Genomic DNA, 55215 nt, shown 5'->3' with positions numbered 1-55215 from the left:
TTCGATCACCCGGGCCGCCGCCCGCCTGGGCTACACCGCGCCCGCCCTCTCCCAGCAGCTCGCCAAGCTGGAGCGGGAGGCCGGTGCCGCACTGCTGGTCCGGCACCACCGGGGCGCCCGGCTCACCGCTGCGGGCGAGTTGCTCGCAGGCCGGGCCCGTCGGGTCCTCGACGAGATGGACCAGGCCCGGCACGAGCTGGCGCGTCTGGCCGGCCTCTCCGGCGGACGGCTGCGGGTCGGCACCTTCACCACGGCGGGCATCCATCTGCTGCCTCCCGTGCTGAGTGCCTTCCGCCGGGCCCATCCGGATGTGGAACTGGTGGTCACCGAGTACGAGCCGCCGGGCGGGGTGGCGGCGGTTCTGGCGGGCGAGGTCGATCTCGCCCTGACCCACGCCTACGAGCCGGCCACCGCGACGCCGCTGCCCTCGGGGCTCAGCGCCGAACCCCTGCTGGTCGAGGAGCTGGTGCTGATCACCGCCGTCGGACAGGTCCTGGCCGACGGCAGCGGACGGCTTCCCGTGACGGACCTCGCGGGCCGGCCGCTGATCAGCAGCGCACCCACCCATCCGCCGCGGCGCGGGGTGGAGAGCGCGCTGGCGGAGGCGGGGGCGCTGCCCGCGGTGGTCTGCGAGTCGCCCGGCTATGCGCTGGTGTGCGCACTGGTCAGCGCGGGCATCGGGATCGCGGTGGTGCCCGAGATGGTCGCCGCGATGTCTCCGACCCCGCTGTCCGTGCGCAGGCTGGAGCCTGCCGCGTTCCGCCGGACGATCTCGGTGGTGCACCGAGGTGACCGGTCGAGTGCCGCGGCGGCGACGTTGCGCGCCCTGCTGCGCAGCGGCTTCGGGCGGGCCGCCGCGACGCAGTGAGCCGGACGGACGGCACCGGGGCGGGTCCGGGGCGCAGGGTCGGGGGCGGGTCCGGGCGCAGGATCCGGGGCGGGTCCGGGGCGCAGGATCCGGGGCCCGCTCACATCTGTACGGGGACGTTCCAGGGGAGGGTGATCCAGACGGTCTTGCCGCCGTCGGGGGTGGGTGTGACGGCCAGTCGGCCGCCGTACTCCTTGGCCAGCGAGCGGATGATCACCATGCCGCGCCCGTTGTCCTGCTGGACGGCGGCGGGCAGCCGCTGGGGCCAGCGCGGGTGACTGTCCGTCACCCCGAGGTGGAGCTCTTCGTCGCGCTCCAGCCGGAGGTCCACGGTGAAGGTGGGCGACTGTCCGAAGGTGTGCTGGACGGCGTTGGTGGCGAGTTCCGAAATGATGAGACGGATCGTATCGGCGGCCTCGGCCCCGTCGGGAAGCCCCCATTCAGCCAGTACCCGGGCCACGTATCTCCGTGCCGCGGAGACCGAGACCGGCTCGCTCGGCAGCGTGACGCTCGCCTCTTGATGGTCCGCCATGGCCGGCCGCCCCTTTCCCACCCGGTACCGACCCGCGATCGGTTACCGCTGCGCTTCGCGCCAGATTGCCATTGATGCTGCCCTCTGTGACGACGATCCACCAAGATATGCATATATCTGTCGCTCAAAGCGGTGAACTCTTCCCTGGATGCCGTGCGGGAGCGACACACTGTCCGCTCGGCAGGGAGTGGGAGGGAGGCACCACATGCAGCACGGCCCTGCGGTGCGACGCCGCAAGCTCGGGGAGGAGCTGCGAAGTCTGCGCCACACAACGGGACTCACCAGCCGGAATGCCGCACACCTGCTCGGCTGGCACCAGTCGAAGGTGAGCCGGATCGAGACCGGGGTCAGCGGGGTGCGGCCCGGAGACGTCACCCGGCTGCTGGACGTGTACGGCGTCGACGACCCGCAGCTGCGGGGGGTCCTGGAGGCACTCGCGGGTTCGGCGGGCGGTGGCGGCGCGGGCTGGTGGCACGCCTACCGGGGCCTCATCCCGCCCCAGTACCGCGACTTCATCAGCCTGGAGTCGCAGGCGCGTACCGCCCGCACGCTGGAGACGTCGGTTGTGCCGGGCCTGTTGCAGACCGCGGACTACGCGCGGGCGGTGACCCGGGCCTCCCTCGACGGGCTGCCGGCCGGCCAGTTGGACTCACTGGTGGAGGTGCGGCTCGCCCGCCAGGGAGTCCTGCGGAGCGATCCACCGCTGCGGCTGACCGCGGTGCTGGACGAGGCGGTGCTGCGGCGCGCGGTGGGCGGCCGCCGGGTGATGCGGGAGCAGTTGCGCCACCTGATCCGGCTGACCCAACTTCCGCATGTCGAACTCCAGTTGCTGCCGTTCTCGGTCGGCGGCTACGTCGGGCTCACCGGACCTTTCGTTATCTTCTCTTTTCCGAACACTTCTGATCTGGATGTGGTCGTTCTCGACCATTTGACGAGTAGCCTCTACCTGGAGCGGAAAGAAGACCTCGAGGCGTACAGCTCGGCCTTCCGCACACTGCAGGCGCACGCGCTGTCGCCGGAGCACTCGTTGGACCTGATCGCCGCGATCAACCGCGCCGGTCAGTAACTACGGACTGCCCGAGGGGGGCGTCATGTCGGATTGCCTCGTACAGCACGCGTTACGGTGGCGGCGCAGCAGCCGCAGCACGGGAATGAACAACTGCGTGGAGGCCGCTTCGTACGGCACCGGACGGCTGGCCGTTCGCGACTCCAAGGATGTTTCCAGGCCACCACTGCGCTTCTCGCACGCGGCCTGGACCTCGTTCGTCTGCGGCCTGGACCTCGGCCCGGCCGGCTGACGACTCCCGGACCGGCACGCCGTACGAGCCGCTCCGGGATTCCGGGGCGGTCCGCCGCATGATCAGCGCTTGAGTCCGGAGGCGCGGTCCGCCGCACGATCCGCTTCAGGCCTCGGGGGCGGTCCGCCGCACGATCCGCTTCAGGCCTCGGGGGCGGTCCGCCGCACGATCGCCACCGCTGTCGCGATCTGCTCGTCCGTCAGGTCGGCGCGCGCGGTCAGCCGCAGCCGGGAGACGCCGTCCGGTACCGAGGGCGGCCGGAAACAGCCGACCGCCATACCGGCCGTACGGCAGTCGGCCGCCCATCGGACCGCGGCGTCGGCCGAGGGCGCACGCACCGCCACCACGGCCGCATCGGGGCGTACGGCGGCCAGGCCGGCCTCGGCCAGCTGTTCGTACAGTGCGGTGGCGACCGCACGGGCCCTGGCCGCGCGTTCCGGTTCGCGGCGCAACAGCCGCAGACCGCCGAGTGCGGCCCCGGCGGCGGCCGGGGCGAGCCCGGTGTCGAAGATGAACGTGCGGGCGGTGTTGACCAGGTGGTCGATGACACGGGCGGGACCGAGGACCGCACCACCCTGGCTGCCCAGGGACTTGGAGAGGGTGAGCGTGCCGACGACGCCTTCGTCACCCGCGAGTCCGGCCGCCGCCAGCGCCCCGCGACCGCCGTGCCCGAGCACCCCCAGACCGTGCGCGTCGTCCACGAGCAGCGCGGCGCCCTCCGCGCGGCAGACCTCGGCGAGGGTGACCAGCGGCGCGGCGTCGCCGTCGACGGAGAAGACCGAGTCGGTGACCGCCAGCGCCCTGCCTCCGTGCGCTTGCAGGGTCTTGCGTACGGCCTCGGGGTCGGCGTGCGGCACGACGGCCGTCTCGGCCCGGGAGAGTCTGCAGCCGTCCACGATCGAGGCGTGGTTGCCCGCGTCCGACACGATCAGGGAGCCCCGACCGCTGAGGGCGGTGAGAGCGGCGAGGTTGGCCGCGTACCCGGAGGAAAGCACGAGGGCCGCCTCGAAACCGCAGAAATCGGCCAGTTCCCGTTCCAGCTCCGCATGCAGCGCGGTCGAGCCGGTGACCAGCCGGGACCCGGTGGCACCCGCACCCCAGCGGAGCGCCGCGTCGGCCGCTGCCGCGGTTACCTCCGGGTGCCTGGTCAGGCCGAGGTAGTCGTTGCTCGCGAGATCCAGCAGTTCCGTCTCGGCGGGCCGGGGCCGGAGCGTCCGGACGAGTCCAGCGTCCGCGCGACGGCGCGCCTCGTCGTCGATCCAGTCGAACGGGGCGAAGGGCATGGGCGGTCCCTTTTGTAGGCAACTCACAGACCTTAACCGGGAGCGAAGCCGGACAGGGTGTGGCCATGCACACACCCTCACGCCTCTCTGTTGTCCGGTTCTTCCTTGGCTCGGAGGCGTGCCGTGCGTCAGGATCGACGCCATGGATCTCCTGAACACGCTGGCGGACAAGGGGCTGCGGCGAGAGCTGCCGACCCGAGAAGAAGCGCTCGCCGTACTGGCGACCCCTGACGAGGATCTGCTCGATGTGGTGGCCGCGGCCGGAAAGGTACGCCGCCAGTGGTTCGGGCGGCGCGTGAAGCTGAACTACCTGGTCAATCTGAAGTCGGGGCTCTGCCCGGAGGACTGCTCGTACTGTTCGCAGCGGCTGGGCTCCAAGGCCGAGATCCTCAAGTACACCTGGCTGAAGCCCGACGAGGCGTCGAAGGCCGCCGCCGCCGGGGTGGCGGGCGGCGCCAAGCGCGTCTGTCTGGTGGCCAGCGGCCGCGGCCCGACCGACCGCGATGTCGACCGGGTTTCGCAGACCATCGAGGCGATCAAGGAACAGAACGAGGGCGTCGAGGTCTGTGCCTGCCTCGGTCTGCTCTCGGACGGGCAGGCCGGCCGGCTGCGGTCGGCGGGTGCCGACGCCTACAACCACAACCTCAACACGTCCGAGGGGACGTACGGGGAGATCACGACCACCCACACCTATGCGGACCGGGTGGAGACGGTGCACCAGGCGCAGGCCGCGGGGCTCTCCGCCTGCTCCGGGCTGATCGCCGGAATGGGTGAGAGCGACGTTGATCTCGTCGATGTGGTCTTCGCGCTGCGTGAACTGGACCCCGACTCGGTGCCCGTCAACTTCCTGATCCCGTTCGAGGGGACGCCGCTCGCCAAGGAGTGGAACCTGACTCCGCAACGCTGCCTGCGGATCCTGGCGATGGTGCGGTTCGTCTGCCCGGATGTGGAGGTACGGCTGGCGGGTGGGCGCGAGGTCCATCTGCGTTCGATGCAGCCGCTCGCCCTGCACCTGGTCAACTCGATCTTCCTGGGTGACTACCTGACGAGTGAGGGCCAGGCCGGGCAGGCGGACCTCGACATGATCGCGGACGCCGGTTTCGAGGTGGAGGGCTCGGGTACGACGACGCTCCCCCGGCACCGCTCGGAGGCCGGAGCCGACGGCGCCTGTGGTTCGCACGCCGGTGGTTGCGGCACGGACTCCGGCGGGTGCGGTTCGCACGCCGGTGCCGGTGAGTCGCACTCCGGCGGTTGCGCACCCTGCGGTGACGCTCCGGCGGCGGAGACCGTTCTCGCGGAGACCGTCCCCGCGGCGGAACCCTCCGCAGCCCGCACCGATCTGGTGGCGGTCCGCCGTCGCGGCGCGGGTACGGATCTCGCACCCAATGCCTGAGCCGCTCTCCCTCGCCGCCCTGCGCGCCCTGGACCGGGCTCACGTCTGGCACCCGTACGGCCCGATGCCGGGCCGGCAGGAGCCGCTGGTCGTGGAGTCCGCGTCCGGGGTACGGCTCCGGCTCGCGGAACCCGTACACGGACAGCACGAGTTGGTCGACGGCATGTCGTCGTGGTGGTCGGCCGTGCACGGCTACAACCATCCGGTGCTCAACGACGCGGCCCGCGGGCAGCTGGACCGGATGAGCCATGTGATGTTCGGCGGGCTCACCCACGAGCCCGCCGTGCGGCTGGCGGCCCGACTGGTCGAGATCACTCCGGAGCCGTTGCGGCACGTCTTCCTGGCCGACTCCGGCTCGGTCTCGGTCGAGGTCGCCGTGAAGATGTGCCTGCAGTACTGGCGTTCGGCCGGTAGGCCCGCCAAGCGGCGGCTGCTGACCTGGCGCGGCGGCTACCACGGGGACACCTGGCAGCCCATGTCGGTGTGCGACCCCGAGGGCGGCATGCACGAGCTGTGGTCGGGCGCCCTGCCGCAGCAGGTCTTCGCGGACGAGCCCCCGGCCGGCTTCGACGCGGAACCGGACGCCGCGTACGCCACGCACCTGCGGGAACTGATCGCTCACCACGCCCATGAGCTGGCCGCGGTGATCGTGGAGCCTGTGGTCCAGGGGGCCGGCGGGATGCGGTTCCACTCGCCCGCCTACCTGCGTGTGCTGCGCGAGGCATGCGACGCACACGATGTGCTGCTGGTGTTCGACGAGATCGCCACGGGATTCGGGCGTACGGGGAAGCTCTTCGCAGCGGAACACGCCGGGGTCTCACCCGATGTGATGTGCGTGGGCAAGGCCCTGACCGGCGGCTATCTGACGCTGGCCGCGACGCTGTGCACGACGGCGGTGGCCGAGGGCATCTCACGCGGCGAGGTGCCGGTCCTCGCCCACGGCCCGACGTTCATGGGCAATCCCCTCGCCTCGGCGGTGGCCTGCGCCTCCATCGACCTGCTGCTCGGTCAGGACTGGGAGCAGGAGGTCAAGCGGATCGGGGCCGGTCTGGACGACGGCCTGGCCGCGGCGGCGGAACTGCCAGGGGTACGGGACGTGCGGGTGCTCGGCGCCATCGGAGTCGTCCAGCTCGATCACGAGGTGGACATGGAGGCCGCGACACGGGCGGCGGTACGCGAGGGCGTGTGGCTGCGGCCGTTCCGCGATCTCGTCTACACCATGCCGCCCTATGTGACGGGTGACGACGATGTGGCACGGATCTGCCGCGCCGTGTGCGCGGCGGCGCGGGAGGGTTGAGATGGGCGTTCTGGTGGTGACCGGTACGGGCACCGAGATCGGCAAGACGATCGTGACCGCGGCCGTGGCGGCGGCCTCGGCAGGCCGCAGGGTGGCCGTTCTCAAACCGGCCCAGACGGGGCTGGCGCCCGGCGAGCCGGGGGACGCAGCCGAGGTGGTACGGCTGGCGGGCAGCCATGTGACGGCGGTCGAACTGGCCCGCTTTCCCGAGCCGTTGGCGCCTGCCACCGCTGCCAGACGGGCCGGGATGGAACCGGTGCGCCCGTACGAGATCGCCGAGGCGGCCGAGAAACTGGCGGCCGAGCACGATCTGGTCCTGGTCGAGGGCGCCGGTGGGCTGCTCGTGCGGTTCGACGACGAGGGCGCGACGCTCGCGGACGCCGCCCGGCTGCTGGCGGCGCCCGTCCTGGTGGTGACGCCTGCCGGGCTCGGCACGCTCAACTCCACGGCGCTGACCTCGGAGGCCCTGCGTGCCCGGGGGCTGGACTGCCTCGGGGTGGTGATCGGCAGCATGCCCACCGAACCCGATCTGGCGGAGCGCTGCAACGTCACGGATCTGCCGGTGGCCGCGGGCGCGCCACTGCTGGGCGTCATCCCGGACGGAGCGGGCGCCCTGAGCCCCGCGGAGTTCCGGGCGGGGGCCGCGGGTTGGCTGGCCCCACAGCTGGGCGGCACGCGGCCCCCGGGCTGACGGGGGCGTGGTGGCCTCCGGCGGGCCTGTCTGCTTGGGCCACCGGAGGGGCCGCCGGTTGAACCACCGGCGAGGCTGCTGACTGGTGGCATGTCGTGCCGCGCGTGCCGCGCGTGCCACGCAGGTCGCGCGTGGAGGGGCGGACGTGCGGGGCAGGGGGCAGGGGCAGGCGGGGCAGAGCAGCACGGGCTGAGCGGGATGCGCGGAGCAGCACGGGCTGAGCAGGTGAGCAGACCGGGACCAGCGGGGCGGGACAGGGCAGACCGGAGCAGGGCAGAGTGCAGCAGGGCTGGAGCGGGGCAGAATCGGGGTATGCGAAGTTGGCCGGTCGGGTGGACCGGGCTGGGGCGCGCATCCGTCGCCCCCGCGCTCTCGCTCTCCGGTCCGTAGTCCACTGTGGGTCTCGAAGAAGTTCGTCATGGGCGTCATGGGCGTCATGGGCGTCATGGGAGGAGAGCCGTCATGCGCTTGCGTAGCGCGAGGAGCCCCGAGAACTCGGTGCACCATCCCGTCTTCGCCCGCTACTACGCCCGGATGAGCGTGGCCGCGGACGCCACCGCGGGTGTCGCGGCCGTGCGGGCGGAGCTGCTGTCAGGACTCTCGGGGCACGTGATCGAGATCGGGGCGGGCAACGGTCTCAACTTCGCCCACTACCCGCCTACGGTCTCCGAGGTGACGGCGATCGAGCCGGAGCGCACGCTGCGGCAGCTGGCGGTACGATCCGCGCTCGACTCCGCGATCCCGGTGGATGTCCTGCCGGGCACGGCGGAGGCGCTGCCGGTGGGGGACGGGGCGTTCGACGCGGCCGTCGTCTCGCTCGTGCTGTGCACCGTCCGGGATGTGCGGCGGTCGCTCGCAGAGGTCCGACGGGTGTTGCGTCCGGGCGGAGAACTGCGTTTCTTCGAGCACGTGCGGGCCGGAGGCCGGGCCATGGTCGCTACCCAGCGGGTGCTTGACCGGACGTTCTGGCCGCTCCTGGCCGGTGGCTGTCACACATCGCGCGACGCGCTGGCGGCGATCGAGGCGGCAGGATTTGTGGTGGAGACACATCGGGGCCTTCGCATTCCCGCGTCCGGTGTCCGGCTCCCCACCTCCGACTGTGTCCTGGGCGTCGCACGACGACCGCTCACGGTGCCGGGCCGGTCCGGGCCCAGCTGACCGCCGGGTCAGCGGTCAGCGGTCAGGCGGGCCGGTATCCGGTCCGGACCCGGCCGAAGCCTGGTTCGACGCCCGGTCCGGCGCTGGTCGAGGGTCGGCCGAAGCCCGGTCAACGGCTGATCGAAGGGCCACTCGGAGCCAGGTCCAAGCCGAGTCCAAGCCGGGCCCAGGCTGGTGCAAGACGGGTCCAGACTGGTGCAAGACGGGTCAGGCAGGTCCAAGCCGGGTCCAAGGCTGTTCATAGGCTCCACTGGCGTAGCTCGTCGGCGATGGCGCGGACATCCGCCTTGCCCTCCTTGACGAGCAGGGCGAGATCGCGCACCTGCTCGGGCGAGGTGATGACCTTCAGCCCGGAAGCGACGAGATAGCCGTAGGCGACAGCCGAGGCGAACATCGCGTTGGAACGCTCCAGCGCGGGCACGTGCAACAGCAACTGCAGGAGGGCCGCGGCCCTTGAGTGCGGATCACTGTAGACGGGGCTGCCGAAGATCTCCGCCTCGTGGCGGGCGACCGCGGCGACCAGAGCGCCCCAGTCGGTGACCTGTGGGTCGCCGGGCGTCTTGTGCTCCGCGACCATGAGCAGCCAGGAAAGGTGGATCCGGAGATTCAACGGGTGCCTTTGCGCTCCGTGCCGAACTCCTCGGCGAACACCGATTCGTACTGCTTCATGAAGTCGGCGGCTGCTTCGACGAAGGTGTGTCCGACCTCGCCCGCATCCTGCTTGACGAGCTCCTCTATGTAACGGTTCACGCTCATCCCCCTCTGGAGCGCGCGCTGCCGCGCGGCCTCGGCGGTGGCCTCGTCCACTCGTACGTTCAGCTGAGTCTTGGGCACCCCATCACGCTAGCGCGGGACCACTAGCATCGGCAAGGGGAGTCGCACGCGGACGAGCACGCCGGGAGCTGTTCCGCACAGGCCCGCCGGGCACCGGTGTCGACAGCTGGCGCACCCACGGTCGGAACATGACCGAGCATGACCGACAAACGACCGGCTGATACCGCACCCGATCGCACCCTCGTACGAACAAGTAGTCATAATTCCTGGTCAGGAAAGCCTGGTCAGGCAGGCGGCATCAGCACAGTCGGCCGGTCGGCCGTGTCCCGGCCTCGAACGCGTCCACCCTCCAGATCCGCGACGACTCACGGAGTGCAGATTGAGTACGACGTTCCGTTCCCGCATCACCGCCAGGTTCGGTCGCAGTTATCGGGCCAGGATTCAGAAGCACGGGATCGGGTCCTCCACGATCAGGCTGCTGCCCGAGGATCTGCTGATGCTGCTGCGCAGGGACGGCCTGGACCCGGTGCGCCAGGTGGCCAGGGCCAGGGCGGACGCGCCGGTGTCCAAGGTCTCGCTGCCCTTCGGCATGGATGCCTGGGTGGTCACCGGCTACGAGGAGTCGAAAGCCGTACTCGGCTCCACCGGCGGCTTCAGCACGGACTTCGCGCACCTCGCCACGAACGCCGGCGTAGCCGCCGAACAGAGCCCCGGCGGGCTGGGGTTCAGCGATCCGCCGGTGCACACGCGGCTGCGGCGCATCCTCACCCCGGAGTTCACGATGCGTCGACTCCGTCGCCTGGCGCCCAGGATCGATGCCATCGTCGAGGAACGCCTCGACGCGATGGAGGCCGTTCGGGGCCCGGTCGACCTGGTCCACGAGTTCGCGCTGCCTATTCCCTCCCTCACCATCTGCGAGCTGCTCGGTGTGCCGTACAAGGACCGTGCCGACTTCCAGCAACTGGCCATGGACCGTTTCGACCTCTTCGGCGGAACGACCGCCCCGTTCGGCGCGATGTCGGCTTCGCTGGACTACTTCAGGGACGTCGTCAGGGCACAGCGGAAGAAGCCGGGCGACGGCCTCCTCGGCATGATCGTGCGCGACCACGGCGACAGTGTCGACGACGAGGAACTCGCAGGCCTCGCCGACGGCGTGCTCACCGGTGGGTTCGAGACGACGGCCAGCACGATCGCACTGGGCTCCCTCGTACTGCTGCAGAACGAGGACGTCCTCGCGAGGCTGCGCACGGACGACACCTTGACCGTGCCGTTCGTCGAGGAGGTGCTGCGCTACCTGTCCGCCGTACAGATGGCCTTTCCACGGTTCGCCCGCCAGGACATCGAGATAGCCGGGGTCGTCATTCCGCGCGGCGACATGGTGCTCTGCTCGCTGAGCGGTGCCAACCGGGACCCGCTGTACGTCACGGACGACGGGCGATTCGATGTGGACCGCACCACCCCCGCGGTACATCTCGCCTTCGGCCACGGCATCCACCGCTGCATAGGCGCCGAACTCGCCCGGATGGAACTGCGCTCGGCCTACCCGGCCCTCGCCCGGCGCTTTCCCGGTATGCGGCTCGCGGTACCGCCGCAGGACCTCGCTTTCCGTAAGCTTTCGATCGTCTACGGCATCGAGTCGCTGCCGGTGCGTCTGCGCTGAAACCGGGGCTCCCGAAAGGGCGGCAGGCACCCGTCCGGGGCACGCCTGACCGAACGGTGAAATGGTTCGCGAGAGGGAGCGGCCCTCTGTTTGGCTCATCCCATGAGTGATATCCACATCCGTTGTGCCGCCGTCTCCGAAATAGACACCGTCCTGCGGTTCTGGCGCACGTCCGCGGAAGGAACGAGCATCAGCGACGACAACGACGGGGTGGCCCGGCTCCTCTCGCGGGACCCGGAGGCGCTTCTGATCGCGGAGCACGACGGCGCGCTGGTAGGAACCGTCATCGCCGGCTTCGACGGCTGGCGCTGCTCCGCCTACCGGCTGGCGGTACACCCGGACCACCGCCGACAGGGCATCGCCACGGCTCTGCTGGAGGCGGCGGAGCAGCGGTTCGCCGCACTGGGCGGCCGACGCGTCGACGCCATGGTCCTGGAGGCGAACGAGCCCGCGCACCTCGCGTGGGACGCTGCCGGCTACCACCGCGAGCAGCACTGGCGCCGCTGGGTGAAGACCCTCTAGCCGGCCGTTCCGCTGCACGGCGGGAGCGCATACCGTGCTGCTGGGCGCCCGCTCGGGTACGCCCGACCGGCCAGGCGGGCGCGGCAGCACTTTGCCGATCCTTTACTATGAGTACTCCCCCTTGCCGACCATGACGAAAGGTGTGAGCGTCCGCCCATGGGCGAGCCTCCCAGTAGCCGACACCGCGCGTTCCCCTTGTCCCTGCCCGATCATGGGACGGAGGTGAACCGATGATCGAAGTGCTTCTGCTGCTCGTGGCAGTACTGCTCTCCCTGGCCTGCGGCGCCTTCGTCGCGGCGGAGTTCTCCCTGACCACGGTCGAGCGCGGCCAACTCGAACGTGCCGTGGAGCAGGGCGAGCGTGGCGCTTCGAGCGCCATGAAGGCGGTACGCAGCCTCACCTTCCAGCTGTCCGGGGCCCAGCTGGGCATCACCGTCACCAATCTGGTGGTCGGCATGCTCTCCGAACCCTCCATCGCCAAACTGATCCGGGGCCCGGTCGAGTCGGTCGGGCTGTCGCCCGGCGTCGCCTCGTCGGTGGCTCTCGTCATCGGCACGGCCCTGTCCACCGTGTTCCTGATGGTCGTCGGCGAACTGGTCCCGAAGAACTGGGCGATCTCCTCGCCGCTCGCGGTGGCGAAGACCGTGGCCACCCCGCAGCGTGCCTTCACCGCCGTCTTCCGGCCCTTCATCAGCCACCTGAACAACACCGCGAACAGGATCGTGCGCCGGTTCGGGCTCGAACCCGCCGAGGAACTGGCATCGGCCCGCAGCCCCCAGGAGCTGGTGGCACTGGCCCGGCACTCCGCCAAGGCAGGCGCCCTGGAGGCGGACACCGCGGAACTCTTCGTCCGCACACTCAACCTGTCGGAGCTCACCGCGGAGAACGTGATGACCCCGCGGGTCCAGGTCACCGCGCTGGAGGTGCGGGCCACCGCTGAGGACGTCGCCAATGCCACCCGGGCAACCGGACTGTCGCGGTTCCCCGTGTACCGGGGCAGCCTCGACACCGTCGTCGGCGTCGCCCACATCAAGGATGTGCTGGCCATCCCCGCCGAACAGCGCCCCCGTAAGCGGGTAGGCGACATGCTGCGCGAACCGCTGCTCGTACCGGAGACGCTGACCGTGGACCGGTTGCTGGACCGGCTCTCCGGCAAGCTCGCCATGGCGGTCGTCATCGATGAGTACGGCGGCACCGCGGGCGTCGTCACCCTGGAGGACATCGTCGAGGAGGTGGTCGGCGAGGTGCGGGACGAGCACGATCCCCACGAGACACCGGACCTCGCACCTGCCGGTGAGGACGCCGACGGGCGCACGCTGTGGTCGGCCGACGGCGCCGCCCGGACCGACCAGCTGGAGAGGATCGGACTGAGAGTGCCGGACGGACCGTACGAGACTCTCGCCGGGCTGATCGCCACGGAGGTGGGCCGCATCCCTGCTGTGGGCGACTCGATCGAACTGGCCGGCTGGCGACTGGACGTGGTGGACGCCTCCGGGCGCCGCGCCGCACGGGCTCTGCTGCACGCGCCACCGCCGGGTTCCCACGAGCTGCCAAAGGATGAGCGATGACCGCCGTACAGCTCTTCATCGGCCTGCTGACCCTGTTCGTGAACGCCTTCTTCGTCGGCGCGGAATTCGCGCTCATCTCCGTACGTCGCAGCCAGATCGAGCCGCAGGCCGAGGACGGGGACCGGCGCGCCCGCAGCGTCATCTGGGGGCTGGAACACATTTCGGCGCTGCTCGCCGCAGCACAGCTGGGCATCACGCTGTGCACCCTGGTCCTGGGTATCGTCGCCGAACCCGCGATCGCTCATCTGCTGGAGCCCGTCTTCGACACCGTGGGCATGCCGCACGGCCTGGTGCATCCGATCTCCTTCGTGATCGCACTGTCGGTGGCGACCTACCTGCACATGCTGCTGGGCGAGATGGTGCCGAAGAACATCGCGCTCGCCGAGCCGGTGAGGACAGCCCTCCTGCTGGGCCCGCCGCTGGTGGCGCTGGCGCGGGCGCTGCGCCCGGTCATCTTCGCGATCAACGCCTTCGCCAACACACTGCTGAAGCTGCTCCGGGTGGAGACGAAGGACGAGGTCTCGGCCACTTTCTCGGACGACGAGCTGGCCGGTCTGGTGAAGGACGCCGGCGATGCCGGACTGGTCGACGACCGGGCGGCCGAGCGGCTGCATCACGCGCTGGAGCTCGGCCGCCGGCCTGTGCGCGATGTGGTGCTGCCGGTGGACAGGGTGATGTACACGCGGGTCGGTACCACTCCGGAGGAACTGGAGCGGTTGTCGTCCGAAACCGGATTCTCCCGTTTCCCGGTGATGGACAGCGAGCGGCGGATCCTGGGCTACCTCCACGTGAAGGACGCCCTCGACGCCACACCCCGCGATGTGCCCTTCCCCGTGACGGCGATGCGTCCGATCGCCAGGGTCCGGGCTTCCACGCCTCTCGACGACGTACTGACCGCGCTGCGGCGCAGCCGCACGCACCTGGCGGCGGTCCTCGACGAGGACGACCGGCTTGCCGGAATGGTGACGATGGAGGACGTGCTCCGGGAACTCGTGGGCCGGCCGCAGGCACGTTGACCCCGGTCGGGGCGGCCCCGGGCCCAGGCTCGGGGCCGCCCTCTCCCGGCCGTTCGGAAGGGGCCGGGAGCTCCGCGATACGATCGCATCGCCATGGAAATGAATGCCACCTACACCAGTCTCGTCGCGATCGGCGACTCGTTCACCGAGGGCATGTCGGACCGCCTGCCCGACGGTTCGTACCGGGGCTGGGCCGATATCCTCGCCGCCCGGCTCGCAGCCCGGACCCCCGGATTCCGCTACGCCAACCTCGCCGTGCGCGGGAAGCTCATCGGCCAGATCGTCGATGAGCAGGTGGACGTCGCCGTCGGCCTGCGTGCCGACGTCGTGACGCTGGTCGGCGGCCTCAACGACACCCTCCGCCCCAAGTGCGACATGGGCATGGTCCGCGGGCGGCTGGAAGAAGCCGTGGAGCGCCTGGCGCCGTCGTGCAAGAAACTGGTGCTGATGCGCAGCCCGGGGCGCAACGGCCCCGTGATGGAACGGTTCCGGCCTCGGATGGAGGAGCTGTTCTCGCTGGTCGACGATCTGGCCTCCCGGCACGGCGCGGAGGTCGTCGACCTCTACGGCGCCCAGGTGCTGGGCGACCCCCGGATGTGGGACGTCGACCGTCTGCACCTGACGGCCGAAGGGCATCGCAGGGTCGCCGAGGCGATCTGGCAGACCCTGGGCCTGCCACCGGAGGACGACTGGCAGTCGCTCCTGCCCGACGCCGTCCTCCCGCACTGGGCCACCCGGCGCATCGATGATCTGCGCTTCGCCCGTGAGCACCTGTTCCCCTGGATAGGGCGGCGTCTGACCGGACGCTCGTCGGGGGACGGACGCTGGGGAGCCCAGTTCAGCGCCGAGCTCGGTCGGGCCTTCTGGGTCACTCCGGACGACGCCGCCGCTCCGGGCCCGATCGCCACGTGGCGCCGGGTGGACGCGGACGAGTAGCGGTCGGCCCACCCTCCCCGCCTTGTAGCAATCCACAACCCGGACCGCGGCGCCGACCTGCACAAACCGCCAGTAGAATCTCGACACGTGACTGCTGTGTCTGCGAAGCCTCGCATCCCCAATGTCCTGGCCGGCCGCTACGCCTCCACGGAGCTGGCCGTCCTCTGGTCCCCCGAGCAGAAGGTGAAGCTGGAACGTCAGCTGTGGCTGGCGGTGCTGCGCGCCCAGAAGGATCTCGGGATCGAGGTGCCCGACGCCGCCCTCGCTGACTACGAGCGCGTCCTCGACCAGGTCGATCTGGCCTCGATCGCCGAGCGCGAGAAGGTCACCCGGCACGACGTCAAGGCCCGCATCGAGGAGTTCAACGCCCTCGCCGGCCATGAGCAGGTCCACAAGGGCATGACGTCCCGGGACCTCACCGAGAACGTCGAGCAACTCCAGATCCGGCTCTCCCTGGAACTCATGCGCGACCGCACCGTGGCCGTGCTGGCCCGGCTCGGCAGGCTCGCGGGAGAGTACCGCGAGCTGGTCATCGCCGGCCGCTCCCACAACGTCGCCGCTCAGGCGACGACGCTCGGCAAGCGTTTCGCGACGGCGGCTGACGAGCTGCTGGTCGCCTACGGCCGGCTCGAGGACCTGCTCGGCCGCTACCCGCTGCGCGGCATCAAGGGCCCCGTCGGCACGGCCCAGGACATGCTCGACCTGCTGGGCGGCGACGCCGGGAAGCTGGCCGAGCTGGAACAGCGCATCGCCGGACACCTCGGCTTCGCCCAGGCCTTCACCTCGGTCGGCCAGGTATACCCGCGCTCGCTCGACTACGACGTGGTGACAGCGCTGGTGCAGCTCGCCGCCGCACCCTCCTCGGTCGCGAAGACCATCCGGCTGATGGCCGGCCACGAACTGGTGACCGAGGGCTTCAAGCCCGGCCAGGTCGGCTCGTCCGCAATGCCGCACAAGATGAACACCCGCTCCTGCGAGCGCGTCAACGGCCTGATGGTGATCCTGCGCGGTTACGCGTCGATGGCCGGCGAGCTGGCCGGCGACCAGTGGAACGAGGGAGATGTGTCCTGCTCCGTCGTCCGCCGAGTGGCGCTGCCCGACGCGTTCTTCGCGTTCGACGGTCTGGTGGAGACCTTCCTGACGGTGCTCGACGAATTCGGCGCCTTCCCTGCGGTCGTCGCCCGTGAGCTGGACCGCTACCTGCCGTTCCTCGCCACGACCAAGGTGCTGATGGGTGCGGTGCGCGCGGGTGTCGGTCGTGAGGTCGCCCACGAGGCCATCAAGGAGAACGCGGTCGCTTCCGCCCTGGCCATGCGTGAGCAGGGCACGGAACGCAACGAGCTGCTGGACAAGCTGGCCGCCGACGAGCGCATTCCCCTGGACCGCGCCCAGCTGGACGAACTGATGGCCGACAAGCTGTCGTTCACGGGTGCGGCGGGTGACCAGGTCACTGCTCTCGTCTCCCGCATCGAGGAGATCACCAAGCAGCACCCGGCAGCCGCCGGGTACACCCCGGGCTCCATCCTCTGACGGCCGTCTCCACCGGACGACGATGACACCCGATGAGCTCAGGGCCGCCCGTGACCGCACTGTGCCCGATGTGGTCGCGGGCGGCCTGCGCGTGTTGTTCTGCGGAATCAATCCGAGCCTGATGACTGGTGCCACGGGCCACCATTTCGCTTTCCCCGGCAATCGTTTCTGGCCGGTACTCCATCTGTCGGGTTTCACATCACGGCAGTTGAGGCCCTGCGAGCAGGGCGAGTTGCTCCGGTACGGGCTGGGTATCACCAATGTGGTCGCCAGAGCCACGGCCAGGGCCGACGAACTGTCCGCCGAGGAGTTCCGCGCAGGGGGCGAGATCCTCAGAGCAAAGGTGGAACGCCTGCGGCCGCAATGGCTGGCGGTGGTCGGTATCACGGCCTACCGAACGGCCTTCGGCGAACGGCGGGCCCGAATCGGACGGCAGGAACGGACGATCGGCGGAGCACGCGTCTGGGCCCTGCCCAACCCCAGCGGCCTCAACGCCCACTGGACCGCCCAGACGATGGCCGAGGAGTACGGCCGCCTCCGCGCAGCCGTCGCAACGGACACTCTCACCGACCCCGTCGGCCCCTGACCACCGAGGCGGAGCGATGGACTCGTGTACCCCCACGTGCCTGACGTGATCCACGCGCACTATATGGTCCGCACGCCTTACACGATCCACGCGCCTTACGTGGTCCGCGCGCACCACGTGATCCACGCGTCTTCCGTGATCCACGCGCCTTACGGCGGGTCTATCTCCGTCACCACGACAGTCAGCTCACACCCGGGACCGTCCTCCTCCAGGCTGAGCCCGAGAGCAATCCACTTTTCGTCGATGTGCCAGAGGCGGAAAAAATCGCAGCCCGCAACGGTCTCGGCCCATGGATCGGGTATCACCTCGCCGGCCATCATGCGCTCCTGCGCACTCCACAGACCGATCATCTGCGGATCCCCCCATCGCGAACCGAGCAACGTGATCAGCGCGTCGTGCTCCGCAAGACACTGCGCCCGGTGCTCCAGGCGCGCCGCCCCGTCCTCGTCCCAGCCGTCGTCGTCCGCGTGCAGGAAAGCCGTGTGATAGCCGGGACCGCTGACTCCCGTGCCCGATCGGATGCGCTCCACAGGAAACTCCTGGGTGCGCATCCCGTCGATGAGGCGGAGGTGATGTGCGGTGGTCATGCCGTCAGTAAACCGTCCGGCGCTGACAACCGAAGCCCCGCCCCATGGTTTGACGGCATTTCGACTATCTCGTCCCTACGACTCGTCCCCACGGCTCTCCCACACCGTGTGTGCCCCCGGTGGGGCCCCCTGAGCAATTCGCCCCCTCGGGCCGGCCCGGCGCCGCGCGCCCGGACACGTCCTAGGCGTCGCGACGCCGCAGCGCCCACCACCCGGCGAGCAGCGCCGCCGCGGCCCATGCCCCGGTGACCAGGAGTCCCGTCCACGGGCCGAGGCTGCCTTCCGGGTTCTGGTGCAGCACCAACTGCCCCGCCCGGTCCGGCAGATAGGCGGCTGCTCCACCCGCGATGTCCCCTACGACGAAGGAGACGATCAGGATGAACGGAATGAGCAGACTGAGCACGGCCACCGCGCTGCGCAACAGGATCGTCAGCCCCGCCGCGAAGAGCGCCATCAGAGCGAGATATATCCCGCCTCCGAACGCTGCGCGCAAGGCGCCCGGTTCACCCAGCCCGATGGCGTACTTCCCCATGAACAGCTGCCCCACCAGAAACGCGCTGAAGCTGGTGGCGAGTCCGACCGCCAGGGCCGCTCCCCCGATAAGTGACATCTTGACCGTGTAGAAGAGTGTGCGGCGCGGAACTGCTGCGAGCGACATGCGCAATGCGCCGTTGAGATATTCGGACGAGACAGCCGTGGCCCCGAAGCTTATGGCAGCGATCTGACCGAAGTTCAGCGCGTAGAAGGCTCCGAAGACGAGTTCGGCGTCCGCGTTGTCCGCCTCTGCCTGACCAACGGTGGCGAAGGTGAGCACCGTGACGACCAGGCTTACGAGGAAGACCGCTATCAGGGACCCCGCAATGGAACGCACCGATCTGATCTTGATCCATTCGGATCGCAGGACTGCGGTTGTCGACATGGTCAGGCCTCCTGACGGGTGATGGGCGAAGCTGCGGCGGACGAGAACTCCGCCGCGTCGGCGGTGAGGTCCAGATAGGCCTGTTCCAACGTGGCCTGTTCGTCGATGAGCTCGAGCACGGCGATGCCCTCGCCGGCTGCCAGCGCTCCGACCTCCTCCGCCTTCACGTCCTCGACTGTCCAACGGCCGTCGGCACCCTGTGCGGCCCGGTACCCCTTGCGTGTTAGGGCCGCTCCGAACCGGGACGATTCGTTCGTCCGAATCCGTACCCTGGGCCTGCTGCGGGAGTCGAGGAATTGCTGCATCGGGAGGTCGACAAGAAGCCGTCCCCGCCCGAGCACGATCAGATGGTCGGCGAACGACGACGTCTCGTTCATGAGATGGCTGGAGACCAGCACGGTGCGGCCCTCGCGGGCCAGCCGCTTCATCAGTTCCCGGATCCAGACGATGCCCTCCGGATCCAGCCCGTTCGACGGCTCGTCCAGCATTACCACCTCCGGGTCACCGAGCAGGGCCGCCGCTATTCCGAGCCGTTGGCGCATGCCGAGTGAGAAGGTCTTGATCCGTCGTCCGCCGACTTGGCCGAGGCCCGCTTCCTCCAGCACCTCATCGACCCTGCTGGTACCGATGCCGTTGCTCGTGGCGAGCACCAGCAGGTGGTTGCGGGCCGTCCGCGAACCGTGGGCGGCCTGCGGGTCGAGGAGCACCCCGACACGGCGCAGCGGATCGTCCAGTGCCGCGTACGCCTGTCCGCCGATGGTGGCGGTGCCCCCGGTTGGCCGGTCAAGACCGAGAACCAGCCGCATGGTGGTGGACTTGCCTGCCCCGTTGGGCCCGAGGAATCCGGTGACCCGGCCGGGTCGCACGCTGAATGTGAGGTCGTCCACGGCACGGGTCGCGCCGTAGTCCTTGGTGAGCTCGTGGACATCGATTCCGGTCATGTCCTCAGCCTGGCGGCCTCGCCGGTGACGGTCCTCCCCCGCCGGAGGGGATCATCTCCCCCGCTCGGGGGAGCCGTCGCACCCGAGCACGCTGGCACGATGGACGGCATGTTCCGCATCCTCCGGCCGCTGACCACGCAGGTCACCTACACCCGCTGGCTGCATCTGCTCCTGCCGTCCGCCGTGGTGAGCGTGTGGCTGTTCATCTCGATGCACACACCATGGGTGCCGGTCGCCCTCGCGGCTCTGGCCGGCCTGATACCCGGGATGCGGCTGGCAGAAGGGATCCAGGCGCAGTTGTTGCTGACGCCCGCGGAGCGGGGCGACTCCGACGCGACCATCTCCGCCGCCCCGTCCACCTCCTGGTCCGAGCGCTGGCGGACCGCGCTCTGGCTGGAGGTGCGGCTGCTGTGCGCGGGCCTGACCGGCCTGGCCACGGTGTGGCTACCGGCCACGACGGTCGACCTCGTCCGCTCGGCGTTCGGCAGGACGCCGAGCGATGAGTGGTTGGCCTCCGGGATGGGGGCTCACTGGTGGGCCGCGTTCCTCGCTCCTGTTCCCCTGCTGATATTGCTGGCCGTGGTGGTGGGCTGTGGGGAGCTGATCACCGCGGCCGCCCGGTGGCTGCTGGGTCCGACACCTTTTCAGCGGCTCACGGCGCTGGAGGAGCGCACCGCGCAGCTCCTCGAACGCAATCGGATCGCGCGCGAACTGCACGACTCGATCGGCCACGCCCTGACGGTGGCCGTCGTGCAGGCGGGTGCGGCCCGCGCGGCGCGCGATCCCGAGTTCACCGAGCGGGCCCTGGTGGCGATCGAGGAGACCGGCCGGGACGCGCTCGAGGACCTGGAGCGGGTGCTGAGGGTGCTGCGCGAGTCGGGCAAGCCTTCCGGGCAACGGCCCTCGCTGGTTGAGGCAGACCGGTTGCTGGACTCCGCGCGGGGCGCCGGGGCCAAGGTCGATGCCGAGGTGTCCGGTCCGCTGGAACAGGTGCCGGCGTCGGTGTCCCGTGAGGGGTACCGCATCCTTCAGGAGTCCCTCACCAACGCGCTGAGACACTCGGGGACCGTCCCTGTCCGGGTCCGTATCACCGTCGCCGGTGGACGGCTGGAATTGGAAGTGACCAACCCGTTCACGGCTTCGACGGGTACACCCGGGGGTGGAAGCGGACTGCGGGGCATTCGGGAGCGGGCCGCCCTGCTGGGCGGTAATGCCAAGACCGGCCTGTACGGAGGGGAATGGATGGTGCACGTGAGCCTTCCGCTGGACGGCATACGCTGATGGGATGCCGGTTACCGTTCTTCTGGTCGACGACGAACCCTTGGTCCGCGCGGGTCTGCGTGCCGTTCTGGAGGCTCAGCCCGATATCGAGGTCGTCGGTGAGGCGGGGGACGGAGCCGCGGTGATCCCGCTGGTGCGTCAACTGCGTCCCGACGTGGTGGCGATGGACGTCCGAATGCCTCTCATGGACGGCATCGAGGCGACCCGGGTGGTGCTGCGCACGGTGCCGGATCCGCCGAAGATCCTGGTGGTGACGACATTCGAGAACGACGAGTACGTCTACGAGGCACTGCGCGCGGGAGCGGACGGCTTTCTCCTCAAGCGGGCGCGGCCCGCCGAGATCGTGCATGCGGTGCGGCTGGTGGCGGAAGGGGAGTCGTTGCTCTTCCCGGCGGCGGTCCGGCAGCTCGCCGCGGAATACGGGACGAGCAGGGCCCGGAAGGCCATGGAGCGGGCTTCGCTCACCGAGCGGGAGGCCGCGGTACTGCGGTTGATGGCCCGGGGTCTGTCCAACGCGGAGATCGCCGCCAAGCTCGTGGTGGGGGTCGAGACCGTGAAGACCCATGTCAGCGCGGTTCTGGCGAAGTTGGGTGCCCGGGACCGGACCCAGGCGGTCATCGCCGCCTATGAGTCCGGATTCGTCGCCCCGAGCTGATCCCCGCCCGTTCCCGGACGGCCTTGCGTCCCGCGGTCGCCCTGCCTCTGAGCAACGAGTACCATCCGCCTGACATGCGCACGAGCTGGGAGGACACACCGTGGGCCGGCTGACCGGTGGGGACCCGTCGCTGCTGCGTCGGATCAATTCCGCGGTGGTACTGCACGCCCTCAGGGGCGCCGGTTCCCCGACCCTCACGGATCTCACCCGGATCACCGGTCTTTCCCGGCCCACGGTCGAGGGTGTCGTGGAAGGGCTCTTCGAAGCCGGGCTGGTCGTCGAGTCGGCGCCCGACGGTGCCGAGGCACGGCGACAGGGCCGTCCGGCGCGCCGTTTCCGGTTCCGGGCCGAGGCCGGGTATCTGCTGGGCATCGAGATCGGGCCGCACCGGGTCTCGGCACTGCTTTCGGGGCTGGACGGCCGGATCATCGGCGCCGGCTCGCGTGATGTGTCGGAGACCGCCTGCGCCGACGACCGCCTCGACAAGGTGCGTGCCGTGGTCGCCGACGTCCTGCGGCGGACGGGCGTCGCCCGCAGCAGCCTTCGGGCGGTCGGGGTCGGCAGCCCGGGCATCGTGGAGGCCGACGGCACCGTCCGGCTGGGCACCGCGCTGCCGGACTGGACAGGTCTGGCGCTCGGCGAGCGGCTGCGGCGCTCCTTCCGCTGCCCCGTTCTCGTGGAGAACGACGCGAACGCCGCTGCGGTCGCTGAGCACTGGAAGGGCGCGGCCACTGAGTCCGACGACATCGTGTTCGTGCTGGCGGGGCTGAGCCCGGGGGCCGGATCCCTGATCGGCGGACGGCTGCACCGTGGTTTCGGCGGCGCGGCGGGCGAGATCGGCGCACTGCACCTCCTGGGCCGTGACGTGACGCCGGAGCGGCTGCTGTCCACGACGGACACGCCTCTGGATCCGCTGGACGAGCATGCGGTGGCCGCGGTCTTCGCGAAGGCGCGGCACGGCGACGAGCAGGCGCAGGCGGCGGTCGAGCGGTTCATCCAGCGGCTGGTCCACGATGTGGCGGCACTGGTGCTGGCGCTCGACCCCGAGCTGGTGGTGATCGGGGGCTGGGCGGCCGGACTGGACGGGGTGCTCGACCCGCTCCGCGGAGAGCTGGCCCGCTACTGTCTTCGGCCCCCGCGGGTGGCGTTGTCACTGCTCGGTGAGGCCGCTGTGGCCACGGGCGCGCTGCGGCTGGCGCTCGACCACGTCGAGGAACAGCTTTTCGCGGTGGAGGGAACGGTGACGGCCCGCCGCTGAGTGCGACGGGCCGTGACTGCGCGGGTCCTGGTGGGCGGCTGGAACGCGCCTGGTCAGGAGGCGCGGCGCTCCTGTTCGTGGTGGCTGATCTCCACATCGCCCGAGTCACCGAAGGTGAGGCGGCAGGTGTCGGCCCGGTAGGTGGCGATGGAAACGGCAGCGGTGCCGCCCGCTGCGAGGTACCGGGTGGTCACGACGAGGACGGGGGCGCCGGGAAGCCGGTCGAGTTCCTTGGCGTCGTCCGCACGGGCGGAACCGAGCTCCACCGAGCGGTCCTGGCCGTCGAGGCCGAGCCGGTGCAGTTCGCGCACGACGCTGCGGGCCCGGGCGGCGCCGGACGGGGTGTCTATGGCGGAGAGTTCGGGGACCGAGGACGACGGCACGTACAACAGCTCCGCCGCGACGGCCTGCCCGTGGGTGACCCGGATCCGGCGCACGATGTGGACGGGCTCGTCGTTCGCCACGTCGAGCAGACCGGCCACCGCCGCGGGTGCGGCCGCGGTCTGGCAGTCGACCGGCTGCCATGCCTCGCCCGCTCCGCCTCCGCTCCAGTCGTGCTGGGCGGTCGAGACGGCCACGCCCACGCGCGGCGGTGCGACCGTGGTGCCGACGCCCCGGCGGCGCTGCAGTCTGCCCTCGAGTTCGAGCTGCTCCAGGGCCTGCCGGAGTGTGGCCCGGGCGACGCCGAACCGGGCGGCGAGCTCACGCTCGTTGGGGAGGATCTCCCCCACCGCAAAGTCCGAGTCGAGTGCCTCACTGAGCACGGTCTTGAGGTGCCAGTACTTCGGCTCCTGTACCGATTCCAGCTGCGTGGTCCCCACCCTTGTCCTCCGCAATCGCCCAGCGTCTTTTCCACGACGTTATTTATTAAAGGTTCCTGTCTTAACGTTGTGACCATAGGACGGCACACCACCTTGGTCAAGACCAATCCTTAGCCGGTGACGCTGTGAAACGGGGTTCTGCCGCAGAGCGTTCACAGGACGTTCGTGGACCGGAATGCCGCGTGTAGGACAAAACCCCACGTCCGGACGGGTCCGTGGGGCTACAGGGGCTGGCGAGACGGTGGCGGCGACCATCGATCGGAAACAACCGGAAGGGGATATACCGGTTGAAGCGGCCGGTGCGCTCCGGGAAGCCGCGCCGAAGTCATACGGAGGACACAGGGGAGCTATACCTCGACGAAAGCGGTGAGTTTGTCGGGGTTACGAACGATATACACGCACTGGATAACCCCGCCCCGGACATCGACCTGAATGACACAGTCCGGCTTTCCGCCGAGGCGGACCAGGAGCGCCGGCCCTCCGTTCACCTCGACGGCCCGGATCTCCAGGTCCGGAGCAGGTTCGTGCGCGACGGCACTGAGGAATCGGGCGACCTTGTCCGCGCTCTCCAGGATCCGGAGCGGCGCCTTCGCCTTCCCGCCGCTGTCGCCGACGAGACGCACGTCCGGAGCGAGGAGGGCGAGCAGCCCATCGAGGTCACCGCCCGAGGCCGCTGCGAGAAAGCGTTCGGTGAGGTCACGGCGGTGGACGGGATCGACGTCGTAGCGCGGCTTGCGCTCCTCCACGTGTCGCCGGGCTCGCCCGGCCAGCTGACGGACGGCCGCTTCGGTCCGGTCGAGCGTCGTGGCGATCTCTGCGTACGGAAAGCCGAAGGCCTCGCGCAGCACGAAGACGGCCCGCTCCAGTGGGGACAGCGATTCGAGGACGACGAGCACAGCGACGGAGACCGAGTCGGCGAGCACGGCCTGTTCCGCCGTGTCGGGCGCGGCGGGACCGAAGTCGGTGACGAGGGGCTCCGGCAGCCACGGCCCGACGTACGCCTCACGCCTGCTCCGGAGCTGACGCAGCCGGTCGACGGCGAGACGGGTGACGATCCTGACGAGAAACGCGCGCGGCTCGCGCACGTCCTCCCGCGCCACGGCCGACCAGCGCAACCAGGCCTCCTGGACCACGTCCTCCGCGTCCGCGATCCGGCCGAGCATGCGGTAGGCCACCCCGGTGAGCACGGGCCGGTGCTCCTCGAAGGCTTCGGTCACGGTGTCGGCTGTCACCGGCCCATCCCAGCCGACGTGCCGCACGGTGTCCAGTTCGAATCGCCCGGGCCTCTTGAACTCCAAGCTACCTGGCGGTAATTGTTGTTGACGAATTGTCTAAGTCGCCTGCAGGCACGGCTGTCCCGTGCCGGAACAACCGGGAGCATCTCCATGGCAGCCAGGGTCTCGTTCACCGTCGAGTCACCCCGTGGACCGCGGACCGTGTCCGTCGCGTACGAGCGGACGGGCACCGGGGAACCGCTGCTGCTGCTCCACGGCATCGGCCACCACCGCCAGGCCTGGGACCCGGTGATCCCCGTCCTCGCCGTGGAACGGGACGTCATCGCCGTCGACCTGCCCGGCTTCGGCGCCTCCCCCGCGCTCCCCCATGACCTCACGTACGACCTCACGACCGTGGCGCCCCTGCTCGGGGCGTTCTGCGCGGCGGTGGGCGTGGACCGCCCCCATGTGGCGGGCAACTCACTCGGCGGGCTGCTGGCACTGGAGCTGGGGCGCGAGAAGCTCGTACGCTCGGTGACGGCGCTCTCGCCCGCCGGGTTCTGGACCGAGCGGGAACGGCAGTTCGCATTCGGCACCCTGCGCGCCATGCGACTTGCCGCCGGGTCGATGCCCCTGCCGCTGGTCGAGCGGCTTTCTCGTACGGCAGCCGGTCGTAATGTCCTGACCAGCACGATCTATGCCCGGCCCGGGCGCCGTTCACCGGAGGCGGCGGTCTCGGAGACCGTCGCCCTGCGGGAGGCGACCGGGTTCCATCAGACGCTGGCCGCCGGGCGCGACGTGCGGTTCACCGACGATGTTCCGGGGCTTCCGGTGACCATCGCCTGGGGCAGCGGCGACCGGCTCCTCCTGCGCCGCCAGGGGGTCCGGGCCAAGCACACCGTCCCCGGCGCGCGGCTGGTGCGGCTGCCCGGCTGTGGTCATGTCCCGATGAGCGACGATCCGGCTCTGGTGGCGCGGGTGATTCTCGACACCAGTCGCTGAGCCCGTCCCGGGCAGGGACGTACGCCGGCGCAGGACACCCGATCCGAGCGCCACGCCCAACCCGACGAGACAGCTCCCCGCTGCCTGCGCCAGGCCGTACGAACCGGCGCCGACCAGCGGGGCGGTGAGCGCGGCGGAGACCGGGATCAGACCGGAGAAGAGCGTGGCGCGCTCGGCACCGATGCGCTGCATGCCCATGTACCAGCAGACGAATCCGACGACCGTGACCACGGCGGCCTGCCACAGCAGCGCCGCTGTCTCACCGGGTGACGGCATCCGCAGGAAACCGCCACCGTCCAGCAGCAGCCCCAGCACGGCCGACTCGACGGCGGCGATCACACAGACCGCGGCGGACAGCAGCTTCGGGCCGAGCGGGCGCAGAACCGGTACCGCGATGACGGCGAAGCCCACCTCGCCCGCCAGCGCGGCGACCGAACAGAGGATGCCCGCCGCGTCCGTGCGGCCCCACCCCTGGACCGTGAAGGCGCCCGCGGCGACCAGCCCGGCCGCGTAGAGCACGGCGCGGGCCGGCCGGCGTCCGTCCAGCAGAGGCACGAGCACCGCGACCACGATCGGGGCGCACCCCACGAAGACGCCCGGAACGGCGGGCTCCGCGGATCGCTCGGCGGCCAGGACGGCCAGGTTGAAACCGACCATCCCGACAGCCGCGAGGAGGGAGAGCCGCCCCCACTGCCGTCTGCTGAGCCCCCTCAGCACGGCTGCGGGCGGGGGTGCTCCGCCCTGCCGCAGAATTGGCAGGAGCAGCAGGCCGGCCAGCCCGTAGCGCAGTGCCTGACCACCCGCGTAGGGGTAGTCGCCGAGGACGCTGTTGGCGGTGAAGGAGGCACCCACGAGGATGCACGCGAAGGCGGCGAGGAGGGCCCCGCGCAGATAGGTCACGTTCATGGCACCGACGCTAGGCAGCGCCGCGGTCCGGTTTAAGGTCCACTTCCATGACCTCTTCGGGGACCAATCCGGCACCGGACGGCGATGGCGGCAACCGGGGTCCGTTCTCCGCCGCCTGGGAGCTGCTGCTTCCGGCGGCGTCAGCTCCGGCCCGCGGGCGCGGTCGCGCCCTTCAGTCGGCGCTGCGTGAGGCGGTCCGCTCCGGACGTCTCGCAGCGGGGACGAGGCTTCCCTCCAGCCGTGAACTCGCGGCCGATCTCGGCGTCTCACGCGGTCTGGTCACCGAGGCCTACGAACAGCTGAGCGCCGAGAGCTACCTGCGCAGCGGTGTCGGTGCGGGTACATGGGTGAGCGGGTCGGCACGGTCCGGGGCACAGCGGGCCCGCGATCTCGCCCCGCGCACCCCCGGCACGCGCGTCGACTTCCGCCCCGGGACCCCGGACCTCTCGCTCTTCCCGCGCAGCGCCTGGGCCGCCGCCCACCGTTCGGTGCTCGGGCGGCTGCCGCACAGCGCCCTGGGCTATCCCGATCCGCGGGGACTGCCCGAACTGCGGGTCGCCCTCGCGGCACTGCTGACGCGGCGTCGTGGGGTGGTGGCCGATCCGGAGCGTCTGCTGGTCTGTTCGGGCGTGGCGCAGGCGACGACACTGCTCGGGTTCGTGCTGCGCGGACGCGGGCTGCGCACGGTGGGTGTCGAGGACCCCGGGAGCCCCGAACACGCCTCGCTGTTCGCCTCGACCGGGCTCGCCACGCGCCGGCTGCCGCTCGACGACGAAGGGCTGGCGACCGAGCCGCTCGTGCGCTCCGGGGTGCGAGCCGTGATGACCACCCCGGCCCACCAGTTCCCCACCGGAATCGCGTACTCCGCCGCTCGCCGCAGTCTGCTCCTGGACTGGGCGCGGGACGCCGACGGGCTGATCGTGGAGGACGACTACGACGGCGACTTCCGCTACGACCGGGCACCTGTGGGCGCCTTGCAGGGACTGGATCCCGAGCACGTCGCGTACACCGGCTCTGTGAGCAAGTCCCTCGCACCCGGACTGCGCCTGGGATGGCTGCTGGCACCGGCGTCGATGACGGACGAGATCGTCAGTCGCAAGCGCACGATGGATCTCGGCAATCCGGCCGTCGACCAGGCGGTTCTCGCCGATTTCATTGCCCGGGGAGGTTATGACCGGCAGTTGCGACGCTGTCAGCGTGCCTATCGGGAACGCCGCGACACACTGACGGCAGCTCTGGCCGAGCACTTCCCCGGCACCGAGGTCAGCGGTATCGCCGCGGGACTCCACATCATCGCCCGGCTGCCCGGACAGTACGGCCCCGAGGCCGGGTTCGTCGCCCGTGCCACCCGTGCCGGGATCGCGCTGCGGCTGCTGAGCGACTGCGGAACGGGCCGGCCCACGGGCCGTTCGGTGAGCCTGGTCCTGGGGTACGCGCAGCTGGCGCCGGTGGACATCGCACGGGGAGTAAGGCTGCTGGCCGAGGCGCAGCGGGGTGACGCCTGAGCGGATGGGGCGGCCGGGTATTCACCTCGCGTTGGTGTGCCCGCCTCCGTCGGGCGCGAGGGTGAGCCGGCAGTACGTCCGTCCCACCCGCTGCCCCGGAGGCGCTTCGATGCCGCACCGTCCGCGAATTCCGTCCCCCGACCGCCGTGCCGTGCTGCGCGGTTCGCTGGCCGCGTCGGCCGCTCTCACCCTTCCGGTGGCGGGCGCGGCGGCCCCCGCCTTCGCCCGGTCGGGCCGTCCGGGCGCTGCCTGGGGTGTGCAGGTCGGCGATGTCACGGCTTCCTCCGCGCTCGTGTGGGTGCGGTCCGACCGCCCGGCCCGGATGGTGGTGGAGACATCGGCCACCGAGTCGTTCCGGCGCCCGCGCAGCTGGCACGGTCCGCTGCTCGGTCCGGGCACCGACTTCACCGGGACGACGCCGCTCCACGGTCTGCCGCCGGGCGAGCAGGTGCACTACCGGGTGACGCTCGTCGCACCGGACGACCCACGCCGCACCGGTGAACCGGTGTACGGCACCTTCCGTACGGCGCCTGCCAGGCGCCGGGACGGAGTACGTTTCCTGTGGTCGGGGGATATCGCGGGGCAGGGCTGGGGCATCAACCCGGACATCGGCGGATACCGGGTGTACGACGAGATGCGCCGTCTGGACCCGGACTTCTTCCTCTGCAGCGGCGACAACATCTACGCGGACGGTGTGATCGAGCCCAGCGTGCCGCTGCCCGACGGCCGTGTCTGGCACAACGTCACCACCGAGGAGAAGGCGAAGGTCGCCGAGACGCTCGCCGACTACCGGGGCAACTTCCGCTACAACCTCCTGGACGACAACCTCCGGGAGTTCAACGCGCAGGTGCCCTCGATCATCCAGTGGGACGACCACGAGGTGCGCAACAACTGGTATCCGGGGCAGATCCTCGACGACGACCGGTACACCGAGAAGGACATCGACGTTCTCGCGGCCCGCTCGATGCGGGCCTTCAGCGAGTACTTCCCGGTGTCGACGCTGCATCAGCCCTCTGGCGGCGGCAGGGTGCACCGGGTCGTGCGGCACGGTCCGCTGCTCGATGTGTTCGTCCTGGACATGCGCTCGTTCCGCGATGCCAACTCCCCCGGCCGACAGCCGGACGACACCACCGGGATCCTCGGCCCGGAGCAACTGGCCTGGCTCAAGCGGGAGCTGACCCGGTCACGGGCGGTGTGGAAGGTCATCGCCGCGGACATGCCACTCGGCCTGGTAGTGGCCGACGGCGAAACGGACTTCGAAGCGGTGGCGCAGGGCGATCCCGGAGCACCGCTGGGCCGCGAACTGCAGATCGCCGAACTTCTCCGGTACATCAAGCACCGCCGGATCACGGGCACGCTCTGGCTGACAGCCGACGTGCACTACACGTCGGCCCAGCACTACGCCCCCGAGCGGGCGGCGTTCAAGGACTTCGAGCCGTTCTGGGAGTTCGTGACCGGGCCACTGGCCGCCGGACAGTTTCCCTCCAATCCGCTCGACGGCACATTCGGACCAGATCAAGTGTTCGTACAGGCACCCGATCGAGCGAACGTGTCGCCAATGGAGACTCCTCCCCTCTTCGGCGAGGTCGAGATCGACGGGGAAAGCGGTGAACTGACCGTCCGGCTGCGCGCGTCGGGTGGATCCGTCCTGTTCAGCAAGGTGCTGCAGCCGGGGCGGGTGGGCCAGTGAGCCGCGTGCGCTGAACGGCTTCCGGGGCCGGGCCGGCCGGAGTTCGGTGCGGCGCCCGCGCCCCGGTCGGCCGCAAACGGTCCCGGACCGATTGTCAGTGGTGGGTCCTACCGTTTTCTTCATGACCCGATCCGTACAGGCGCTGGCCTATTCACGTCCGTCCGTTCTGAAGTCCTCGCAGGCAGGGCAGTTGCTCGGCCTGGAGACGGCAGGCGGTCTCACACCGCGTGGAGCCGAAGCCCACCCCCGGTTCTTCGAGGGATTCCTCACCTCGCCCGCGATCGCGGCCCGCGGACTGCTCGCGGTGGCGGACGTGGCGGCCGCCCGCTACTACCAGCGGACGCTGTCGTCCTCGCTCGACCCGGTGGTGACGGGAAACGGCGACCGGCTGCGCTTCGAGTCCTTCTCGGGCTGCTGCGGGGTCTACGCCCGCCTGGACGTGCTGCGCGACGGCCTCGACGGGACGCGGACGGGTCATGGCACCACCAACGTGGATGTGAACAATCCCCTGCGCGAGGCGCTTTCGCGCATAGGCGGCGACGATCCGCTGCATCTGCGGGTGGGTCCCCAGGAGATGGCGGTCACCACCCTGGACGGGCCCGTCGTGGAGAAGAAGGTTCCGCTGCCGGACCGGTGGCTGCGGGGCTTCGCCGAGGCACAGGTGGCGTCCGCAGCCTTCGATCTGCGGGCCGAGCTCCCGGCAGCCGAGGCCGTCCGGTTCCTGCGGTCGCTGCCTCGCTCGTCGGGCAGCGCCTCGCGCGGCGCGCAGTGGGTGCTCCCGGCCGGCAAAGCCCTCCGGCCGACGACGCGTCCAACTCCGGGAGCCGTCTGTCTGCCGGGACCGCAGCGGCTGGCCACGCTTCAGCGCGTCCTTCGGTACGCGACGGCGCTGCGGGTGTACGGCCCGGTGGCCGACGGCGTCGCGGCCGCGAGCGCGTGGGAGGTGGTGCTGCCAGGCATGCGACTCACTCTGACATTGTCGCCCGAGGCCTCACGGGGCTTCTCCGGCGAAGGCGGAGTACTTGATGCGCTCGCCACCGACGACGCCGCGGCCGACGCCGAGCTGATCTCCGTGCTGCTGGCCTGGGAGCCCCGGATCGAGCCGGCGGACCTGGCGGAACAGTCGGGCCTGCCGGTCGAACGCGTGCGTGCGGCGCTCGTCCGGCTGGGAACGGCGGGCCGTGTGGGCTACGACCTGGCGGACGCGGCCTACTTCCACCGCGAGCTGCCCTACGACGCGGACCGGGCCGAACGGCACAATCCACGCCTGGTGGCGGCGCGACGGCTGGCCGAGTCGGGCGCGGTCGACCTCGACGGCGATCTGGCGGCGGTCGCCTCGGGCGACCGGCGCTACCAGGTCCGCGAGAAGGCCGGCGCACTGAGCTGCACCTGCCAGTGGTGGGCCGACTACCGGGGTCGCCGCGGCCCGTGCAAACACGCGCTGGCCGTCCGGATGACCCGGCGGAGCGCGACGGTCGGCGCAGGTGCGCGATGAACGTGGAGAGTCTGCTCACCGCGGTGCGCGAAGGCCGCCATCAGGATGTACCCGCCCTGCTGACCCCGCTGGACCGGGCCGAACGCAGGCTGGCGCTGGCGGAGTTGAAGCTGGTGCGCAAGGAGGCACGTGGCCAGGACTGGCGTGAACGCACCAAGACCCTGAAGGCCGTGCTGGTGGCCGGCGCGGGCTGCCACAGCGGCGCCGCCGGCTGCGCGACCTGGATCGGCGCCCGGGAACTGCGTGAGTGGGTGCACTCGCCGTACCCGTGGGTGCTCGCGGTCCTGGCCGGCCGCGATCCGGCCTGGCTCGCCGATCTCGCACACCGCCTGGCCGCCCGCTCCGTGGATTCCGATGCGGAGTACCGGCTGGTCAGCGAAGTGTCCCGGATGGCCGGCTGTTCGCTGCCCGTCTCCGACGGCATGGTCCGGGGGTGGGTCGAGCGGGTCAGCAGGACGCGGTGGCAGCAGAAACCCCACCGGCCGCTGACCGACGTCCTGCGCGCCGATCCGCACCTCGGCGCCCTGGCACCGCACCTCCTGGAGATGCCGGAACTGCCCGGGACAGTGACCTGGGGCGGTGGTCCGGATGCCGAATGGCCCCCGGCGCTGACCACCCTTGCCGCGGAGGGTGCGCTGGACCGGTCCGTACTGCTGGACCGCTGCACCACCCGGCTGCTGCGTGGCGGGAAGACGGCCGATCTGCGCTTCTGTCTGCTGCTCCTGCGGGGTCTCGAACCGGACGCCCAGGAGGAGACCGAACGCGTCGCGGACTGGATCGCCATGGCCGGGGACAGCCCCTCGCCGGTGGCCGGATACGCCCAGGAGGTGCTCACCCGGCTCGACGGGCTCGGCAGACTGTCCGTGGCCCGGCTGGCCGATGCCTCCGGTCCGGTGCTCTTCCGCGCGGAGAAGAAGCTGGTCCGTGCCCAACTGGTGCTACTGGGAAAGGTGTTGCGCCGGGATCCGGCGGCGGCCGGGCAGCTGCTGCCCGTGGTCGCGGAGGCGTTCGGGCACCCGGACATCGGTATCCAGGAACGGGCGCTCAAGCTCGTCGCCCGCCACCTCCCGAAGTCCTCACCGCAGCTGCGCGAGGAACTGGCCGTTGCGGCAGCGCTTTTGGGTCCCGTTCATCGCCCGGCAGCGCTCGCGCTGTTCGGTGACCTCCTGGACGACGGACCTGCCGGGGACGGCTACGAGGAGGTCCTGCCCACGGCTCCGGCCCCGCGCCGCCTCGCCCCGCCTCCCCAGTCCACGGCGGAGGTCGTCGAGGACGTGGTCTCCCTGGTGCGGTCCGGGACACGGGACGTCACCGACTTCGAGCGGGCCCTGGACGGTCTGGTCCGGTGCGCCCACACCGACAGGGGCGCCCTGGCCGACGCACTGCGCCCCGCGCTCGCTGACCAGTGGTGGGCACACTCCGGCCACCAGGACGGGACTGTCCTCAGGTCCACCAGGAATCTCGACGGCCTGCACATCGTGGCGGCGTCGCTGCTCGGACGAACCTCGGAGCAGGCCATCGCCGACAGCCGTTCCAGGTGGACGGCGACAGGCACCTGCTTCCATGCCGCGTTGGACGGGGTGACGCGCGACCGGCTGTGGGAAGCCGCTGCCGCGATACGGACCGGGGAGCTGCCCTTCCTGCTCGCGACACCCACCTGGCACACCGGCTCCCTCGACCCGGTGGAGCTGGTCGACCGTCTGCGCCGCTACCAGGAGCTCGGCGTCGATCCGGGACCCGCAGACTTCGGCCAGGCACTGCTGCGTGTCCGGCGCAGTGGCGGCCGGGATGCCGCCGGTCGGGCGGCGGGGCTCGGCACCGCGGAGGGTGACCGGCTGGCCGCTTGGATCCGGGCCGACGAAGCGGTGGCACCGGTGCTCCGCCCACATGTGGAGACCGGAACTCCCGCGCCCCGGGGCTGGTTGCAGCAGTCGGCGGCCGGTGCGCGCCGGGTCCTGCTGGCCACGAGGGAACGCCTGGTCATCCAGCAGGAGTTCCCCCGCGCCTTCCACTGGCTCGGCCGCCCGCACAGCCCCGAGCAGCAGCGCTGTTACCACTGGAGCGCCAGTGCACCGCAGTTGGCCGTGCTACCCGAGGACGCCGAGACGCTGGCTGCTTGGCTGCTGCCCTCCGTCACCACGTGCGCCGATGACCAGCGGGGCGGGGCATGGGCTCTGCCTGCACTGGTCGAGGCAGGGGGGCCTGCGGGCCGCGCCATGCATCTCGCGCTGGCGTACGCGCTCGGGGCCCGCTATCCGGAGGACAGACTGTCGGCGGTGGACGCCCTGCTGATCCTCGCGGCCGGGGACCGGCTGGACGCGGCGCTGCTCGGCAGTGAGCTGGCCGTGCTCATCGAACGCGGGCTGGTGAAACCGGGCAGGCTGGCCGACTCGGCCGGTACGGCCGCCGCCACCGGCGCGTACCGGACCGTGCTCTCCGTGCTGGTCCCGGTACTGCCCGGGTTGCTGGCCCACGAACGGGCTCCCCGGGGGCTGAACGATCTGCTCGCCGTAGCGGCGGAGTGCGCGGAACATGGTGGTCCGCCGGGGACGGGGCCGATAGCCGGCCTCGCCGCCACGGCCGCACGCGGCGGGTCGACGCAGCTGGCGCGTCAGGCGGCACGCCTGGGGGCCGCCTGGCGCCAGGAGGTGGCGGCCTGAGCCCGGCCCCTGGCCGGGGTGTGACTCCGACGCCCCGGCCTGCCGACGGAAGACGCCGTCCAACCCGCTGCCTGTTGCCCGCTGCCCGCTGCTTGCTGCCTGCTTCCTGCTGCCTGCTGCCTGCTGCCTGCTGCCTGCTGCCTGCTGCCTGCTGAAAGGCTCCGGTCAACCGGCCAAAAACAGACGATAGGCGACTAGATCCACACTTAACCCATCGGTCACAAGGCGTTCGTGATCAGGCAACACCGCTCAGTCACAGTATGGACATGACTGATGTGACATCCGCCAAGAGTGCCCGCCGCCCGCACCACTGGCGACGGGATCTGATCGAACTCGCCGCCCTGTTCACCGCGGTCGCCGTCGCCGACGCGATCGCCAACCTGATCGGACACCAGCCGGACGGACCGTATCTGCTCTTCGCCTCGGCCCTGGCCCTGACCGCGACCGCCGCGTTCCACACATGGTGGGCGCGGCGCCACAGCCACGCACCACCGCCGGATACCGACGGCTCGTCGGACGGGGACGGCCTCGGCGTTCACCCGGTCGCGACAGCGACCTCCACAGGGCAGGGCACGGAGGCCGCAGCCCAGGCCGACGGCGGGTCCGAGGCAGCGGAGACGGCGCTGTGGCGGATGCGTACCACTGTCCGGGACGCCCCCGGCAGCCTGGCCGCGCTCTGCATCGTGCTGGCCCGGCACGGCATCGACATCCTCACCCTGCAGACACACCCGCTGGCGCAGGGCACAGTCGACGAGTTCCTGCTGCGCGCGCCCGCCACGCTGCCGGCACCGCAGCTGACCCGCGCCATCTCCGCCGCGGGCGGCAGCTCCACCTGGATCGAGCGCGCCGACGCCCACGATCTGGTGGACGCCCCGACCCGGGTGCTCGGTCTGGCCACCCGCACCGCGCTCGACGCCGCCGAACTCCCCCTGGCCCTGCGGCAGCTGCTCGGGCGCTGCACCATTCACTCGCTGCCGGCCGTCTCGATCAGCGGGCGCGCCACCGGTGAGACCGCGCCCGTCGAAGGGGTGCTGGAGGAGACGGTGATGCGGCTGCGTGACCCGTCGGGCGGCGTCATCACCGTCGAGCGGCCCTATCTGCCGTTCACGCCCACGGAGTTCGCGAGGGCGCGCGCCCTGGTCGAGCTCGATGCCCGGCTCGGGCCCCGCGTCCCGCGCAGCGAGCACGTACTGACCCTGCCCGAGGGCAACGAGATCACCGTGCGCCGGGCGGACCAGGCCGACCTGGAAGCGGCCCGCGCCATGCACGACCGCTGCTCGGAGCAGACCCTGCGGCTGCGCTACCACGGCCCGGTGCGCGACGCGGACCGCTATCTCGACCATCTCCTGAGCCCACGCTTCGGCCGTACCCTCGCCGTACAGACGGCCTCGGGCCGGCTGGTCGCCCTCGGTCATCTGCTCTGGGACGGCGACGAGACAGAGGTCGCTCTGCTCGTCGAGGACGACTGGCAGCGCCGCGGCATCGGCTCCGAGCTCCTCGGCCGTCTGGTCGCGCTCGCCGTCGAGGCCGGCTGCGAGAGCGTCTACGCCGTCACCCAGGCGTCCAACACCGGCATGGTCGCCGCCATGCGCGCGCTCTCGCTGCCGCTCGACTACCAGATCGAGGAGGGCACGCTCGTGATCACCGCCCGGCTGGGAGCGGCCCCGGTGCGTTCCCTGCCGTCGCACGAGACTCACGAGGCTCACGGGCAGACGCGCCACTGATGCCCTGGCGCGCGGGCTCCACGGAGCTCAGCGCCTGGCAGAGATCGGCCCACAGGTCCTCGACGTCCTCCAGACCGACCGACATGCGCAGCAGCCGGTCGCCGACCCCCGACGCCTGCCGGTCTCCTTCGTCCACAATGCGGTGGCTGATGGAGGCCGGGTGCTGGATCAGGCTGTCCACACTGCCGAGACTGACGGCGGGTGTGATCAGGCGTACCGCGGAAATCACCCGGTGCGGGTCCCCGAAGACCTCGAACGAGACCATCGCGCCGCCCAGCTCGGGGTAGTGGACGCGGGCGATCCGCGGGTCGGCGGCCAGTCGGCGGGAGAGTTCGGCGGCGCTCGTGGACGCGGCCCGCACCCGCACCGGCAGCGTGGAGAGGCCGCGCAGGAGCAGATACCCGGCCATCGGGTGCAGGACTCCGCCGGTGGCGAAGCGCACCTGACGCAGCCGGGCCGCGAACTCCTCGTCGCAGGCGACGACTCCGCCCATCACGTCCCCGTGGCCGCCCAGGTACTTCGTCGCGCTGTGCAGCACGATCCGCGCGCCGTGCTCGATGGGCCGCTGGAGCACCGGCGTCGCGAACGTGTTGTCGACGAGCAGTGGCACGGAGCCGCAGGAATGCGCCACCGACCGGATGTCGATCTCGGCGAGCGTCGGGTTGGCGGGTGTCTCCACCATGACGAGGCCCGTGTCGGGGCGGATCGCGTCGGCGATGCCCGCGGGGTCGGTCCAGGTGACCTCGGTGCCCAGCAGTCCGGCGCCGAGCAGATGGTCGCTGCAGCCGTAAAGCGGGCGGACCGCGACCACATGGCGCAGCCCCATGCTCGCGCGGGCCAGCAGGACGGCGGTGAGCGCCGCCATGCCGCTGGCGAACGCCACGGCGCTCGCGGCCCCTTCGAGCCGGGCCAGGGCCGTCTCGAACCGGGCGGTGGTCGGGTTGTCGAGCCGCGCGTAGACCGGAGGCCCGTCGAGCCGGCTGCCGGTGGCGGCGAAGGAGTCGATCCGCTCCGCCTCGGCCCGGGAGTCGTACGAGGGGTAGGTGGTGGACAGGTCGATCGGCGGGGCGTGCAGGCCGAGAGCCGCGAGGTCGTCGCGTCCGGCGTGCACGGCTTCGGTGGCCAGCGCCCGGGACCGGGGTGTCGTCGAGGGCGTCATCGAGGCTTCGGAGTCCATGCCATCACTCTGAACAGCCGACGGGATGCCGGTGTCAAAGCCCGTGCTACGTTCGGTGAATGACCGATTCCATCGCCCTGGACACGGTGGATCTGCACATTCTGCGCCTGTTGCAGAACGATGCCCGGACCACCTACCGCGAGCTCGCAGCCGAGGTCGGCGTCGCCCCGTCGACATGTCTGGACCGGGTGACCCGGCTGCGCCGCACGGGCGTCATTCTCGGCCATCAGCTGCGGCTGGACCCGGCCAGACTCGGCCGTGGGCTGGAGGCCCTGCTCTCCGTCCAGGTCAGGCCGCACCGCAGGGAACTCATCGGCCCGTTCGTGGAGCGGATCAGGACGCTGCCCGAGTCCCGGGCGCTCTTCCACCTGGCCGGTCCCGACGACTATCTGGTCCATGTGGCCGTTGCCGACACGGCCGACCTGCAGCGGCTGGTGCTTGACGAGTTCACCTCGCGCCGCGAAGTGGCCCGGGTGGAGACCCGGTTGATCTTCCAGCAGTGGGAGTGCGGACCGCTGCTGCCGCCCTCCGCCGCAGCGGCAATGCCGGCCACATGTCAGGCGCCCGGGCCTGATCGGTAGTGACGGCGAGCCCCTCTCCGTATGAGGATGTCCACATGTCAGACACTCCGAGCAGCGCGCTGCCACGCCAGATCGCCGACGAATACGTAGACGCATTCATCCGGCTCGACCCGATTTCCGGCACCTTCCTGGGCGTCGCGGAAAGCTCGCGCCGCCTTCCCGACTTCTCCCCCGCCGGCCAGGAGGCACTGGCCACGCTGGCCCGCACCACTCTCGCGGGGCTGGACCGGGCGGAACAGCTGCCCGGTGCCGCCGATGACGCCGAACGCCGTTGCGGCCGTCTCCTGCGCGAGCGGCTGACCGCCGAACTCGCCGTCCACGAGGCCGACGAGTCGCTGCGCGCCGTTTCCAACCTGCACTCCCCGGCGCACTCCATCCGTGAGGTGTTCACGGTGACGCCCACCGAGACGGACGAGGACTGGGCGGCGGTCGTCGACCGGCTCCGTGCCGTTCCGGCCGCACTCGCCGGCTACCGTGAGTCCCTCGCGCTCGGTCTGGAGCGCAAGCTCCACGGCAGCCCGCGTGCCACGGCCACCTTCATCGGTCAGCTCGACGAGTGGATCGGGGACGGCACGACGGGGTTCTTCCAGGACTTCGCAGCCCCCGGTCCTGCCGCACAGCGCGCCGCTCTGGACGAGGGTGCGCGGCAGGCCTCGCAGGCGCTGGAGGAACTGCGGCAGTGGATGAGCGAGGTGTACGCCCCGGCCATCGAGGGTTCCCCGGACGTGGTGGGGCGTGAGCGGTACGCCCGCTGGTCGCGCTACTTCAACGGCACCGACCTCGACCTCGACGAGGCGTACGCGTACGGCTGGTCCGAGTACCACCGGCTGCTCGCCGAGATGCGGAGCGAGGCCGGGAAGGTGCTGCCCGGCGCCGGCCCCTGGGAGGCCCTGGCCCATCTCGATGTGCACGGCACGCACATCGAGGGGGTCGACGAGGTCCAGGCGTGGCTGCAGGGGCTGATGGACGAGGCGATCGAGGCACTGGACGGTACACACTTCGAACTCGCCGAGCGGGTCCGCAAGGTGGAGTCCCGCATCGCACCGCCCGGCGGCGCCGCAGCTCCGTACTACACGGGTCCGTCCGAGGACTTCTCCCGCCCGGGCCGCACCTGGCTCCCGACCATGGGCGAGACCCGGTTCCCGGTGTACGACCTGGTCTCCACCTGGTACCACGAGGGGGTCCCCGGCCATCACCTCCAGCTCGCCCAGTGGGCCCATGTCGCCGAGAGCCTCTCGCGCTACCAGGCGTCCATCGGCATCGTCAGTGCCAACGCCGAGGGCTGGGCGCTGTATGCGGAGCGGCTGATGGACGAGCTGGGCTTCCTGCCCGACGCCGAGCGCCGGCTCGGTTATCTGGACGCGCAGATGATGCGCGCCTGCCGGGTGATCGTGGACATCGGTATGCACGTGGAGCTGGACATCCCGGCCGATTCACCGTTCCACCCCGGTGAGCGCTGGACGCCCGAGCTGGCCCAGGAGTTCTTCGGCAACCACAGCGGCCGGCCGGCCGATTTCGTGGAGAGCGAGCTGACCCGCTACCTCTCGATGCCGGGGCAGGCCATCGGTTACAAGCTGGGCGAGCGCGCCTGGCTGCTCGGCCGGGAGAACGCCCGCGCGGCACACGGCGACTCCTTCGACCTCAAGTCCTGGCACATGGCCGCCCTTTCGCAGGGCCCCCTGGGTCTGGACGATCTGGTCGACGAGCTGTCGAAGCTCTGAGCGGCCGGCGGGCCGGGCCCCTCTCCGGGCCCGGCCCCCGCCGTCAGCAGCCGCACTCCCCGGAACCCGCCGGTGCGGTGAGCGGGTCGGGGCCGCGCCGCACGTGCCCCTGCCGCGTCTCGAACGCGAAGCCCTCACGCACCCAGTACTCGAAGCCGCCGAGCATTTCCTTGACCCGGTAGCCGATTCCGGCGAGGGCGAGTGCGGCACGGGCGGCGCCGTTGCAGCCGGGCCCCCAGCAGTAGGTGACCACCGGCACGGCCGGGTCGAGCAGTTCGGGTGCCCGCTCGGCGACGAGCGCCGTCGGCAGGTGTACGGCCCCGGGGATGTGTCCCTGGTCCCAGGAGGCGGTGGAGCGGGAGTCGAGGAGTACGAAGCCCGGCTCACCACCGGCCGCCAGCGCCGCGGCCACGTCGGAGACATCGGTGTGGAAGGCGAGCGAGGCCCCGAAGTGGGCGGCGGCGGCTGCCGGGGTGGCGGGCGGAATCCGCAGCACGGGATGGTCGGTGGTGGCGGTGGGCTGTGAGGTCATGGCTGAAAATCTATGACCGGTGGGGTCCCGCCGGAAGACGTGATCCCCGGCAGAGGGGTTGATCCGCCGGGGATTTCCCTGTTCCCTCTACAGATGACCGACTATTCCCCGGACGCCACCGACTGGCGCATCCTCGATGTCCTCCAGCGCGAGGGCCGCGCCACGTTCGCCGAGCTCGCCCGGGAGGTGGCCATGTCCTCGAGCGCCGTGACGGAACGGGTCCGCAGGCTGGAGGAGGCCGGAGTCATCAGCGGCTACGCGGCGGTGGTCGACCCGGAGCGGCTGGGGCTGCCGATCCTCGCCTTCGTCCGGCTGCGTTACCCGAACGGCAACTACAAGCCGTTCCACGACCTCCTCGACAGCACGCCGGAGATCCTGGAGGCCCACCACGTCACGGGCGACGACTGCTTCGTCCTCAAGGTGACGGCCCGCTCCATGAGTCACCTGGAGGCGGTGTCCGGAAGGATCGGTGCCCTCGGGTCCGTCACCACGAGCGTCGTCTACTCCTCACCGCTGCCGCGGCGGGCGGTCAGCCGCTGACTCCGTCGCCTGCCCGGTGCCGTACCGCGGATCCGTGCCGTTCCTTCACCACTTCGAGCTGGGCGGGGATACGGCGGCGCAGATCGGCGACGTGGCTGACGATGCCGACGCTGCGGTCCCGCTCCCGCAGGGAGTCCAGCACGTCGAGGACCTCGTCGAGGGTCTGGTCGTCCAGGCTGCCGAACCCCTCGTCGATGAAGAGGGTGTCCAGCCGCATGCCGCCCGCCTCGTCGGTGACGACATCGGCGAGCCCGAGCGCCAGGGCGAGCGAGGCGAAGAACGTCTCGCCGCCGGAGAGCGTGGCCGTGTCGCGTTCACGGCCGGTCCAGGCGTCGATGACATGCAGCCCGAGTCCCGCCCTGCGACCTCCGGTTCGGGCGTCGGAGTGCACCAGCGTGTACCGGCCGGACGACATCCGCCGCAGCCTGGCGGTTGCCGCCGCAGCCACCTGTTCGAGGCGGGCCGCGAGCACGTAGGACTCCAGCCGCATCTTGCGTTCGTTGTCCGCCGAGGTGCCGGCGGTGAGACCGGCGAGCCGGGCGATCCGCTCGTACTCCTCACGGACCGGCCCAAGGGCCCGCACCTCTTGTGCCGCATGCCGGGAGAGCCGGGCGAGTTCGGCGCAGCGCTCGCGGGCCGCGGCGTGGGCACCCGCCCCGTCCCGCAGCAGCCGCTCCGCCGTGTCGTGCGCCGCCCGCGCGGTGTCCGGGGCGGCCGGGGGACGGCCCGCCGCCGTGCGGGCCTCCGTCTCGGCCAGCCGGTCGGCCACGGCCGCCGCCTCGGCCTGCCAGGCGTCGATCAGGTGCTGGAGCTCTCGCTGCCGGGGGTCGGGGAGCACCGTCTCGGCGGCGGCCCGTGGAGTGTCGAAGCCGGACCGGAACGCCACGTCGGCGAGCCTGCCGTCGGCCTCCTTGAGCCGCGCCGCCGCGTTCTCCTCCTCGCGCAGCGTCCCGGCCGCCTCGACGAGCAGGGCTACCCGGCGCTGGAGGAGAGCCGCGTGCTCGGTGACGCTGCCCGACTCGCCACGTGCCTGTGCCAGGACCTCTTGCAGGGCCGACTGTTCGGCGTCGAGGCCTTCGCGCCGCGATGTGCGGGCGGCGGCCCGGCGCTCGGCCTGCTGACGGTCGTTCGTCCGTTGTTCCTGCTCGCGTTCGGCGGCGGCGAGGGCCTCGCGCGCCGCGTGCGTGCCGGTGGCGGTCCGGTACGCCTCGGTGTGTTCCCCGGTCAGGGCGGACACGAGTTCGGTGAGCGCTTCGACCGTCGGCTCGGCGTCCCGGCCCTCGCCGTCCGACTCCCGCGCGTCGCCGGCCGTGTCCACGGCCTGGCCGTCCCCGGTGCCCGCCGCTTCGGCACGAGCCGCCGCGTACAGCTCACGTACGGCTCCGAGCGCGTGCTCCGCGTCGGTGCGCGCCTGCTCGGCGCGTCGGTGGGCGGCTTCGGCGGTCTCCTCCGTGGCCTGGTCGACGTGCCCGTCGCCGGCGCGGGCGGGCCGCGGGTGCTCGGCCGAGCCGCAGACCGCGCAGGCCCTGCCCTCGACCAGTTCCCGGGCGAGTTCGGCCGCGATGTCGCGCAGCCGGCGTTCGCGGAGGTCGAGCCAGGACTCGCGGGTGGCGAGGGCCTGCTCGCGGGCCGTGCCGAGGCGCTCCTCGGCGTCCGCCGTCCGTACGGCCAGCGCGTCCCTGCGCCGGGCGGCGTCGAGCCTCCGGCGGGCCGGTTCGAGCCGTCCCGCCAGCAGTTCGGCGCGGGTCGCCGCCTCCTGCGCCACCTCGATGCGGGTGTGCAGGGCGTGCCGGGTGGCTTCCCAGCCGGCGAGCCAGCTCTCGGTGTCCCGGATCAGTTCGTCGTCCGCCCTGGCCTGCCGTTCCAGTGCGTCGCGTTCACTGTCGATCTCGGCGCTGCGCCGCTCGGCGCGGCGTGCGGCGTCCAGCGCGCCGAGCTCCTCGCGGAGCCGGCGTTCCAGTGCCGTCAGTTGTTCGGCGCCCGCGTCCGCCAGGTCGCCGGGCAGCCCGGCCCGGGAGCGTTCGCGGGCTGCGCCGGCCCGCCGGTAGGCCCGTGCCGCCTCCTCGCGGAGCTCCAGCGCCGGGACGACCAGATCCGCCTTGCGGGCGCGCCTCAGCCGGTCCTGTGCCCGGTCGTGCTCCTGCCTGCCTGCTTCGACCGCGGTGGCACGGCGTTGCGTCTCCCCGTACCGCTGCTGGAGCCCGGCCAGTTCGCGCTCGGCGTCCAGCGCAAGGCGCGCTGCCGTCTGCCGGTTCTCGGCGCCGGCCAGTACCGAAGCGGTGATGTCGAGCCGTTCCCAGGCCCCGCTGCGCGCGGTCGCGGCCCATTCCAGTACGGCGTCCGCGAGGCCGGGTTCGCCGGGCTGCACCTCGGGCAGCGGGCATTCGTCCGCGGCGGGGCCGGCCGCCTGGGCGATCCGCTGCGCGACGGCGAGGATCTTCTCGTCCCCGGCTCTGACCTGCGTCTCGGCGGCCCGGCGCAGATCGGCGAGGCGCTCCTCGACCGCGGCGAAGCGACGGGTGTCGAAGAGCCTGCCGAGCAGTTTGCCGCGCGCCTCGGCGTCGGCGCGCAGGAAGCGGGCGAAGTCTCCCTGGGGAAGGAGCACCACCTGGCAGAACTGGTCCCGGCTCATACCGATGAGCTGGGTGATCTCCTCCCCGATCTCCTGGTGCGAGCGGCTGAGCGCCCGCCATCCCTGCTCGGGGTCGTACTCGCGGAGCCGGCTCTGTGCCTTCTCCGTGGTGTGACCGCCGCCGCGTTTCTTGGGGCGGGGCTGGGCGGGCCGCCGGGTGATCTCCAGCCGGCGTCCGCCGATGGTGAGTTCGAGCCGGATCTCGGTCGGCAGGTCGGCCGGGGCGTGGTCGCTGCGCAGCGAGGTTCCCGGGCTCTGCCGGGCGCCGGGCACGGCTCCGTACAACCCGTAGCAGACGGCGTCCAGGACCGAGGTCTTGCCCGCACCCGTCGGTCCGTGCAGCAGGAAGATACCGGCCGCGGAGAGCGCGTCGAAGTCGATCTCCTGCGTGGCGCCGAACGGTCCGAAGGCGGTGATGCCGAGACTGTGGAGCCTCACTGGTTCACCTCGTGCACGCTCTCGTCGACGCGTACGTGGTCGAAGGCGCCGCGCAGCACCGTCCGCTCCAGTTCGTCGGTGCCGTTCCCGCCGCGCACATGGGCCACGAAGTCCTCTGCGATGCTCTGGTCGTCACGTCCGCGCAACCGCTGGGCGTAGGAGGTCTGCGGGTCGTCGGGCTCCCGTTCCGGTTCGAAGGCGAGGCTGAGCGTGTGCGGGAACCGCTCGACGAGCCGGGCCATCGGATCGGCAGGGCGGGCCGGGTCGGTGAGGGTGGCCTCCACCCAGGAGTGCTCGTGCCGCTCCAGGGCCGGGTCGTCGAGCAGGGCGTCGAGTCGGCCGCGGAGCCTGGCGAGCGGGCGGGGCACCGGGCAGTCGACGCGTTCGGCGGCGACCGCGCCCGTGGCGTCCAGGTCGATCAGCCACATCGTCTTGCGATGGGTGGCCTCGGAAAAGGAGTACGCGAGCGGGGAACCCGAATACCGGACGCGTTCGGAGACGGTCTGGCAGCCGTGCAGGTGTCCGAGCGCCACATAGTCGACGCCGTCGAAGACTCCGGCAGGGACCGCGGCGACGCCGCCGACGGTGATGTCGCGTTCGCTGTCGCTGGGTTCACCGCCCGCGACGAAGGCATGGGCGAGGACGACGGAGCGGGTGGTGGCGTCCCTGGTGCCGAGATCGGCCCGGACCCGGTCCATGGCGGCGCCCAGCACGGCCTCGTGCCCCGCTCGTTGGGCCTTGAACTCGTCCTTGACGAGGGCGGGTTCCAGATACGGGAGCCCGTAGAACGCGACATCGCCGTGGGCGTCGCCGAGCACGACCGGGGTGGCGCAGTGCGCGGGGTCGGTGCGCAGATGGATACCGGCCAGCCCGATGAGTCCTGCGCCGACGCCGAGCCGGCGGGCCGAGTCGTGGTTCCCGGAGATCATGACGGTGGGCACACCGGCCGCGGCGAGCCGGTGCAGCGCGTCGTCGAAGAGCTCGACCGCGGAGAGCGGCGGCACCGCCCTGTCGTACACGTCACCCGCCACGAGCACGACGTCGACCTCGTGGTCGCGCACCGTCGCCACCAGGTGGTCGAGGTACGCGGCCTGGGCGTCGAGCAGCGAGACGCGGTGGAAGGACCGTCCCAGGTGCCAGTCCGATGTGTGCAAAATCTTCAAGACCCGGCTCCGACCTGCATGTTTCGTTTCCTCCACCCTTGGGGCCGCGTCCGCTGCGCTTCGGAGCCGCCCGGCCCGGCGGCCGGTACCCGTCACACCCGCGCGGTCCCGCCCCCGCACCCCCGCGCACCACAGTACTCAGGCGTCGCCGTACGCCTCGCCGCCCAGCTCCAGTCGCGCCTCGCCCGCCGTCGCGTCGGCCAGCCACCGCCGGAACTCATCCACATCGGCGTCCGGCAGCCCGATCCCGATGGTGACCGCCTCCGCGTACCGGACCTCGCGCACGGTCCGTCCGGTGGCGCGCAGTTCGTTCTCCAGCCGGCCCGCCCGCTGGTGGTCCACGGTGACGGTGGCGAGCCGGAAACGCTGCCGGGTGATCGTGCCGACGGCGTCGAGCGCCTCACCGACCGCTCCCCCGTAGGCCCGGATCAGTCCGCCCGCGCCGAGCTTCACACCGCCGTAGTAGCGGGTGACGACGGCGGTGACGTACCGCATCTCGCGTCGCGTCAGCATCTGCAGCATGGGTACCCCGGCGGTGCCTCCGGGCTCGCCGTCGTCACTGGCCTTCTGCACGGAGGCGTCGGCGCCGATCACGTACGCGAAGCAGTTGTGGGAGGCCGTCGGGTGTTCCCTGCGGACGCGCGCGACGAATTCCTGCGCCTCCTGCTCGGTGGCGGCGGGGGCGAGCGCGCAGATGAAGCGCGACCGGTTGATCTCGGTCTCGTGCACGCCCGCTCGGGCGACTGTCCGGTACTGCTCCTGCATCCCGCCAGCCTATGCGCAGGCGGGGGAATGGTCCGGGGCGGCCGTCCGTTGTGCGGATCATGGACGCAGACACGGAGACGATCCGCAGGATTCTGACCGGTACCGGGGACACGTGGGCGGTGGTGGGGCTCTCCGGCAACCGCTCGCGCGCCGCCTACGGGGTGGCCCAGGTCCTTCAGCGCTTCGGCAAGCGGGTGGTCCCGGTGCATCCGAAGGCGGAGCGGGTGCACGGTGAGGACGGGTACGCCTCACTGGCGGACATCCCGTTCCCGGTCGATGTGGTGGACGTCTTCGTCAACAGCGAACTGGCCGGAGCGGTCGCCGACGAGGCGGTCTCGATCGGAGCCTCCGCGGTCTGGTTCCAGCTCGGGGTGATCGACGAGCAGGCTTACGAACGCACCCGCGCCGCCGGGCTCGACATGGTCATGGACCGGTGCCCCGCCATCGAGATCCCCGCGCTCGGCCACTGAGGCCGTCACCGTCCGGCCGAATGTGCGTGGTGTCACACTCCGCGCCGGGCTGCCAGAATGACCCGCTGTGAGTACTGCCCCCGCCCTCGGTGTCGTGAGCGTCTCCCACAGCCGTGCCCGGCTGGCCGGGCATCTGGCCCGGCTGGGCGTGGAGCGGGGAGGCGTACTGATGGTGCACGCCTCGCTGCGCACGGTGGGGGCGGTCGACGGCGGGGTACGGGCCGTGGCGGGCGCCCTGCGTGATGCGCTGGGGCCGAGGGGCACTCTGGTCGTACCGGCCTTCACTCCGGAGAACTCCGACACCTCCCCGCACTACCGCTCACGGGTGCGCGGCCTCGACGACCGGGAGCGGGAGGCCGTGCGGGCGGACATGCCCGCGTTCGATCCGGCCACCACACCGGCCCCCTCGATGGGGCTCCTGTCCGAGACCGTCCGGCGGTCCCCCGGTTCGGTGCGCAGCGGCCATCCCCAGACGTCGTTCGCGGCCGTGGGTCCGCTCGCCCGCCAGGTGGTGACCGGGCACCGCCCCGACTGCCATCTCGGCGAGGACTCCCCGCTGGCCGGGCTGCACGGCCTGCGGGCGCAGATCCTGCTGCTGGGGACCGGCTTCGACTCCTGCAGCGCGTTCCATCTCGCCGAGTACCGGGTGCCGTCCCCGCCCCGGCGCACCTACCGCTGCGTGGTGCGGGACGGCGGCGGGCGGCGGTGGTGGGAGTACGAGGACGTGGCGCTGGACGACAGCGACTTCGCGGCCCTCGGCGCGGACTTCGAGCGGTCGGCACGGCCCCCGGCCATCGCAGCCGGCATGGTGGGTTCGGCCCCGAGCCGGCTCTTCCGCTTCCCCGAAGCGGTCGCCTTCGCCACGCGGTGGCTGCCCGCTCACCGGCGCCGCACGGCCGGCAGCCTGCTCAGCCCCTGATACCGAGCCCCTCGACCACGACCGCGCCCGGCAGCGCCGCCAGCGCCTTGCCCGGCATGATCAGCTTGCCCCGGCGGCTGCCGCTGCCGATCAGGACCCATTCCTGGTCCACGACGGCGGGGTCGACCAACAGCGGCCAGGACCGCGGGAGTCCGACGGGAGTGATGCCGCCGTACTCCATGCCCGTGTCGCCGACCGCCGTGTCCATCGGGGCGAACCGCGCCTTGCGGACGCCGAGGTGCCGGCGGACCGTGCCGTTCACATCGACGCGGGAGTGGGACAGCACGAGGCAGGCCGCCAGTGTGACGTCCTCCCCGCGCTTGCCCGCCACGACGACGCAGTTGGCCGAACGGTTCAGCAGGTCGGCCCCGTGATGCTCGACGAAGGCAGCGGTGTCGGCGATCTCCGGGTCCGTGTCGACGTGGATGATCTGCTCCGCGGGGATACCGCCCCAGCCTTCGCCGACCGCGGCGGCCACCGGGGCGGTGAGCAGTTCGAGGCGTTCGGCGGCGGGGCGGGCGTCCTCGAAGGAGCCGATGGGTGCGCGCATGCGCGCCACGCTAACAGCCCAGCCCAGCCGGCCGGTTGGACGTCTCATCTGACAGGAGGGATGGACACGGCCATGGTGAGCGCGACGGGCTCGGAGCCCTCGTTCCGGTAGGCGTGGGGGTAGTGCGCCTCGAAGGTCGCGGAGGTGCCGGCGGGCACGGCGTACGGGGTGCCGTCGACGACCAGGGTGAGGTCGCCGTCCGTGACGTGGAGCAGTTCCACCGTGCCCTCGGGGTGCGGGTCGGAGGCGCTGCTGTCGCCGGGCATCAGGTGCCAGGACCAGAGTTCGAGCGGGCCGCGGGCCTCCGTACCGACCAGCAGGGTGGTGGAGCTTCCCGCCTCCGTGGACCACATGCGTACCGCCTGATCGGCGGGGACCAGACGGACAGGGGTGTCCTGGTCGTAGTCGAGGAGCGTGGTGATGCTGACGCCCAGCGCGTCCGCGAGCTTGACCGTGGTGCCGACGCTCGGGTTGGTGCGTGCCTGCTCGATCTGGATGATCATGCCGCGACTGACCCCGGCACGGGTGGCGAGGGCGTCCAGGGTGAAGCCCCGCTCCCCGCGCCAGCGCTTGAGGTTGCGCGCGAGGGACTGGGTCAGCTGGTCGAGATCAGTCACATTCCGTCCAATATCCGGGCCGTCCGCTTCCGGCGATGCCGACCGTCTAATATTTTGGATGACAGGGTCAAAAATATTGCACTACGGTGTGGTGCACCCAACCGTTCACCGCACTGTACTGCGAGGCCCGCCCATGACAGCACTGTTCGCCCTGGCCACCAGCTTGCTGTGGGGGCTGGCCGACTTCGGTGGCGGGCTGCTGACCCGGCGTACTCCCGCGCTCACCGTCGTGGTCGTCTCGCAGACCGCCGCCGCCGGCGTGCTCGCCTTGATCGTGATCGTCACGGGCGGCTGGAGCGAGGTGGACGGCCGGCTCTGGTACGCCGTCGCGGCCGGTGCGGTGGGGCCGGTCGCGATGCTGAGTTTCTACAAGGCGCTGGCGCTCGGCCCGATGGGGGTGGTGTCCCCGCTCGGCTCGCTGGGGGTCGCCGTGCCGGTGAGCGTCGGACTGATCGTCGGCGAGCGTCCGGGTCCGCTGCAGTTCGCCGGTGTCGCCGTGGCGGTGGCGGGCATCGTGCTGGCCGGTGGTCCGCAGCTCCGGGGTGCCCCGGTGCAGCGCCGGGCGGTACTGCTGACCCTGGTCGCGGCGTTCGGCTTCGGAGCCGTGATGTCCTTGATCGCCGAGGCGTCCACCACGGTCACCGGGCTCTTCCTGGCCCTTCTCGTGCAGCGGATCACCAACATCGCGGTGGGCGGCACGGCGCTGTACGTCTCCGTGCGGCGCGGCGCCCGTGCGCTTCCCGAGGAGGGCGGGGCCGCCGTGGTGCGGGCCGCCCTGCCGGCCCTGGCGTTCGTGGGTCTCGCGGACGTGGCGGCCAACGGGACGTACTCGATCGCCGCCCAGCACGGGCCCGTCACCGTCGCCGCGGTCCTGGCCTCCCTCTACCCGGTGGTCACGGCCCTGGCCGCACGCGGCTTCCTGGGTGAGCGGCTGCGTGGCGTGCAGGCGGCCGGCGCCGGGCTCGCACTGGTGGGCACGGTGCTGCTCGCGACCGGCTGACGTGCCGGCAACTCCGGCCGATCAGTTCTCGTCGAGCTCGGCCAGGGCCAGCAACTGCTCGGGGGTCACGCCCTCCGGGATCGGCACCGGGGCCGGTGTGCGCAGGGGCGGCTGCCAGCCGTTCTCGGGGTCCCAGCTGCGTACGACACGGGCGGGCGCCCCGGCCACCACCGCGTTGTCGGGCACCTCTCCGCGCACCACCGCGCCCGCCGCCACCACCACGTTGCGGCCGAGCCGGGTGCCGGGGAGGACCACCGCTCCGGTACCGATCCAGCAGCCTGGGCCGATGGCGACCGGCTCCATCCGCGGCCACTGGCGGCCGACCGGTTGCTGCGGATCGTCGTAGCTGTGGTTGGTCGAGGTGATGTAGACGTACGGGCCGCAGTAGGTGTCCGCGCCGATCGTCACGGTCGTGTCGGCGACGACATGGCTGCCGCGGCCGAGCACCACCCCGTCGCCCAGGGTCAGGATCGGACCGGGTCCGAGGTCCAGATCGGGCATGAGACCGGCCGTGAGGGTGACCTGTTCACCGATGACACAGTGGTTGCCGAGCTCGATCCACCGCTCCCCGAAGACCGTGCCCTGTGGGAACGCCAGCCGGGTGCCCTCGCCGATCCGGCCGAACCTCAGCCCGCCGGGGTGCGTCGCGGTGACCGCGCCCGTCTCCCGCACCCAGCGCCAGCAGCGGTGGACGACCCCGGACAGGGCGCGCCGCCGCCAGGCGGTCAGGGCGGAGACCGTGTCTCTGTTCTTCGGCACTCGCACACGGTAGTCGGCAGGCCCGGGGCCGGTATCCGCGCCGGCCTGTGATCTTCACCCCACCCGGACCCCGGCCCGCGGAACCGTCGCATACGGTTTCCCCGGCGGGACCGGACGGCCGCGGCCGCACGGCCGCCACCCACAGCACCGGAGCACGGAGGAACGCGCGATGGCAGAGCAGGCGTTGATCACCGCGATGGGCGGCAAGGAGCCGGACATCGACGCGTCCGCCTTCACCGCCCCGACCTCGGTCGTGATCGGTGAGGTCACCATGGCGGCCGGGTCCAGCGTCTGGTACCACGCGGTGCTGCGCGCCGACTGCGGTCCGATCGTCATCGGCGCCGGGTCCAACATCCAGGACAACTGCAGCGTCCATGTCGACCCCGGCTTCCCCGTCACGGTCGGCGAGCGCGTCTCGGTCGGGCACAACGCGGTGCTGCACGGCTGCACCATCGAGGACGACGTCTTGGTCGGCATGGGGGCCACCGTCCTGAACGGCGCGCACATCGGCACCGGTTCACTGATCGCCGCCCAGGCCCTCGTCCCGCAGGGGATGCGGGTGCCGCCCGGCTCGCTGGTCGCGGGGGTGCCCGCCAAGGTCAAGCGGCAGCTGACCGAGGAGGAGCTGGACGGCGTGCGGTTCAACGCGGTCGGCTATGTCGAGCTGGCCAAGGCGCACCGCGAGGCCTTCGAGGGCTGAGCGCGGAGGAGTTCCGCGGAGCCGGACGCGAGGGCCCCTGACGACGCGAGGCCCCGGCCGCGCGGCCGGGATCCGCACGGGTCAGTCGGCCGCCGGCACGGTCCCCGGCTCGGGCGTGGAGTCCGCCGCCTGAGCCGCCGCCGCCTTCTTGGCCCGGTTCTTGAGGACCAGCATCGAGGCGAGTCCGATCAGGACCGCGATGGCCAGTCCCAGGTACGAGAACCGCTTGAGCCAGGCCTCCGCGACGACACCCACCGAGTAGATGACGGCGGTGGTGCCGCCGGCCCAGGCGATCCCGCCGAGCAGGTTGGCGGTCAGGAACTTCCAGTACGGCATGTGCAGGACGCCGGCGAGCGGCCCGGCGAAGATGCGCAGCAGTGCGACGAAGCGGCCGAAGAAGACCGCCCACATGCCCCACTTCTGGAACGAGCGTTCCGCCATGGCGATCTGGCCCTCGCCGAAGTGGCGTGGGAATTTCCCGCCGAGCCAGGCGAGCAGCGGACGTCCGCCCTTGCGGCCGATGGCGTAGCCGATCGAATCGCCGATCACCGCTCCGGCCGAGGCGCAGGCGCCCAGGATCCAGGGGTTGATGCCGTCGTGTCCCGCGGCCAGCAGCGCCGCGCTGATCAGGACGATCTCACCCGGCAGCGGGATGCCGAGGCTCTCCAGACCGATGACGACGCCCACCAGGAGGTAGACGCTGATCGCTGGGACGGTCTCCAGCCACTCCTGGATGTGCAACGCCGGTTCCTCCGTAGTGATGTCCTGTCGCCCGCCGGACAACTCATCGGCGCACAGCGGGAAGCCTACCCGGCGCGCCGCCCGCCGGGACAGCGCGAAGGGCCGCCCCGCAGCCCCTGCCGGGTGCGGGACGGCCCCTGTGCCGCCGGGACGTACTCAGCTGTTCGGGCGCAGCGTCCAGACCACGGTCATCTCACCGGTCACGGCGCCGTCCGTGCGCTGGATCCGGATGGCCACGGGGAACTCGGGTCGCTTGCCCTCGTCGAGCTCGGCGACGACGTCGGCCACCGGCCGGCCGAGAGTGGCGGTGGCGGTGACATCGCCCATGGCCAGCTTCGTGTAGCCGATCTCGGCCTTCACCGCGAGCGGCACGGCCCGGGTCAGCTGGTCCCCGAACGCGGCGATGACGATGGCACCGCTCGCCGATTCCGCCAGCGTGAACATCGCGCCGGCGTGCGGTCCGCCGACATGGTTGTGGTAGTCCGGCTGGTCCGGCAGGCGGACCACCGCGCGTTCGGCGGTGGACTCCAGGAATTCGAGGTTGAGGGTCCGGACCATCGGAACCGTCGCGGCGACCATCTCGCCCGCGGTCATCTGTTCAGCGCTCATGAGCTTGATGTTACTCACGAGTAGACAGGTTTGGCCATGCCCGGGAGACCGCCCGGTGCGTGCCGGCGCCGTCCTTCACCGTCCGCTCACGGGGGCGGCCGTAGCCTGCCGGTCGCGGCACCTCTATCGTTACTCGCCATGTGGCCAGGACAGCAGCCGCCCGGGGGCGAGCAAAACCCGCAGGACCAGAACCAGAACCCGTACCAGCAGCCGGGGTACCAGCAGCCGAATCCCTATCAGCAGCCGGGACAGCAGCAGCCGGGCGCGCCCGAGCAGCAGCCCGGTTACGGCTATCCGCAGCAGGGGCAGCCGCAGGGCCAGCCGGGCTACAACCCGTACCAGCAGCCGACCACGCCGCAGTACGCGGTGCCGGGTCCGCCCGGCGGGCCAAAGCCCGGCAACGACAAGAAGAAGACGACCGTCATCGCCATCGTCGCTGCGGTCGCGGTGGTCGCCGCCGCCGTGGTCACCGGCGTCGTCGTGATGAACAAGGACGACGACAAGGACGGCAAGAACGTCGCCGAAGGCAAGAAGTCGTCCGCGCCCGCCAAGCCCTCCGAGTCCGCCTCGTCGCCGGAGGCGAACCCGCGCGGTGACGAGGAGGACGCCAAGCCGCTCATCGCGGGCTGGAAGGTGGTGACCAACCCGAAGTGGGGCACGCAGTTCGATGTGCCCGCCGACTGGGAGGTCTCACGCCCCGGCGTTTCCTCGTTCTTCGAGGACGACGCGAAGGGTGACGGCTCACCGCTCATCGGCTTCTCCGCGCCGGCCGACCTCAAGAGCAAGTGGTGCGTCGACGACTCCGACAAGGACGGCATCAAGGAGAACAGCAGCCTGGCCGGGACCGGCACACGCGGCGCCGAGGGCGCCACCGACGCCGATGTGAACGCGCGGAACGAGGCGGGCACCTGGGCGTGGGGTGCGTACGCGCAGCACATGCCGAAGAGCACCATCAAGATCAGCAAGGCCAAGCAGTACACCACCAAGTCGGGTCTGACGGGCAGCCTGGTCACCGCCAAGGCTCCCAACGTCACCAAGAAGAAGAAGTGCGACACCGACGGCAAGACCATCGCCTTCACCTTCAAGAACACCAGCGGTGCCTTCTCGTCCTGGGTGCTGTACGCCGCCGACAACGTGCCCGACGAGCTGCCGGACACGACGATCCAGAAGATTCTGAGCACCGTGCGCCTGGTGAAGATCACCGAGTCCTGACGCTCCGCCGCACCGCATTTGGCACAGCGGGGTCACTGCGGCGATAGTCCTTCGGTGACTGCCGCCGACCTCGTACCCCCATCGGCCCGCCCCTCCCGGGCGGGCCGCAACTACCGGCTGCTGACCGCCGCCGCGATCATCTCGGGCCTGGGCACCAATGGCGCGCTGATCGCGGCGGCGTTCGCGGTCCTGGACGCCGGTGGCGACGCCGGTGACGTCGGTCTGGTCGCCGCCGCCAGGACCGCGCCGCTGGTGCTGTTCCTGCTGATCGGCGGAGCGGTCGCGGACCGGCTGCCGCGCCACCGGGTGATGGTCGCGGCGAACACCCTCAACTGCGTCTCGCAGGCCGCCTTCGCCTGGCTGGTCCTGGCAGGCGAGCCCCGGCTGTGGCAGATGATGGTGCTCACCGCGCTGTGCGGCACCGGGCAGGCCTTCTTCAACCCGGCGGCCGAGGGCATGCTGATGTCCACCGTCAGCGCCGAACAGGCGGGGCGCGCCTTCGCCCTCTTCCGGATGTCGATGCAGGGCGCCGCCATCGGCGGAGCCGCGCTCGGCGGGGCCATGATCGCGGCGATGGACCCGGGCTGGGTGCTGGCGGTCGACGCCGCCGCGTTCGCGGTGTCAGGTGCCCTGCGCGCTCTCCTGGACGTCAGCCACATTCCGGCGCGTGAGCCCGGCGGCGGTCTGCTCGCCGATCTGCGGGACGGCTGGCGCGAGGTGGTCGGCCGCACCTGGCTGTGGGCCGTGGTGGCGCAGTTCTCGGTGGTGGTCGCCGCCGTCGGGGCCGCCGAGGCGGTCTACGGTCCGCTGGTCGCCGAGGACGAGCTCGGCGGCGCCCGCCCCTGGGGCTTCGCCCTCGCCGCCTTCGGTGTCGGCACCCTGGCCGGGGCGGTGCTGATGATGCGGTGGAAGCCGCAACGGCTCCTGCTGGCCGGGACGCTCTGCGTGTTCCCGCTGGCGCTGCCGTCCGCGGGGCTCGCGGTGCCGCTCTCCGTGGCGGGGCTCTGCGCGGTGATGTTCGTCAGCGGGGCCGCGATCGAGGTGTTCGGGGTGTCCTGGATGACCGCCCTGCATCAGGAGATCCCCGAGGAGAAGTTGTCCCGGGTCTCGGCGTACGACTGGTTCGGGTCGGTGGCCATGGTGCCGCTGGCGACCGCGCTGGCCGGCCCGGTGGAGTCGCTGGTCGGACGCAGCCAGGCGTTGTGGGGCTGCGCGGCGCTGGTCGTCCTGGTCACCGGGGCCGTGCTGTGCGTGCCGGACGTACGCAATCTGCGGCGCAGGTCCGCCCCCACGGAGGTGGTGGCCGCCGGTGCGCCCGTCTCAGCCGATGCCGAAGGAGCCGTCGGGCGGCTCGGGTGAGTCGACCGCCTCGTCGTCACCGACCGGCGCGGCTCCCCTGACGAGCCGGGCCACGGCGGCGCCGTGCTCGACGCGGGCCGGGAACGCGTCGGCGGCACAGCGGCGGGTCAGGGCGGCCGTGTCGAAGGGGGCGTGGGAGGCGACGAGGACGACGTTGCCGAAGCGCCGGCCCCGCAGCACCGCGGGCTCGGCGATCACGGCGAGCTCCGCGAAGACGGTCGCGAAGGTGGCCAGTTGCGGGCGCAGGAAGTCGAAGGGCGCCCCGTCGGCGAGATTGGCGGCGTACACCCCGTCGGCACGCAGCGCCCGTGCGGCGGCCCGTGCGTAGGGGACGGAGGTCAGATGGGCGGGCACCCGCGAGCCGCCGAAGACATCCGCGATCAGGACGTCCACGGAACCGGGCGTGGTCGCCTCGAGCCACTCGCGGGCGTCCGCGCCGTGCACGGTGGTCCCGCTGCCGTCCGGCAACGGCAGATGCTCGGCGACGAGGTCGAGCAGCCCGTGGTCGGCCTCGACGACGTCCTGCCGGGAGCCGGGGCGCGTCGCGGCGGCATAACGAGCCAGGGTGAGGGCGCCGCCGCCGAGGTGGAGAACGTCGAGCGGCGCGCCGGGTTCGGCGGCGCAGTCCACGACGTGGCCGAGCCGGCGCGCGTACTCGAATTCGAGGTGTTCCGGCGCGTCCAGATCGACGTACGACTGGGGCGCCCCGTCGACGGTCAGCAGCCAGGCGCGCTCCCGGTCCACGTCGGGAAGCAGTCTGGCGGTGCCCCGGTCCACGTCGCGGATGACGGGTATCGACTCGTTCACTCCCCCATTGTGCGGTGCCGGAACGGCTGCTCATGACCCCGGCCGGGTCCGCCTCCCGTGGAGTGCGGGAGGCCGACCCCGGCCGGCCGTGGCCGCTCACAGCACCCCCGTGAACCCTCCCCCGCCCAGACGGCCGCCCCCCACCACGAGGGC

The 55215-nt window shown here is 71.4% G+C and carries 52 protein-coding genes and 1 pseudogene (1 of these 53 only partly in view); 32 read left to right on the top strand and 21 right to left on the bottom strand.

Translation table 11 applies throughout. The annotated features are described in order from the left end of the window. Nucleotides 1-868 carry the 3' portion of a LysR family transcriptional regulator gene (locus ACFVJX_RS24015; RefSeq protein WP_384129637.1) on the top strand. 50 nt of this gene lie to the left of the window's left edge, so the window shows 868 of its 918 coding nt (coding positions 51-918); its start codon lies off the left edge, out of view; the stop codon is at nt 866-868. A 100-nt stretch (nt 869-968) separates the two neighbouring features. Here the strand turns inward: ACFVJX_RS24015 and ACFVJX_RS24010 are convergent, their stop codons facing one another. Beyond that, on the bottom strand, nt 969-1400 hold the full coding sequence (locus ACFVJX_RS24010; protein ID WP_384129640.1) for an ATP-binding protein: 432 nt from the start codon (nt 1398-1400) through the stop codon (nt 969-971). 205 nt (nt 1401-1605) lie between these two features. Here ACFVJX_RS24010 and ACFVJX_RS24005 point away from each other — a divergent pair, with 205 nt between their 5' ends. Then, nucleotides 1606-2466: a helix-turn-helix domain-containing protein gene (locus ACFVJX_RS24005; protein ID WP_384129642.1), complete on the top strand. Its 861-nt coding sequence runs from the start codon at nt 1606-1608 to the stop codon at nt 2464-2466. Between the two features lie 25 nt (nt 2467-2491). Continuing rightward, nucleotides 2492-2698: a DUF397 domain-containing protein gene (locus tag ACFVJX_RS24000; protein WP_384129645.1), complete on the top strand. Its 207-nt coding sequence runs from the start codon at nt 2492-2494 to the stop codon at nt 2696-2698. A 140-nt stretch (nt 2699-2838) separates the two neighbouring features. Here ACFVJX_RS24000 and ACFVJX_RS23995 read toward each other — a convergent pair whose 3' ends face one another. Next, complete coding sequence (locus ACFVJX_RS23995; RefSeq protein ID WP_384129648.1) at nt 2839-3981, bottom strand: 8-amino-7-oxononanoate synthase; 1143 nt, start codon at nt 3979-3981, stop codon at nt 2839-2841. Nucleotides 3982-4123: 142 nt separating this feature from the next. Between ACFVJX_RS23995 and bioB the strand changes: the two genes are divergently transcribed. The 4 genes from bioB (at nt 4124) to ACFVJX_RS23975 (ending at nt 8520) form a co-directional block, all read left to right on the top strand. Further along, nucleotides 4124-5374: a biotin synthase BioB gene (gene bioB / locus ACFVJX_RS23990; RefSeq protein ID WP_384129651.1), complete on the top strand. Its 1251-nt coding sequence runs from the start codon at nt 4124-4126 to the stop codon at nt 5372-5374. Next, on the top strand, nt 5367-6671 hold the full coding sequence (locus ACFVJX_RS23985) for an adenosylmethionine--8-amino-7-oxononanoate transaminase (protein WP_384129654.1): 1305 nt from the start codon (nt 5367-5369) through the stop codon (nt 6669-6671). The genes bioB and ACFVJX_RS23985 overlap by 8 nt, the downstream gene beginning before the upstream one ends. A gap of 1 nt (nt 6672) precedes the next feature. Then, nucleotides 6673-7362 (top strand): dethiobiotin synthase, encoded by a 690-nt coding sequence (gene bioD, locus ACFVJX_RS23980; protein ID WP_384129657.1) that lies wholly within the window; start codon nt 6673-6675, stop codon nt 7360-7362. Between the two features lie 462 nt (nt 7363-7824). Beyond that, nucleotides 7825-8520, top strand: coding sequence for a class I SAM-dependent methyltransferase (locus ACFVJX_RS23975; RefSeq protein ID WP_384129660.1), 696 nt, complete (start codon nt 7825-7827; stop codon nt 8518-8520). A gap of 238 nt (nt 8521-8758) precedes the next feature. Here ACFVJX_RS23975 and ACFVJX_RS23970 read toward each other — a convergent pair whose 3' ends face one another. Beyond that, the gene (locus tag ACFVJX_RS23970) at nt 8759-9130 is read right to left on the bottom strand and encodes a fic family toxin-antitoxin system, toxin component (protein WP_145767569.1); all 372 of its coding nucleotides are present in this window, start codon (nt 9128-9130) and stop codon (nt 8759-8761) included. After that, a complete protein-coding gene (locus ACFVJX_RS23965; RefSeq protein ID WP_073750044.1) occupies nt 9127-9354 on the bottom strand; it encodes an antitoxin in 228 nt (75 codons plus the stop codon). Before ACFVJX_RS23965 ends, ACFVJX_RS23970 begins: the two co-directional genes overlap by 4 nt. A 319-nt stretch (nt 9355-9673) precedes the next feature. On the opposite strand from ACFVJX_RS23965, the gene ACFVJX_RS23960 reads away from it, so the two are divergent. The 7 genes from ACFVJX_RS23960 (at nt 9674) to mug (ending at nt 17112) form a co-directional block, all read left to right on the top strand. Continuing rightward, nucleotides 9674-10954: a cytochrome P450 gene (locus ACFVJX_RS23960; RefSeq protein WP_384129664.1), complete on the top strand. Its 1281-nt coding sequence runs from the start codon at nt 9674-9676 to the stop codon at nt 10952-10954. A 102-nt stretch (nt 10955-11056) separates the two neighbouring features. Continuing rightward, nucleotides 11057-11476, top strand: a complete 420-nt coding sequence (locus tag ACFVJX_RS23955) for a GNAT family N-acetyltransferase (protein ID WP_384129667.1) — start codon at nt 11057-11059, stop codon at nt 11474-11476. Between the two features lie 230 nt (nt 11477-11706). After that, complete coding sequence (locus tag ACFVJX_RS23950) at nt 11707-13044, top strand: hemolysin family protein (protein WP_384129670.1); 1338 nt, start codon at nt 11707-11709, stop codon at nt 13042-13044. Next, complete coding sequence (locus ACFVJX_RS23945; RefSeq protein WP_384129673.1) at nt 13041-14060, top strand: hemolysin family protein; 1020 nt, start codon at nt 13041-13043, stop codon at nt 14058-14060. Before ACFVJX_RS23950 ends, ACFVJX_RS23945 begins: the two co-directional genes overlap by 4 nt. Nucleotides 14061-14153: 93 nt before the next feature. Continuing rightward, nucleotides 14154-14996 (top strand): SGNH/GDSL hydrolase family protein, encoded by an 843-nt coding sequence (locus ACFVJX_RS23940; protein WP_384129676.1) that lies wholly within the window; start codon nt 14154-14156, stop codon nt 14994-14996. 87 nt (nt 14997-15083) lie between these two features. Continuing rightward, nucleotides 15084-16526, top strand: a complete 1443-nt coding sequence (gene purB / locus ACFVJX_RS23935) for an adenylosuccinate lyase (RefSeq protein WP_384129679.1) — start codon at nt 15084-15086, stop codon at nt 16524-16526. A gap of 22 nt (nt 16527-16548) precedes the next feature. Continuing rightward, nucleotides 16549-17112 (top strand): G/U mismatch-specific DNA glycosylase, encoded by a 564-nt coding sequence (gene mug, locus ACFVJX_RS23930; RefSeq protein WP_384129682.1) that lies wholly within the window; start codon nt 16549-16551, stop codon nt 17110-17112. Between the two features lie 149 nt (nt 17113-17261). On the opposite strand, the gene ACFVJX_RS23925 is transcribed toward mug, so the two are convergent. The 3 genes from ACFVJX_RS23925 to ACFVJX_RS23915 form a co-directional block, all read right to left on the bottom strand. Further along, entirely contained in the window at nt 17262-17699 is a 438-nt protein-coding gene (locus ACFVJX_RS23925) for a hypothetical protein (protein WP_384129685.1), read from the bottom strand. A 181-nt stretch (nt 17700-17880) separates the two neighbouring features. After that, nucleotides 17881-18618, bottom strand: coding sequence for an ABC transporter permease (locus tag ACFVJX_RS23920; protein ID WP_384129688.1), 738 nt, complete (start codon nt 18616-18618; stop codon nt 17881-17883). Nucleotides 18619-18620: 2 nt separating this feature from the next. Next, entirely contained in the window at nt 18621-19559 is a 939-nt protein-coding gene (locus ACFVJX_RS23915; RefSeq protein WP_384129690.1) for an ATP-binding cassette domain-containing protein, read from the bottom strand. A 108-nt stretch (nt 19560-19667) separates the two neighbouring features. On the opposite strand from ACFVJX_RS23915, the gene ACFVJX_RS23910 reads away from it, so the two are divergent. From ACFVJX_RS23910 to ACFVJX_RS23900, 3 genes are all read left to right on the top strand, one after another. After that, nucleotides 19668-20840, top strand: coding sequence for a sensor histidine kinase (locus ACFVJX_RS23910; RefSeq protein ID WP_384129693.1), 1173 nt, complete (start codon nt 19668-19670; stop codon nt 20838-20840). A 4-nt stretch (nt 20841-20844) separates the two neighbouring features. Further along, nucleotides 20845-21495 (top strand): response regulator, encoded by a 651-nt coding sequence (locus ACFVJX_RS23905; RefSeq protein WP_384129696.1) that lies wholly within the window; start codon nt 20845-20847, stop codon nt 21493-21495. Between the two features lie 100 nt (nt 21496-21595). Further along, on the top strand, nt 21596-22753 hold the full coding sequence (locus tag ACFVJX_RS23900) for an ROK family transcriptional regulator (protein WP_384129699.1): 1158 nt from the start codon (nt 21596-21598) through the stop codon (nt 22751-22753). A gap of 53 nt (nt 22754-22806) precedes the next feature. Here ACFVJX_RS23900 and ACFVJX_RS23895 read toward each other — a convergent pair whose 3' ends face one another. Beyond that, nucleotides 22807-23574, bottom strand: coding sequence for a GntR family transcriptional regulator (locus tag ACFVJX_RS23895; RefSeq protein WP_384129703.1), 768 nt, complete (start codon nt 23572-23574; stop codon nt 22807-22809). 347 nt (nt 23575-23921) lie between these two features. Then, nucleotides 23922-24806 (bottom strand): RNA polymerase sigma-70 factor, encoded by an 885-nt coding sequence (locus tag ACFVJX_RS23890; RefSeq protein WP_384129707.1) that lies wholly within the window; start codon nt 24804-24806, stop codon nt 23922-23924. A gap of 153 nt (nt 24807-24959) precedes the next feature. Between ACFVJX_RS23890 and ACFVJX_RS23885 the strand changes: the two genes are divergently transcribed. Beyond that, complete coding sequence (locus tag ACFVJX_RS23885) at nt 24960-25790, top strand: alpha/beta fold hydrolase (protein ID WP_384129710.1); 831 nt, start codon at nt 24960-24962, stop codon at nt 25788-25790. 57 nt (nt 25791-25847) lie between these two features. Here the strand turns inward: ACFVJX_RS23885 and ACFVJX_RS23880 are convergent. Further along, a pseudogene (locus ACFVJX_RS23880) lies at nt 25848-26696 on the bottom strand (DMT family transporter); the annotation flags it as partial. Between the two features lie 47 nt (nt 26697-26743). On the opposite strand from ACFVJX_RS23880, the gene ACFVJX_RS23875 reads away from it, so the two are divergent. The 5 genes from ACFVJX_RS23875 (at nt 26744) to ACFVJX_RS23855 (ending at nt 35770) form a co-directional block, all read left to right on the top strand. Then, nucleotides 26744-28201: a PLP-dependent aminotransferase family protein gene (locus ACFVJX_RS23875; RefSeq protein WP_384129714.1), complete on the top strand. Its 1458-nt coding sequence runs from the start codon at nt 26744-26746 to the stop codon at nt 28199-28201. Nucleotides 28202-28310: 109 nt separating this feature from the next. Next, nucleotides 28311-29891 (top strand): alkaline phosphatase D family protein, encoded by a 1581-nt coding sequence (locus ACFVJX_RS23870; RefSeq protein ID WP_384129717.1) that lies wholly within the window; start codon nt 28311-28313, stop codon nt 29889-29891. Nucleotides 29892-30012: 121 nt separating this feature from the next. Next, nucleotides 30013-31386, top strand: a complete 1374-nt coding sequence (locus ACFVJX_RS23865; protein WP_384129720.1) for an SWIM zinc finger family protein — start codon at nt 30013-30015, stop codon at nt 31384-31386. Next, entirely contained in the window at nt 31383-34046 is a 2664-nt protein-coding gene (locus tag ACFVJX_RS23860) for a DUF6493 family protein (protein WP_384129722.1), read from the top strand. Before ACFVJX_RS23865 ends, ACFVJX_RS23860 begins: the two co-directional genes overlap by 4 nt. A 275-nt stretch (nt 34047-34321) precedes the next feature. Continuing rightward, nucleotides 34322-35770 carry a GNAT family N-acetyltransferase gene (locus ACFVJX_RS23855; RefSeq protein WP_384129786.1) on the top strand — a complete coding sequence of 483 codons (1449 nt, stop codon included), beginning with the start codon at nt 34322-34324 and terminating at the stop codon, nt 35768-35770. Here ACFVJX_RS23855 and ACFVJX_RS23850 read toward each other — a convergent pair. After that, entirely contained in the window at nt 35688-36947 is a 1260-nt protein-coding gene (locus tag ACFVJX_RS23850) for a trans-sulfuration enzyme family protein (protein WP_384129726.1), read from the bottom strand. The two genes, ACFVJX_RS23855 and ACFVJX_RS23850, sit on opposite strands and share 83 nt — an antisense overlap. A gap of 59 nt (nt 36948-37006) precedes the next feature. On the opposite strand from ACFVJX_RS23850, the gene ACFVJX_RS23845 reads away from it, so the two are divergent. Together ACFVJX_RS23845 and ACFVJX_RS23840 are read left to right on the top strand one after the other, a co-directional pair. Next, a complete protein-coding gene (locus ACFVJX_RS23845) occupies nt 37007-37528 on the top strand; it encodes an Lrp/AsnC family transcriptional regulator (RefSeq protein ID WP_384129728.1) in 522 nt (173 codons plus the stop codon). A 35-nt stretch (nt 37529-37563) separates the two neighbouring features. Then, a complete protein-coding gene (locus ACFVJX_RS23840) occupies nt 37564-39249 on the top strand; it encodes a DUF885 domain-containing protein (RefSeq protein ID WP_384129731.1) in 1686 nt (561 codons plus the stop codon). 43 nt (nt 39250-39292) lie between these two features. On the opposite strand, the gene ACFVJX_RS23835 is transcribed toward ACFVJX_RS23840, so the two are convergent. Next, a complete protein-coding gene (locus ACFVJX_RS23835) occupies nt 39293-39781 on the bottom strand; it encodes a rhodanese-like domain-containing protein (RefSeq protein WP_384129734.1) in 489 nt (162 codons plus the stop codon). Between the two features lie 93 nt (nt 39782-39874). On the opposite strand from ACFVJX_RS23835, the gene ACFVJX_RS23830 reads away from it, so the two are divergent. Continuing rightward, nucleotides 39875-40321 (top strand): Lrp/AsnC family transcriptional regulator, encoded by a 447-nt coding sequence (locus tag ACFVJX_RS23830; protein WP_384129737.1) that lies wholly within the window; start codon nt 39875-39877, stop codon nt 40319-40321. Here ACFVJX_RS23830 and ACFVJX_RS23825 read toward each other — a convergent pair. The 3 genes from ACFVJX_RS23825 to ACFVJX_RS23815 form a co-directional block, all read right to left on the bottom strand. After that, a complete protein-coding gene (locus ACFVJX_RS23825; protein ID WP_384129740.1) occupies nt 40311-43391 on the bottom strand; it encodes an AAA family ATPase in 3081 nt (1026 codons plus the stop codon). The genes ACFVJX_RS23830 and ACFVJX_RS23825 overlap by 11 nt on opposite strands. After that, nucleotides 43388-44554 carry an exonuclease SbcCD subunit D gene (locus ACFVJX_RS23820; RefSeq protein ID WP_384129743.1) on the bottom strand — a complete coding sequence of 389 codons (1167 nt, stop codon included), beginning with the start codon at nt 44552-44554 and terminating at the stop codon, nt 43388-43390. Before ACFVJX_RS23820 ends, ACFVJX_RS23825 begins: the two co-directional genes overlap by 4 nt. 138 nt (nt 44555-44692) lie before the next feature. Then, complete coding sequence (locus tag ACFVJX_RS23815; protein ID WP_384129746.1) at nt 44693-45319, bottom strand: YigZ family protein; 627 nt, start codon at nt 45317-45319, stop codon at nt 44693-44695. A 59-nt stretch (nt 45320-45378) separates the two neighbouring features. On the opposite strand from ACFVJX_RS23815, the gene ACFVJX_RS23810 reads away from it, so the two are divergent. Together ACFVJX_RS23810 and ACFVJX_RS23805 are read left to right on the top strand one after the other, a co-directional pair. Further along, nucleotides 45379-45789: a CoA-binding protein gene (locus tag ACFVJX_RS23810; RefSeq protein ID WP_384129749.1), complete on the top strand. Its 411-nt coding sequence runs from the start codon at nt 45379-45381 to the stop codon at nt 45787-45789. Between the two features lie 67 nt (nt 45790-45856). Beyond that, entirely contained in the window at nt 45857-46708 is an 852-nt protein-coding gene (locus ACFVJX_RS23805) for an aminoglycoside N(3)-acetyltransferase (protein ID WP_384129752.1), read from the top strand. On the opposite strand, the gene ACFVJX_RS23800 is transcribed toward ACFVJX_RS23805, so the two are convergent. Both ACFVJX_RS23800 and ACFVJX_RS23795 read right to left on the bottom strand, forming a co-directional pair. Further along, complete coding sequence (locus ACFVJX_RS23800) at nt 46698-47258, bottom strand: YbaK/EbsC family protein (protein ID WP_384129755.1); 561 nt, start codon at nt 47256-47258, stop codon at nt 46698-46700. The two genes, ACFVJX_RS23805 and ACFVJX_RS23800, sit on opposite strands and share 11 nt — an antisense overlap. A gap of 44 nt (nt 47259-47302) precedes the next feature. Then, on the bottom strand, nt 47303-47875 hold the full coding sequence (locus ACFVJX_RS23795; protein WP_384129758.1) for a helix-turn-helix domain-containing protein: 573 nt from the start codon (nt 47873-47875) through the stop codon (nt 47303-47305). Nucleotides 47876-48008: 133 nt separating this feature from the next. Between ACFVJX_RS23795 and ACFVJX_RS23790 the strand changes: the two genes are divergently transcribed. Continuing rightward, nucleotides 48009-48875: an EamA family transporter gene (locus ACFVJX_RS23790; RefSeq protein ID WP_384129761.1), complete on the top strand. Its 867-nt coding sequence runs from the start codon at nt 48009-48011 to the stop codon at nt 48873-48875. A 21-nt stretch (nt 48876-48896) separates the two neighbouring features. Here ACFVJX_RS23790 and ACFVJX_RS23785 read toward each other — a convergent pair whose 3' ends face one another. Then, nucleotides 48897-49634, bottom strand: a complete 738-nt coding sequence (locus tag ACFVJX_RS23785; protein WP_384129764.1) for an acyltransferase — start codon at nt 49632-49634, stop codon at nt 48897-48899. 169 nt (nt 49635-49803) lie between these two features. On the opposite strand from ACFVJX_RS23785, the gene ACFVJX_RS23780 reads away from it, so the two are divergent. Continuing rightward, a complete protein-coding gene (locus tag ACFVJX_RS23780) occupies nt 49804-50334 on the top strand; it encodes a gamma carbonic anhydrase family protein (protein WP_384129766.1) in 531 nt (176 codons plus the stop codon). A gap of 81 nt (nt 50335-50415) precedes the next feature. Here ACFVJX_RS23780 and ACFVJX_RS23775 read toward each other — a convergent pair whose 3' ends face one another. Beyond that, nucleotides 50416-51075 (bottom strand): DedA family protein, encoded by a 660-nt coding sequence (locus tag ACFVJX_RS23775; RefSeq protein WP_384129769.1) that lies wholly within the window; start codon nt 51073-51075, stop codon nt 50416-50418. Between the two features lie 156 nt (nt 51076-51231). Next, on the bottom strand, nt 51232-51669 hold the full coding sequence (locus ACFVJX_RS23770) for a DUF4442 domain-containing protein (RefSeq protein WP_384129789.1): 438 nt from the start codon (nt 51667-51669) through the stop codon (nt 51232-51234). Between the two features lie 153 nt (nt 51670-51822). On the opposite strand from ACFVJX_RS23770, the gene ACFVJX_RS23765 reads away from it, so the two are divergent. Then, nucleotides 51823-52896, top strand: coding sequence for a hypothetical protein (locus ACFVJX_RS23765; RefSeq protein ID WP_384129772.1), 1074 nt, complete (start codon nt 51823-51825; stop codon nt 52894-52896). 54 nt (nt 52897-52950) lie between these two features. Next, complete coding sequence (locus tag ACFVJX_RS23760; RefSeq protein ID WP_384129775.1) at nt 52951-54255, top strand: MFS transporter; 1305 nt, start codon at nt 52951-52953, stop codon at nt 54253-54255. On the opposite strand, the gene ACFVJX_RS23755 is transcribed toward ACFVJX_RS23760, so the two are convergent. After that, nucleotides 54217-55062: a spermidine synthase gene (locus tag ACFVJX_RS23755; RefSeq protein WP_384129778.1), complete on the bottom strand. Its 846-nt coding sequence runs from the start codon at nt 55060-55062 to the stop codon at nt 54217-54219. The two genes, ACFVJX_RS23760 and ACFVJX_RS23755, sit on opposite strands and share 39 nt — an antisense overlap. Between the last annotated feature and the right edge of the window lie 153 nt (nt 55063-55215).

Origin of the sequence: Streptomyces sp. NPDC127177, assembly GCF_042672475.1 — a bacterium.
Classification (GTDB): domain Bacteria; phylum Actinomycetota; class Actinomycetes; order Streptomycetales; family Streptomycetaceae; genus Streptomyces.
This window is presented reverse-complemented; position numbering and strand designations above follow the sequence as displayed.

Coding starts and splice junctions, on each gene's coding strand:
- ACFVJX_RS24010 (WP_384129640.1), bottom strand. CDS start 1,400: ATGGCGGACCATCAAGAGGCGAGCGTCACGCTGCCGAGCGAGCCGGTC.
- ACFVJX_RS24005 (WP_384129642.1), top strand. CDS start 1,606: ATGCAGCACGGCCCTGCGGTGCGACGCCGCAAGCTCGGGGAGGAGCTG.
- ACFVJX_RS24000 (WP_384129645.1), top strand. CDS start 2,492: ATGTCGGATTGCCTCGTACAGCACGCGTTACGGTGGCGGCGCAGCAGC.
- ACFVJX_RS23995 (WP_384129648.1), bottom strand. CDS start 3,981: ATGCCCTTCGCCCCGTTCGACTGGATCGACGACGAGGCGCGCCGTCGC.
- bioB (WP_384129651.1), top strand. CDS start 4,124: ATGGATCTCCTGAACACGCTGGCGGACAAGGGGCTGCGGCGAGAGCTG.
- ACFVJX_RS23985 (WP_384129654.1), top strand. CDS start 5,367: ATGCCTGAGCCGCTCTCCCTCGCCGCCCTGCGCGCCCTGGACCGGGCT.
- bioD (WP_384129657.1), top strand. CDS start 6,673: ATGGGCGTTCTGGTGGTGACCGGTACGGGCACCGAGATCGGCAAGACG.
- ACFVJX_RS23975 (WP_384129660.1), top strand. CDS start 7,825: ATGCGCTTGCGTAGCGCGAGGAGCCCCGAGAACTCGGTGCACCATCCC.
- ACFVJX_RS23955 (WP_384129667.1), top strand. CDS start 11,057: ATGAGTGATATCCACATCCGTTGTGCCGCCGTCTCCGAAATAGACACC.
- ACFVJX_RS23950 (WP_384129670.1), top strand. CDS start 11,707: ATGATCGAAGTGCTTCTGCTGCTCGTGGCAGTACTGCTCTCCCTGGCC.
- ACFVJX_RS23945 (WP_384129673.1), top strand. CDS start 13,041: ATGACCGCCGTACAGCTCTTCATCGGCCTGCTGACCCTGTTCGTGAAC.
- ACFVJX_RS23940 (WP_384129676.1), top strand. CDS start 14,154: ATGGAAATGAATGCCACCTACACCAGTCTCGTCGCGATCGGCGACTCG.
- mug (WP_384129682.1), top strand. CDS start 16,549: ATGACACCCGATGAGCTCAGGGCCGCCCGTGACCGCACTGTGCCCGAT.
- ACFVJX_RS23925 (WP_384129685.1), bottom strand. CDS start 17,699: ATGACCACCGCACATCACCTCCGCCTCATCGACGGGATGCGCACCCAG.
- ACFVJX_RS23920 (WP_384129688.1), bottom strand. CDS start 18,618: ATGTCGACAACCGCAGTCCTGCGATCCGAATGGATCAAGATCAGATCG.
- ACFVJX_RS23915 (WP_384129690.1), bottom strand. CDS start 19,559: ATGACCGGAATCGATGTCCACGAGCTCACCAAGGACTACGGCGCGACC.
- ACFVJX_RS23910 (WP_384129693.1), top strand. CDS start 19,668: ATGTTCCGCATCCTCCGGCCGCTGACCACGCAGGTCACCTACACCCGC.
- ACFVJX_RS23905 (WP_384129696.1), top strand. CDS start 20,845: ATGCCGGTTACCGTTCTTCTGGTCGACGACGAACCCTTGGTCCGCGCG.
- ACFVJX_RS23885 (WP_384129710.1), top strand. CDS start 24,960: ATGGCAGCCAGGGTCTCGTTCACCGTCGAGTCACCCCGTGGACCGCGG.
- ACFVJX_RS23875 (WP_384129714.1), top strand. CDS start 26,744: ATGACCTCTTCGGGGACCAATCCGGCACCGGACGGCGATGGCGGCAAC.
- ACFVJX_RS23870 (WP_384129717.1), top strand. CDS start 28,311: ATGCCGCACCGTCCGCGAATTCCGTCCCCCGACCGCCGTGCCGTGCTG.
- ACFVJX_RS23865 (WP_384129720.1), top strand. CDS start 30,013: ATGACCCGATCCGTACAGGCGCTGGCCTATTCACGTCCGTCCGTTCTG.
- ACFVJX_RS23860 (WP_384129722.1), top strand. CDS start 31,383: ATGAACGTGGAGAGTCTGCTCACCGCGGTGCGCGAAGGCCGCCATCAG.
- ACFVJX_RS23850 (WP_384129726.1), bottom strand. CDS start 36,947: ATGGACTCCGAAGCCTCGATGACGCCCTCGACGACACCCCGGTCCCGG.
- ACFVJX_RS23845 (WP_384129728.1), top strand. CDS start 37,007: ATGACCGATTCCATCGCCCTGGACACGGTGGATCTGCACATTCTGCGC.
- ACFVJX_RS23840 (WP_384129731.1), top strand. CDS start 37,564: ATGTCAGACACTCCGAGCAGCGCGCTGCCACGCCAGATCGCCGACGAA.
- ACFVJX_RS23835 (WP_384129734.1), bottom strand. CDS start 39,781: ATGACCTCACAGCCCACCGCCACCACCGACCATCCCGTGCTGCGGATT.
- ACFVJX_RS23830 (WP_384129737.1), top strand. CDS start 39,875: ATGACCGACTATTCCCCGGACGCCACCGACTGGCGCATCCTCGATGTC.
- ACFVJX_RS23815 (WP_384129746.1), bottom strand. CDS start 45,319: ATGCAGGAGCAGTACCGGACAGTCGCCCGAGCGGGCGTGCACGAGACC.
- ACFVJX_RS23810 (WP_384129749.1), top strand. CDS start 45,379: ATGGACGCAGACACGGAGACGATCCGCAGGATTCTGACCGGTACCGGG.
- ACFVJX_RS23800 (WP_384129755.1), bottom strand. CDS start 47,258: ATGCGCGCACCCATCGGCTCCTTCGAGGACGCCCGCCCCGCCGCCGAA.
- ACFVJX_RS23790 (WP_384129761.1), top strand. CDS start 48,009: ATGACAGCACTGTTCGCCCTGGCCACCAGCTTGCTGTGGGGGCTGGCC.
- ACFVJX_RS23780 (WP_384129766.1), top strand. CDS start 49,804: ATGGCAGAGCAGGCGTTGATCACCGCGATGGGCGGCAAGGAGCCGGAC.
- ACFVJX_RS23770 (WP_384129789.1), bottom strand. CDS start 51,669: ATGACCGCGGGCGAGATGGTCGCCGCGACGGTTCCGATGGTCCGGACC.
- ACFVJX_RS23765 (WP_384129772.1), top strand. CDS start 51,823: ATGTGGCCAGGACAGCAGCCGCCCGGGGGCGAGCAAAACCCGCAGGAC.